Here is a 46,213-nt window from a genome sequence, read left to right as displayed (position 1 = left end):
TGCTGCTGTGCACTGGCTGCCATCATCGCGTCCACGACGACGGCTGGGGCATCGAAATGCGCGGCACGGGCACCGGGGGAGAAGTGTGGTTCATCCCGCCCCCGTGGCTCGACCGCGCCCGCACGCCCCGCCGCGGCATGAACACCCACTTCGGCCTCGCCGCCTGACCGCGCCCGAGCGGGCGCCGGTGCGTATCGCGCGCTGACCGCGCCCGCGCGGGCGCCCGTTCGTGTCGCGCGCATGCGCGGTTCACAGCGTTTCCGCACCCGCTCACGGCGCGCGCGGTCGGGCGCGGGGCATGCGGCGTCATAGTCTCGGAGGCGGATCATGAATCGCCTCCTCGTCGCCGTCCTCGCAGCGGTCGACGCCGTCGTCGCGGCGGTCGTCGGCCTCGGTGCCGTACTCGCACCGCTCGTGCTGCTCTGGTTCACCGCCTTCTCCGGAGCGCCGTGGGGCGCCCTGTGGCCGACCACCGCCCGCGTCTGGGAGCTCGGCAACCTCGTGCCGCTGCACCTCGAGCTGGGCGACGGCCTCGTCGCGGCGGCCGGCATCGCGCCGGATGCCGCCGGGTTCGTCGTCTCGCTCGCGCCGCTCGCGTTCGCGGGCTTCGTGCTGCTGTTCGCGGCGCGATCCGGGCGCCGTGCGGCGCGCGCGGGGGAGTGGGTCACCGGCGTCGCGTCCGGAACGCTCGTGACCGCCGCGATCGCGCTCGTCGTGCTCCTGACGTCCGGAACGCCCGTCGCCGTCGTGAACGCCTGGCAGGCCGCGCTCTTCCCCCCGCTGATCTACCTGCTCGGGGCGCTCGCGGGCGCCGTCGCGGCCGCATGGGGCGATGGGGACGGCGGCATCGTCGACCGGGTGCACGATCGCGTCGATGACCTGCCGACCCTGTGGCGGGCGACGCCGCCGATCGCGGTGCGCGCCGCGGGGATCGGCGTCGTCGGGCTGCTCGGCGTCGGGGCGCTCGCGCTGTTCGCGGCCGTCGTCACCGGCGGCGGCGAGATGATCACGCTGTTCGAGGCGGTCCAGGTCGATGCGGTCGGGGCGACGGGGCTCACCCTCGCGAACCTCGCGTACCTGCCGACCTTCCTGGTCTGGGCGCTGGCATGGGTCGCCGGCCCCGGGTTCGCCGTCGGCTCGGGCACGGTCGTGGCCCCGACGGGTGCCGATCTCGGCGTCGTCCCCAGCCTGCCGGTCTTCGGTCTGATCCCCGAGGCGGGTTCGTCCTGGCTCCTGCTGGTCGCGCTGCTCCCGGTCGGCGTCGGCGCGCTCGCCGGGCTCGCGGCGCGGATCCGGCTGCTGCAGGAATGGCGGGCCGAGGGCATCGACGACGAGGGGCCGGAGCCGTGGCTGCCGCGCCTCGCCCTCGCGGCCGGCATCGCGATCCTCGTGGCGGCGGCGGCCGCGCTGCTGGCGGCCATGGCATCCGGATCGATCGGCCCCGGCCGGCTCGTCGACGTCGGCCCGCACGCGGGCATGGTCTTCGTCGTCGTGGCCGCCGAGGTGCTCGTCGGCGCCGCCGCGATCCTGCTGGCCCCGCGCCGGCGCGAGCAGGCCTGGACCGAGCTCGGCGACTAGCGGCGCGATATCGTCGGAGGTGCACCACTCCCCGTCGGAAGGACCGCCCCGTGACCACGCCTGAAGCACCCCTGCGAGCACTCGTCACCGGAGCCACGAGCGGCATCGGCGCGGCCACCGTGCGCCGGCTCGTCGCCGAGGGCTGGTCCGTCGTCGCGTCGGGCCGCCGCGCCGACCGCCTCGCCGCGCTCGCGGACGAGACCGGGTGCGACACCTTCGTCGCCGACCAGACCGACGCGGAGCAGATCGCCGCCCTCGCCGAGCACGTCACGGCGGGCGGCGCCCTCAACGCCCTCGTCAACAATGCGGGCAACGCCTTCGGACTCGAGCCCGTCGCGACGGGCGACGTCGACAACTGGCTCCGGATGTACGAGCTGAACGTGATCGGCACCCTCCGGATCACGCAGGCGCTCATCCCGGCGCTGCGCGCGTCGGGCCGCGGCGACATCGTGACGATCACGTCGACCGCGGCGCACGGCGCGTACCCGGGCGGCTCCGGCTACACGGCGAGCAAGTCGGCGGAGCGCGAGATCGTGCAGACGCTGCGCCTCGAGCTCGGCGGCGAGCCCATCCGGGTGATCGAGATCGCCCCCGGCGCCGTCGAGACCGACTTCTCGCTCGTGCGCTTCGACGGCGACTCCGAGCGCGCGGCCGCCGTGTACGCGGGGTACGAGCCGCTCACGGCCTCCGACATCGCCGACACCGTCGCGTTCACGCTGACGCGCCCGCACCACGTCAACATCGACACCCTCATCGTGCGCCCCCGCGCGCAGACGAACAACACCACGATCCACCGCGACGCGTAAGCGCGGCACGGGCGCCCGGCGTCCGGCGGGCGCCGCCGAGCGCCGTGCGTCGGCGTGCGTGCGGCCCGGCGGGGCCGAGCGCATAGACTGGCTGACGTGTTCTCGGTCGTGGTTCTGATATCCGGCAGCGGTTCCAATATGCGAGCGCTGTTGGAGGCGGCCAGCGACCCCGACTACCCGGCGCGGATCGTCGCCGTCGGCGCCGACCGGCCGGCCGACGGCCTCGAGCACGCCGCCGACTTCGGCATCCCGAGCTTCGACGTGCCGTTCACGGCGTACGCATCGCGCGAGGAATGGGGCGAGGAGCTCGCGAAGCAGCTGCGGGCGTGGAGCCCCGACCTCGTCGTGCTCAGCGGCCTGATGCGACTGCTGCCCGCCGCCGTCGTCGAGGAGTTCGGCCCGAACATCGTCAACACGCACCCCGCCTTCCTCCCAGAGTTCCCCGGCGCCCACGGCGTGCGCGACGCGCTCGCGGCCGGCGCGGAGCGGACGGGAGCGAGCGTGATCGTCGTCGACGACGGCGTCGACACCGGCCCGATCCTCGCGCAGGAGCGGGTCGAGATCGCCCCGGACGACACCGAGTCGAGCCTGCACGACCGCATCAAGCCCGTCGAACGCCGCCTGCTGATCGACGTGGTGCGCCGCGTCGCCACGGGCGATATCGACCTGACGAACCCCGCCTGAGCAGAAGGAGACCTCATGTCCGGCCCCCGTCACGACGCGTCGCTGTACCGCGAGCGCGATGTTGTCCCGATCCGGCGCGCGCTCATCTCCGTGAGCGACAAGACCGGCGTCACCGAGCTCGCCACGGCGCTGCAGGCGGCCGGCGTCGAGATCGTCTCGACCGGCTCGACCGCCCAGCGCATCCGCGAGGCCGGCGTCGAGGTCACCGACGTGGCTGCCGTGACCGGCTCGCCCGAGATGCTCGACGGCCGCGTCAAGACGCTCCACCCGAAGGTGCACGGCGGCCTGCTCGCCGACCTGCGCCTCGAGCACCACGAGACCGAGCTCGGCGAGCTCGGCATCGAGCCGTTCGAGCTCGTGGTCGTCAACCTCTACCCGTTCGTCGAGACCGTCGCATCCGGATCGCCCGCGAACGACATCGTCGAGCAGATCGACATCGGCGGCCCCGCCATGGTGCGCGCCGCGGCGAAGAACCACGCGAACATCGCGATCGCCGTCAGCCCCGAGTCGTACCCGACGATCATCGAATCGCTCGCGAACGGCGGCACGACGCTGACGAGCCGCCGCGAGCTCGCCGCCCGCGCGTTCGCGCACACGGCCGCCTACGACACGGCCGTCGCCGCATGGTTCGCCGAGGACACGCTGGCCGGCGACGCCGACGGCATGCCGGGCCAGCTCACGATCCAGGCCGAGAAGATCTCCGACCTGCGCTACGGCGAGAACTCGCACCAGCGCGCCGCGATCTACACCCGCGTCGGCGGCCACGGCATCGCCCAGGCGAAACAGCTCCAGGGCAAGGAGATGTCGTACAACAACTACGTCGACGCCGACGCCGCGCTGCGCGCCGCGTACGACATGCAGCTTCCCGCCGTCGCGATCATGAAGCACGCCAACCCGTGCGGCATCGCCGTCGGCGAGTCGAAGGCGATCGATCAGATCGCGTCCGCCCACCTGCGCGCGCACGAGTGCGACCCGCTGTCGGCGTTCGGAGGCGTGATCGCCGCGAACCGCTCCGTGACGCTCAAGATGGCCGAGAACCTGCGCGACATCTTCACCGAGGTCATCATCGCGCCCGACTTCGAGCCGGCCGCTCTCGAGGTCTTCCGCGAGAAGAAGAACCTCCGCGTGCTGCAGCTCCCCGCCGACTGGAAGCAGGAGCGCATGGACGTGCGCCTCGTCTCCGGCGGCGCCCTGCTGCAGGACGCCGACCTCTTCGGCGAGGACATCGAGGCCGTCGCCGAGAGCTGGAAGCTCGTCGCCGGTGAGAAGCCCGCGAACATCTCGACGCCCGAGCTCGTGTTCGCCTGGAAGGCGTGCCGCGCCGTGAAGTCGAACGCCATCGTGCTCGCCGACAAGCTCGCGACCGTCGGCATCGGCATGGGCCAGGTCAACCGCGTCGACTCGTGCAAGCTGGCCGTCGAGCGCGCGGGCGACCGCGTGGTCGGCTCGATCGCCGCCTCCGACGCCTTCTTCCCGTTCTCGGACGGCCCCGAGGCGCTCATGGACGCGGGCGTCAAGGTCATCATCCAGCCTGGCGGCTCCGTCCGCGACCAGGAGACGATCGACCTCGCCAACGAGCGCGGCGTCGCCATGTACTTCACCGGCGAACGCCACTTCTTCCACTGAGTCGTTGCCCACGAGAGCGGGGCTGCCCCCGAGACTCAGGTCTCGGGGGCAGCCCCGTTCCCGGCTCAGGCCGCTTCGCGGGTCAGGAGCGCGCGCTTCACGTCGAGGCCCCACGCGAAGCCGCCGAGCGTGCCGTCGCTGCGGAGCACGCGGTGGCACGGCGTGAACAGCGCCGGCGCGTTCTTCGCGCAGATCGACGCCGCGGCGCGCACGGCGCTCGGCGAGCCCAGCTCCGCCGCGAACTCGGCGTACGTGAGCGGGGCGCCCGGGGTGATACGTCGCAGCGTCGCCCAGCCGCGCAGCTGCAGCTCGGTGCCGTGATGGCGCACCGGCACGGCCGCGATCGCACCGAGCTCGCCGGCGTAGTACGACGCGACCGCCTCGGCCGGGGCCGGCGTCGAGCCGGGCCGGGCCTCCGCCGGCCGGTGGGCGGGGCGCAGGCGCGCGAGCAGGCGCTCGGCCGAGTCCGTCCATCCGGATGCGAGCACGGAGCCGTCGCCGTCGGCAAGGATCGTGAACGGGCCGTCGGGGGTGTCGACGGTCTCGAAAGTCGCGGTGCTCATGGCGCCTCCTGCGTGGGTGGTTGTGCTTCTGCGAGCGGCGGGTCGCCGCTGAGCGGGGCGGCCGTGCGCCACAGGTGCGCGGACAGGTACGACCGCCACGGCGCGGCCCGTTCTGCCCACGCCGCGAGCGGCTTCGGCTCGGCCGGGATCCCGGCGACGGCCGCGCCGTTCCGCAGCACGAGGTCGCCTGGCAGCAGGACATCCGGGTCGTTCAGAACCCGCATCCGCACGTAGTCGGCCGTCCACGGCCCGATGCCGCGCATCGCCAGCAGCGCCGCTCGCTGCCGGTCGCCGTCGTCGGCCCCCGTGAGTACGAGCTCGCCGGTCGCCAGGGCTTCGGCGGCGCCGAGGATCGCGCGCACCCGCGAAGCGGGGCCGCGCAGCACCTCGTGGCCGCGTTCGGCGATCGCCGCGGCCGTCGGGAACAGCAGCCGCTCGGCGCCCGCGATCTCGACGCTCTCGCCGAGCGCCTCGGCGAGCCGCGTGAGGTGCGTGCGCGCCGCGGGCACGCTGATCTGCTGGCCGACCATCGCCCGGACGAGCATCTCGTGCGGGTCGGCGGTGCCGGGCACCCGGATGCCGGGGACGCGGCCGACGAGGGGCGCGAGCTCCGGGTGAGCGGAGAGGGCGGCATCGATCGCGACGGGGTCGGCGTCGAGGTCGAACAGCCGACGCACGCGGGCGATCAGGGTGCCGAGGTCGGAGAGGTCGCGCACGTGCGCCGTCAGGCGGATGCGGTCGGTGTCGCCCGGCGCCGGCGGCTCGGCGTGCGTCACCTCGAACCACGCGGCCCCGCCCGGCAGGCGGATAGTGCGGGCGAAGCGGGCCGCTCCGGCTTCCTCGGCGCCGTCGACGACGCGGGCGCGCAGCCAGGCGAAGACGCCGGCGGCGTCGAACGGCCGACGAACGGGAAGGCTGAGCCGGATGGCGGCGGGTGTCGGGGCGTGCGTGCGGGGGCCGTGCGTCGTGCCGGGAGCGGCGATGCGTCGGCGCCGCCGCGCACGCAGCTCGGTCGGGGTGATGCCGAAGACCTCGCGGATCGTGTCGTTGAACTGGCGGATGCTCGCGAAACCCGCCGAGAAGGCGACGTCGGCGGCGGGGAGGTCGGTCTCGATCAGCAGGGTGCGCGCCGTCTGGGCGCGATGCGCGCGCGCCAGCGCCAGCGGGCCGGCGCCGAGCTCGACCCGCAGCAGCCGGGTGAGATGCCGAGGCGAGTAGCCGAGCGAGCCGGCGAGCCCCGGAACCCCGCCGCGTTCGACGGCGCCGTCGGCGATGAGCCGCATCGCGCGGGCCGCCGCGTCTCCGCGCACGTTCCACAGCGGTGATCCCGGTGCGGCCTCGGGGAGGCACCGCTTGCACGCGCGGTAGCCGGCCTCGTGGGCGGCGGCGCTCGTCGGATAGAAGGTGACGTTCGCCGGCTTCGGGGTGCGAGCGGGGCAGCTCGGCCGGCAGTAGATCCCCGTCGACCGCACGGCGGTGACGAACTGACCGTCGAAGCGGGCGTCGCGCGCGTCGATCGCGCGGTACCGCTCGTCGAAGGTCATATCCGCTGACATGCCCCCAGCCTGGCACAGCAGCGCGCGCCTGACTAGCGGAAAACGGACACGGGAGTGGCGCGGGCGCGGTGCCCCGTCATCCGGTGCGAGCCGCGCCCGTCGGGGACGACTGCGAGCGGGTGGGGCGGGCACGCCCTGACGGGGCCCGCGAGCGAGGCGGGGCACCGCTCGTCGCGGTGGCGCCGGGCCCGCGCATGCGCTCGGCGGGCGCCCGGCGGCGCGGGAGAACGGCGACGGAGTCTCGTTGGGGGAGGGGGATACGAGACCCCGCCGCCGGCATGGGACAGGGCGCCGCGAGGCGCCCTGAAGTGTTGGGGTGGTGCGGTCGGCGCCTCAGAGGCGCGCTTCCGCGATGACATCACCGTACTCCGTCTCACCCACGGGAGTGAAGCCGACACGGTGGAAGAACGCCTCGGGGCCGTCCTCGCCGGGCTCGTACAGCACGTTCACGTGGTCGAGGCCGCGCGAGCGCGCCTCCGAGAGCAGCGCCTCAACGGCGAAGCGGCCGACGCCGCGGCCCTGGTCGTCCGCGTCGACGTTGATGCGCCACAGCACCGAGTCGAGGTAGTCGACGTCGGCGCCGCCGCCGAAGCTGGCGCTGATGAAACCCACGACCCCCTCGTCGTCGACGATGACTCGCTGCCACGTCGATGCGGGGTCGAGAACGGTCGCGGCGATGCCGTAGGAGACGGGCGCGAGGAACTGTTCCTGCCCGGGCTTCAGGGACAGGTTGTTCACCGCCACGATGGTGTCGGCCGAGAGTTCCACGAGTCGCAGGTCCGTCATGGAGACAGACTAGGGCAACCGTCGGGAGTACGGAAAGCCCCGCAGGTCACGAAGCGACGTCGAACCGAGAGCGGGCTCCGGGCGGCGCATCTGCGCCATCCGAAGCCCGCTCGAAGAAGGGGTTACGCGTGCACCCAGACCTCGAGACCGTAGCCGTAGCCGTTCTCGTCGTAGTGGATCGGCGACCAGTCGTACAGCCACTTGGCTTCGCTCGGGGTCATGTTCACACAGCCGTGGCTCGCGGGGCTGCCGAAATTGTTGTGCCAGTACGCGCCGTGGAAGCCCTCGTCCTGGTTGAAGTACATCACCCACGGCACGTCGGGCTGCAGGTACGGCGTGCCCTCGGGGTCGGGGCTCGACATGTCCTGGATCTCGAGCTTCGAGCTGATGCGGAAGTGGCCCTGGTCCGTCTCGTGGCCGGGAAGGCCGCTCGAGATCGTGAACGACTTCACGACCTCGCCGTTCTCGATCGCGTACGCCTGCTGGGCGCTCAGGTCGACCTCGAGGCTCCGCTCCTTCTGCGTCACATCGGCCTCGACGACTTCGACGTCGAGCTTCTCGGTCGCCTCGCCCTTCTCGAGCGCGGCCGCGAAGTCGGCGGCGACGCCCTCGGTCGTCTTGAGCTTCCAGCCGTCCTGGCCCTCGCCGCCCGAGATCACGAATCCCTGGCTGTCGACGATCTGCTCGGCGTCGACCGCCTCGCGGTCGACCTTCTCGGGGAGGGAGGCGACGGTCTTCTGAATCGCGTTCTCGTCCGCGGCGACGGCGAAGCCGCCCTCGCCGTCGGGGATGACCTCGAGCCACGCGCCGATCTGCTCGGGCGTGACCGCGACGGCGCGCTCGTCGCCGACGTAGAAGCCGGCCTTCTCGGCCATGCCGTTGAGCGCCTTCGCCTGCTTCTTCGCGGCGTCCGTGCTCGTCGTCGGTGCGATATCGACATCGGTGGCCTCGACTGTGATGCCGCCGTCGCCGTTCACGAGCGCCGCGCTCAGGTCCTCCGCAAGAGCGTCGAGGTCGGGGCCTGAACCGGCCTCGGCCGCAACGGGCGTGAAAGCGCCGCCCTCGAACACGACCTGCGCGTCGACGGGCTCGACGAAGAGGTCCGGGATCTTGGCCTTGAGCGTCTCAGCGGCCTGCTCGTTGTCGATCGTGACCGTCGGCGCGTACGGGTCCTCCGGATGCCAGTCCGTGACCTTCCAGAGCGGGTGGTCGCGGAACGCCTGCTCGGCGGCCTCCTTGGCGTTCACCTCGGCACCGAGCTCTTCGCCCGTGACCTCCGTGCCGCCGATCTCGATCGTGGCATCGGCGACGCGCTCCTCGATCGCGGCCGCGGCCTGGCCCGCAGTGTGGAACCCGACGGACGTACCGGCGACGGCGACGCCCGGCGCGATCAGGATCGTGGAGGCGCCGATCACGGCGGCGACGACGAGCGCCGAGGGAATGCCGATGCCGAGCCACAGGCCCGTGCGCCGCTTCCGGCGCGGCTGGTCGGCGGTGAGGTCGGTGACCTCGACCTCGTCGATCGGCGTGGTGCCCTCGTTCGTCATCTGATGTACCCCCTGGCCGCTCCTGGATATCGGCGGTCCTCGTCCCAGCATAATTCGGGCGTGTCGTGCGAACACCGAGAACCGATCACGATGAGGGAACGATCGCGAGATACCCGTCTGCACGGTCCGCTGTGCGCAGGTCAGCCCTGGCGATCGGGGCGAACCAGCAGCACAGAGGGTTCCTCCATGATGTCTTCCCGACGGGTGCAGACGGCGACCTCGTCACAGACGACGAGCTCGCCCGAGCGGAGCGCCCGCCGACTGTGCGAGCGCCGAAGGCAGCCTGAGGCACAGGCGCTCGGGACGACTATGCGCGCATCGGCAGCACGCGATCGATGCCATCGCGCTCGAACGCAGGAGCGCCGGGACCGGACGACGCGCTTGCGCCGTCCGCATCGTGCGCGCGGCTACCGCACTTCCGTTCGACATTCGACGCCAGGGGGATCTGATGCGAGGCGCTCTCGAGGATGTGCATCAGGTAGCCCGCTGTATTCGGCAGCGCGATCACGTCCCCGACCGCGATCCCGTGCGGGAACGCGAGGCGCCGACGCAGGATCAGTTCTTCCTCGATGCAGTAGGCGCCCACGAGGAAACCCTGGAACGGCATGGACGGATGCGAGGAGGAACCGCCGCCTGTGCGCACCAGGATCGGGTCGACCAGGAAGTCATCCGACGTCGAGCGGCACTGGGTGCGGTTCATCTCCAGCCCGACGAGCGGCACTCCATCGCTGGTGGTGGTGCGCTGGATGACGCGTGCAAGGGTCATGCCGCAGCCGTCCAGCATCGACCGGCCGGGCTCGCACCGCAACTGCACGCCGCGCTCGCGGAGAGCCCGCGCCACGGTGACCCCTGGGTGGATCTCATCGTGGAGGAGCGTCCGGAGCCAAGGGCCGCGGACGACCTCCTGATGGTAGGGGTAGACGCGCGCCAGCGGCTCCCCGCGCCACGTGGGCGGCACGGCGGACGCGTCCGCCGCGGACCGGTCATGGGCCTCCCAGAAGGCATCCCACTGGCTGGCGGAATCCAGGTAGCTCATCGGCACCCCGCCGCCGATGTCCACGAAAGCGTCCTTCTCGGCCAAGCCCCGCTCCCGCAGCCGGTCGATCAGGTCCAGGCTCTCACGGAGAGCGACCGCGCGCGCAGCGGCGTCGTAGCCGTGCAGGTGGAAGTGCACCCCGTCGACGCGGAGCAGTTGTCCGAGCCCGCCGCCGTCGATGAGCTCGAGCCAGGTGCGGGCCGATTCGCCGAACCGCGTGGGAGGGATCACGTCGGTGGGCTCCGGAGCGAGGCGAAGCGCCACAGGGAACGACGCCTCGCGGGCCGCCGTCGTCCTCGTTCGGCCGGCCACGATCTCCTCCGCCACGACCCGCGCAGCCGCGACCTCATCGATGTTGTCCAGCACCAGCAGCGAACCCGACTCCAGCGCGAGACGGAGGACCGCCCGGGGCTTGATGGCGGCGCTGACCACCACATCCCGAACGGGCACGCCGGCGTCGAGCACCTGACGCAGCTCCCGCTCGCTGCCGACATCCACCCCGAGCCCAGCGCGGCGCGCGGCGCGCACCATTCCGAGGGTCTTGTTGGCCTTGCGGGCGACGAAGATCCGCACGTCCACGCCGGACTCGTCGGCGACCTCCGTGAGCTCAGCGGCGTTCCGCGGAAGAGCAGAGAAGTCGTGCACGTTGAGCGGACTCCCGTACTGCTCCAGCAGCGCGGAGCACGTTCCAGGGTCAGAGAGGAGTTCGCGCATCCACGGTTCGAGCCGGGCGGCGAGCGGCGGGGTGCCGTGGCAGCCCTCGCGCAGGGTGAGTTCCTCGGTCATGGCACATCCTCCGGTTCGGCGGTCTCGGTGAGGGAACGTTCGTCGACGGGGTGTGCCGGGCGGGCTCCCCGGCGTCCCCCGGCGGGAGGGGGAGTGGAGACTCGGCCCGCGATCCGCTGTGCCCAGCGGCGCCCCTCCTCGTGCAGGCGGCGGTTCAGCGTGTCGTGCCCGATCACGTGATCCTCGGTCGGGCGGCCGATCAGCGCCAACCCGTCGGTGGCGTCGGCGACGGCGGCGGCACGGGAGCGAGGACGGGGGTGGACGGGTGCGCCGGCCTCATCGACCATCGCTCCCCGCCTGCCCGGCCGCACGTGCACGAGCCCGCGGCGCAGGAGCGCGCGGCTCAGCCGGTCGGTGATGTCACGCACCCCCGGCGGGGTCAGCACCGCGTCGATCACGACGTCGACATCGCGGGTCGCCCGGCCGGAAACGTCGTGAGGGCCCTCGCCGTCGATCTGGATCCCGGCGTCGAGCCAGGACAGGTCGACCGCGCCGGATGCGATCATCGCCAGCAGCTTCCGGGCGTTGACGAGGGGCGGGCCGAAGGCGAACCGCTCCAGCACCCGCGCGGTGTGCCGGAATCGGCGCCACTCCGCCTCCGAGGCGTCGCAGTCGCGCAGGCTCGCCGAGATCCGAGGATACAGCGCCTGCCACAGACGTCCGAGAGCGAAGGCCGGGCCGGGAGGGCGGGCGCCCTCCGCGGTCTCGATGCTCCGTCGCAGCGCGCCCTCGGCTCGGCCGAACCCGCGGGGCAGGTCGGGCTCCGCGCCCGTGCGCAGCGTGCTCTCGACGGCTTCTCGCGCGTCCTCGCCGAGTGCCGCGACAGCCGCGTCGATCAGGATCTCCTGCACCGTGTCCGGGCCGAACGGTCTCGCGCGGGCTCGGGTATGGGCGTCCTCCCTCCTCGTCCCGCCGCCGAGAACATCGTCGGCACCGGGGAGGGGCGGCAATCGCGAGCTCGCGGTCTCCGCGGCGCGTCTGATCGCCTCGGGCAGCGGTGTGCCCGGGGCCGGCTTGGCGTCGAGCAGCAGCCCGTGTCTGGTGATCGGTCGGATCACGGCGGGTTCGTCGTCGCCACGGCGGTGAACCAGTCGGAATCGGCCGTCGGCATCGGGGGCGAAGACGCCGCCGCGGCCCTCTGTGAGCGACAGGCACGCGTCGAGGAAGGTCAGCGCGCCGCCGCGCACCGCGACCCTCGAGCCCGCCGGCACGCGCGCGGACGTCAGCATCCGCTCGACGGGGAGCGCCGCCGGGATGAGAGGGATCGACGAATGCCAGTGCCGGGCGAGCGATCCCTCGTGACCCGCTGCATGTCCGCTGGCGATCAGCACTTCGTCAGCGGTTCGGGTCGCGGGCCCGGGACTTTCATCCGTGACGACGTGCCAGGCCCCTCCGGTTCGGCGCACGTCCGTGACGCGAGCGGAGACGAGGGTCACGTGGGCGTGCGGCGAGAGGTCCTGCACCATCCGCTGCCAGCGCTGCGCGAGATACTCGCCCACGACAGCGCGCGGAGGGTGCGGGTCGTCGGCCAGCTGAGGATGCGTTCCGTGCACCCAGGCGGGGAAACCGGGGAAACCGCCGGTGACCGGTTCGTCGAGGATCGTCGCGCTCACGTTCAGCCGCAGATGCGGCGGTTGGCTCGGGTCATATGCGGTGCCCGTGCCCGGCACCCGCACGGTGTCGATCACCGTCACCTCGCGGCGAGGAGCGGCAGGACCGCGTCTCAGCTCCGCCGCGAGCTCCTCGAGGGCGTACAGCGCCTTCGGCCCGGCGCCCACGACGACGATGCGCAGGGACGGCGGGGCGCTGCGGATCGCGCCGGCGGAGCCGCGCCGAGTGCTCGACCGCGGGACGGGCGGCTGATCACCCACGCCGGGCTGTCCTGCGCAGCTGGTCGAGCTCCTCCGCGATCGCATCGGGATCGGCAGCGAGGGTGTCGAGCACCCACTGATCGTCGTACACGGTCTCCAGGTAGGGCACGCCGCCGTCGTGCACCACGAACACCACCCGCGTGCCGGCTTCGAGATCCGGGATCAGCCCTCCGAGTGCGCTGACGATGCCGCCGGTCGATCCGCCGGCGAGGATCCCTTCCGTGCGCGCGAGGTGCCGGGCTCCGACAACGCAGTCGACGGCCCTCACTCGGACGACCTGGTCGGGTTCGACCTGGGTCGACAGCTCGGTGACCACCCCAGCACCCATGCCCGGCAGGGGGCGGGGCGCGGCGGTGCCGCCGAACAGCACGCTGCCGACCGCATCCACCGCGACCACGCGCGTGTCCATGTGGTGGTCGCGGATGTACGCGGCGCTCCCACCGATCGTGCCGGTGGTGGACACGGCCGCCATCAGCACGTCGACCCGATGCCCCGTCGCCTCGGCGATCTCCCGCATCGTGCCGTCGTAGTGAGCGCGGGGGTTCGCGGGGTTGCCGTACTGGAAGAGATTGACCGCACCGGGGATCTCGGCGAGCAGCTCCTCGACGCGGTGGAACCGCGCAGTGAGGAGGTCGCCCGTCTCGGGGTCGGGTTCGGAGACCACGTCGACCTCGCCGCCGAGCGCTGTGATGATCCGCACAGTGGTGGCGTTGGTCCTGGCGTCGACGACGCAGACGAACCTCAGTTCGTGGGCATTGCAGGCGCGGGCCAGTGCCACGCCGAGGTTGCCGGAGGACGACTCGACGATCGTGCCGCCGCGAGCCAGACGGCCGGACTCCAGGGCATCGCGGACCATTGCCATCGCGGGCCGGTCCTTCGTCGAGCCGCCGGGGTTCACGGACTCGAGTTTTGCGAGGATCTCCACGCCCGACTCGGGGAACAGCGCATCGAGACGCACGAGGGGCGTGTTTCCGACGGCTTCGTTGATACCGGCGACGATCGACGACGTGGGCATGGGATCACTCTACGGAGATGCCGGGGTCAGCAGTGCGCTTCTCGGCCCACGGGATCTCCGGGGAGCGGAAGAATCGGATGCCCTGCTCGCGCCAGGCGGGGGCCATGGCCGCCACCCGTGCGCGGAACTCCTGCCATGTGCGCTGTTCGCTGCCCAGCGGCCCCGACCACGCGGCCTCCGAGGCCGAGGCGATGCGCGGGAACACCATCCGCTCGAGCGTCTCGGAACCCCCGATCGTCTCCGTCCAGATCGCCGCCTCGACGCCCAGGAGGCCCCCCTCCGCAACACCGGGGACCACGGCGGCCGGCTCCCACTCGTACGAGCGGCGCACGCTCGTCGGGCCGTTCGCCCAGACGAGGCCGGCCGGGCTCTCCGCGTCGTACTTCATGTCGAGGTAGATCGCATCGGCGGGGGAGAGGATCAGTCGGCCCCCACGCTCCACGAACGCGCGCGCCCGCTCGGCGTGGCCGGGCTCGGGCACGACGAAGTTCCAGTACTGCCCGATCGTGCCGCGCGCGGTGTCGGCGGCACCCGCCTCATGCCACGCGACGGGGGTCTTGCCCGTCTCGGCCACGATGCGGCTCGCGAGGCCGACCATCCGGGCGTAGTCCGCCCGCGAGGTGCCGAGCGCCTCGTCGCCGCCGAAGTGCAGCAGCGGGCCGGGCGTCAGCTCGGCGATCTCGCCGATCACCTCCCGCAGGAAGGTCTCGAGCCCAGGGGCGTCGGCGCGCAGCGACGAGAACCCGACCGCCATTCCCGTGTACGGCTCTCCTGGCGTCGGCTCCCCGCCTCCGTGCTCGCGCACGACCTCGAGCACGTGCTCCGAGAGCACGGGGGCGGCGGCGAGCTCCGGATGGCTGAGCCCGATCGCGTGGGTGTGCCCCGGGAGGTCGAACTCCGGGATCACGGTCATGTGGTGCGCCGCGGCGTGCGCGACGATCCTGGCGAAGTCGCCGCGCGAGTACCGGCCGCCGGTGCCGCTTCCGACACCGGTCGACGAGCCCCGCTCGGCGAGCTCGGGGTGCGAGTCGAGCTCGAGCCGCCAGCCCTGGTCGTCCGTGAGGTGCAGGTGCAGGGCGTTCAGCTTCAGATCGGCGGCGCGCTCGATCAGGGCCTCGACCGTCTCGACCGGGTGGAAGCGCCGCGCGACGTCGAGCATCACGCCCCGGTGCCGGAACCGGGGGACGTCCCGGACCTCGACGGCCGGGACCAGCGGGCCGTCGGCGTCGGCCGTGAGCAGTTGCGCGACCGTGCGCTCGGCGTAGAAGGCGCCGGCCTCCGCGGCGGCGCGCAGGTGCACGCCGCCGGCGTCGACGCGCAGGGCATAGCCCTCCTCGCCGAGCTCCCCCGCGAGGCCGGGCGACACGATCCTCACGGCGTCGGAGAGGACCCGCGCGAGTGCCTCGGCGCGAGTGCCGGGGCCGGGGCGGTGCGGCCTGCCGCCTTCCACGACGGACGACGGCCATGGCACGAGGGGGAGGGTCATGCCGGGCAACATACCCGCGATCGTGCGCGGCGTCGAGCGGATGTCACAGGTTTGTAAAGTTCCTGAACAAATCTGGCCCGCGCTGTTGCGCGATCCGAGTTTGTAAGTTTTGCTTACAAACATGTCAGAGCCGACTGCCGCCGCATCGAGCGGCTCCGCCCGCCGCGCCAAGGTGCTGCCGGAGGGCGTCAGGGCGCACAACCGCGCCCTCGTGCTGACCACGCTCTTCCACGCCGGCGCGATGAGCCGCGCCGACCTCGCCCGCGAGACGGGCCTGACCCGCGTGACGACCTCCGACCTGGTCGGCGAGCTCGTGGCATCCGGCGTCGTCGTCGAACAGGGCACCCGCCCCGGGGCGCGCCCCGGCAAGCCCGCCGTGCTCGTCGACCTCGACCGCGCGAGCCTGAAGGTCGTCGGCATCGACCTCTCCGACGCGCACGAGCTGCGCGGCGCCGTGATCGATCTCGCGGGTGTGGTCGGCGAGCGCGCCGCCGTCCCGCGGCCGGCCACGGGCGACGGCGCCCTCGACGCCGTCGAGGGGCTCGCCGCCGACCTGCTCGGTCGGGCTGGCGGCCGCGTGCTCGGCGTCGGCGTCGGGAGCCCCGGCATCGTCACGGCCGACGGCACCGTCGCGACCGCGCCCAACATGGGCTGGAGCGACCGCCCCGTGCAGCGGGAGCTGCGCGACCGGCTCGGTGCCCCCGTCTACGTTGCGAACGACGCCGACGTCGCCGCGCTCGCGGAGCGAACGCTCGGGGGAGCGGCCGGCGACTTCATGCTCGTCAAAGTCGGCCTCGGCGTCGGCGCTGGCGTCGTCGCGGCCGGCGACCTCGTGCGGGGCGCGCGGGGGGCCACCGGCGAGATCGGCCACGTCACGGTCGGCACGGACGGCGGACCCCGCTGCGCCTGCGGGCGCGACGGCTGCCTCGAATCGTGGCTCTCCATCCGGGCGATGGAGGAGAGGATCGCCGCGGGAGCCGACCCGAGAGCCGTCCGCCGCGACGCCGGCGAGCGGCTCGGCATCGCGCTGGCCCCCGTGCTCGGCGTGCTCGACCTCGCCGAGATCATCCTCTCCGGCCCGGCGGAGCACCTCGACGGCCCCGTGCTCGACACGGCTCTCGACACGCTGCGGGAGCGCACGTTCCGTCACGACGACGTGCGCGTGCGGCTCTCGGCGCAGGGGGAGGACGTCGTGCTGCGCGGCGCCGTCGTCCTGCTGCTGCACGGCGAGCTCGGCGTGACCTGACCCCTCTCGACCCCGCGGGCACAGCGGCCCGCAACCCCTGCACACGCAAAGAAGCGCATTCGGAAGGAACGGACACATGAAGAAGAAGGCATACCTCGCGGCACTCGGAGCCGGCGCACTGGCGCTGGCCGGCTGCTCCGGCGGCGGTGGCGGCGAGGACGCGGCGCCGGCCGAGAGCGGCGAGCTGACCGTCTGGCTCGTCGGGACGGACACCCCGCAGGAAGCGCGGGACTACCTCACCGAGACGTTCGCGGCCGAGAACGACGGCTGGACGCTGGCGATCGAGGAGAAGACGTGGGCCGACGTCTCCGAGACGTACGTGGCGGCGCTGCAGTCGAACGATGCACCGGATGTCGTCGAGGTCGGCAACACGCAGGCCATCGGCTTCATCGACCAGGGCCTGTTCGCCGACATCAGCGACATCCGGGGTGATCTCGGTGACCTGAACCCCGGCCTCGAGGAATCGGGCACGTACGAGGACACCCTGTATGCCGCGCCGTACTACGCGGGCGGCCGCGTGGTGTTCTACACGCCCGAGCTCGTCGACGCCGACGGCCTCCCCGAGACCCTCGACGAGTATGTCGAACAGGGAATCGGGTACCGCACGGATGCCCTCAGCGGCATCTACGCGCCGGGCAAGGACTGGTACAACATGCTCCCGTACGTGTGGGCGAAGGGCGGCGAGATCGCCGTGCAGGACGGCGACGCGTGGGACGCGCAGTTCTCGAGCCCCGAGTCGCAGGAAGGCCTGAAGCTGCTGCAGAAGGTGTACGACGAGGCGTCGAACGCCCCGGCCGACGGCGACGAGGCCGACGCGAACGTGCCGTTCTGCAACGGCGAGATCGCGTTCCTGTCGGCGCCGGCGTGGATGGCCGGCTCGATCCAGGCGCCGGCCGACGCCGACGTTCCCGGCTGCGCCGACACCTTCGGCGCCGACCTGCACGCGTTCCCGCTGCCCGGCGAGACGGCGGGGGAGCCGGCGCCGATCTTCGCGGGCGGCTCGAACGTCGCCGTCGCCGAGCTGAGCGAGAACCAGGCGATGGCGAAGGAGGCCGTGAAGCTCATGCTGTCGCAGGACTACCAGGACCTGATGGCCGGCGCCGGCCTGACGCCCGCCCTCCTCGAATCGAACGACGCTCTGCCGGACAACGACATCGCGCAGTCGCAGGCCGCTGCGCTCGCCGTGTCGAAGAGCGTGCCGACGACGCCGAAGTGGCAGGAGGTCGAGTCGAGCCTGATCATCCAGGACTCGCTCGTCCGCATCGCCCAGGGCGAGGACACCGCGGCCGTCGCAGAGGAGCTCGACGCCCAGATCGAGTCGATCCTCAACGGCTGATCCCCTGGCGGGCCCGCCAGGTCTCTCGGGGCGGGCCCGCACCCTCGGCCGTGATCCGGCCGCCGTCGTGCCGCGCGCATCCGGAGCGCCGGGGCACCGGGCATCCGGAGGCCGAGCCGTGCCCGCGGGCCGGAGAATCCAGAAAGGAGCGGGAGTGACCGCAATCACCTCGCGCCCCGAGTACTTCGAGCGCGTCGCCCGTCGGCAGCGCCGGCAGGCGCGCGCCGCCTGGGCCCTGCTGGCGCCGTCGATCGGCCTGATCATGCTGATGACGGGGTACCCCGGCATCATGATGGTCTGGCAGTCGTTCACCGACTACCAGGTGCGCAACAAGGTGCAGGGCACTGCGCCCGAGTTCATCGGCCTGCAGAACTACACCGACATCATCACTTCGAGCGACTTCCCCGTCGTCGTCGCCCGAACGGTCGGCATCATGATCGTCACGACGACGCTCATCATGATCGGCGGCGTGCTGATCGCGATCCTGATGACGAAGCTCGGCCGTGCCATGCGCCTGCTCGTCTCGGTCGGGCTGCTGCTGGCGTGGGCGATCCCGCCCCTGACCGCGACGGTCGTGTGGGGCTTCATCTTCGACACCGAGTACGGGCTCGTGAACTGGGCGCTGAACGCGCTCACGGGCACGCAGGACTTCCACAACCACTCGTGGCTGCTGAACCCATGGACCTTCATGCTGGTCCTGACGATCATCGTCGTCTGGGGTGCCATCCCGTTCGTCGCGTTCACGGCATACGCCGGGCTCGGCCAGGTGCCGCGCGAGACGATCGAGGCGGCCGAGATCGACGGGGCCGACGGCTGGCGCCGCTTCTGGAGCGTCGTCTTCCCCGCCGTGCGCCCCGTGCTCGGGGGCGTGCTCATCCTGCAGATCATCTGGAACATGAAGCTCTTCACGCAGGTGTACGCGCTGCAGACCCGCGGCGGCATCGCGGCCGACACCAATGTGCTGCCGGTCTACCTGTTCCGCCAGGGCATCGGCGAGTTCGGCGCGACGAGCGCTATCGGCATGCTGATCGTCGTGATCATGCTCGCGATCAGCTGGTTCAACATCCGGCAGCTTCTCAAGGAGGAGGACTCGTGAGCTCCCTGGCCACCCGCGCCATCACCGCGCCCCGTCGGGCCCCGGAGCCCGGCCGCCCGCGCACGCACGCGAACCGCGTGCTGCTGAACGCGATCGCGCTCGTCGTCTTCGCCTGCAGCGTGTTCCCGGTCTACTGGATGGTGAACCTCTCGTTCACCCCGGGGAACGAGATCATCTCCCGCCGGCCGTCGCTCGTCCCCGACGACCCGACGCTCCTGAACTACGTCACGGCGTGGACGCGGCCGGCCGCGCCCGGCCAGACCGACTTCCCGAACGCGCTGCGCACGAGCCTCACGATCGTCGTCATCGTCGTGCTCGTCGCCCTGCTGTTCGCGTTCCTCGCCTCGATCGCGCTCGCGCGCTTCCGGTTCCGCGGGCGCCATGCGTTCATCGTCGCGATCCTCGTCGTGCAGATGATCCCCGGCGAGGCCATGATGTTCACGGTCTACAACCTGGTCGACGACATGCACCTGATGAACACGATCCTCGGGCTGTCGCTCGTGCACACGGCGTCCGTCATCCCGTTCACGATCTGGGCTCTGCGCGGCTTCGTCGCCGGCGTTCCCGCCGAGCTCGAGGAAGCCGCCCAGATCGACGGATGCTCGAAGCCGCAGGCGTTCTGGAGAGTCACGTTCCCGCTGCTCGCGCCCGGCCTGGTCTCGACCGGCATCTTCGCCTTCATGCAGTCGTGGAACGAGTTCACGATGGCGCTCCTGCTGATGAAGGACAAGAACCTCACGCTGCCGACGTGGCTGAACTCGTTCCAGTCGGCGACCGAGGCGACCAACTACGGCGCGGTCATGGCGGCGTCGACGCTCATCTGCATCCCGGTCGTGATCTTCTTCCTGATCGTCCAGGGCCGGATGACCGGCGGCCTCGTCTCCGGGGCGGTGAAAGGGTGAGCGCGGCCCCGGTTCCGCACGGCGCTGATGCCGGCCGTGCGGGAACGGCACCTCGGGGAGCGCCCCGAGTCGAGGGGGAGGGCCCGGTTCGGGCGATGGCCGCTCCGCCCGGGTCCGCCGCGGACCTCGGGGCGCTGCGGGTCGGCGTCGATGTCGGCGGCACCAAGGTCGAGGCCGTGGCGCTGGACGCATCCGGTGCCGTCGTCGCGCACGCCAGGCAGCGCACGATCGCGGGCCCGCGCGGTGTGGCCGCGTCGATCGTCGACGCCGTGCGGGCGCTCGGCGTGCGCCCCGCATCGGTCGGCGTCGGCGTCCCCGGCCGCGTCGACGGCGCGCGCGTGCGCGACGCCGTGAACCTCGGGCTGACCGACGTCGAGCTCGGCACCGTCCTCGCCGCCGAGCTCGGTGTGCTCGTCGAGCTCGCCAACGACGTCAACGCCGCGGCGCTCGGCGCGCACGCGGCGCGGGCGTCCGGTGTGCCGGCCACCGGCGGGCCCGGCACGGGCCGGGCAGGCACCGGCGCCGGTGCCTCCGGCGCGAGGGAGCCGGCGGAGTCGCTCGCGTACCTCAACATCGGCACGGGTGTCGCGGCGGGCATCGTGATCGGCGGTCGCGTCCTGCGCGGCGCCGACTCCGTTGCGGGCGAGATCGGGCACCTCTCCATCGACCCAGCGGGGCCGGAGTGCGCTTGCGGGCAGCGCGGCTGCGTCGAGGCGTTCGCCGGCGGCGCCTCGGTCGCGCGCCGGTGGGGTGGCGGTGCGGAGCACCCGGTGCGCGAGGTGTTCGACCGCGCGGACGCCGGGGACGCGCGCGCCGCCGAGCTGGTCGCCGGCGTCGCTTTCGGGATCGCGGCGGGGGCCCGCACGCTCGCCCTCGCCGTCGACCCCGACCGCTTGGTCATCGGAGGCGGCGTCACCCGGATAGGGGAGCGCCTGCGCGCCGCCGTCCTGGCCGCGCTGCGCGACAGCGCGGCGGGGTCGCCGTTCCTCGCGTCGCTCCGCCTCGACGAGCGCATCGAGTTCCTCGCCCCGGGCGAGAGCGTCGGCGCGATCGGCGCGGCGCGACTGCTCGCGTAACCGCGGCCGCTCATCCGGCCGCGCTTCATCCGTCGCGGTGACGATATCCGCGCCACGATCGCGATTTTCAGCGCGTCATCTGCGACTTCGACGGGTGGGGCGTGGGGTGCGGCGTCCGCTACAGGCTGCGGAGGCGGTGCGCGAGGCCGATCGCGACGGCGGCGACGCCGAAGCCGAGGCCGAGCCACGGCAGGTCCAGGCCCCACAGCGCGATCGTGGCGCCGACGAACACCATCAGCTCCACAACGATCCGGATGAACGGATGCACCGAGAGCACGGCCTTCGGCGAGACGAAGAGCGCCCACAGCACGATCGCGATGCCCGGCGTGACGATGCCGAAGACGATGTTCGACCAGAACGGCCAGGCGAGAAACCCCCACAGGGCGAGGATCGCGAAGGCGGCGAGCTCCGAGAGGAGGCGCAGGACGTCGAGTGCGGTGATGCGCCGGATGGGCTGCTCGGATGCAGGGTTCGCCATGGGGCCAGTCTATTTCCGCGCGGTGCAAGGCTTCCTGGGCGAAGAAAAAGACTCTCCGCGCACCCGACAGAGCCCGGTTACCCTTGCTGCGTTTCCGCCCTGGGGGAGTTGGCCTGGATGCCGTCACGCGGAGAGCCGACGACAAGTCTAACCGACCGCGACCGGGCGGCGCACATCGCGTGTCGATCCCCGGTGCCCGCCGCGACCCCGTGCCGATGTGGGCGGCCGCCGATAGGCTGGGTGCGGCCGATATGACGAAGGGGCTCCATGCCTGAACCGAAGATGGCTCCCGGCGAGTTCCGCGCGGCGACCGATGGCATCCTCAGCGCGGTCGGCGGCGTGGTCGAGGGCAGCGAGCGGGTGATCCGCTCCGCCGTCGTCGTGATGCTCGCCGAGGGGCACCTCCTGGTCGAGGACGTGCCGGGCGTCGGCAAGACGATCCTGGCGCGGGCGCTCGCCGCGTCGGTCGGGGCCGATGTCCGCCGCATCCAGTTCACGCCCGACCTGCTGCCCGGCGACATCACGGGCGTCTCGGTCTTCAACCCCGCGACGCGCGAGTTCGAGTTCGCCCGCGGCGCCGTGTTCAGCAATGTCGTGATCGCCGACGAGATCAACCGGGCCTCGCCCAAGACGCAGTCCGCCCTGCTGGAGGCGATGGAGGAGCGGCAGGTCTCGGCAGACGGCCACAGCCACGCCCTGCCGGCGCCGTTCCTCGTGGTCGCGACGCAGAACCCGCTCGAGATGGACGGCACGTACGCGCTGCCCGAGGCCCAGCTCGACCGCTTCATGATGCGGCTGTCGATGGGCTACCCCGACGCAGAGGCGGAGGCGCTCATGCTGCGCCAGCGCGAGACGCGCAACCCGCTCGACGACGTGCGCTCCGTCGTCGGGCCAGCCGACGTCATCCGGATGATCGACTTCGTGCGGCACGTGCACGTCGCTCCGGCGATCGAGTCGTACGCCGTCTCGCTCGCGCGGGCGACGCGCCAGCACGCCGACCTCGTGCTCGGGGCGAGCCCTCGGGCGACCCTGCAGCTCGTACGGGCCGCCAAGGCGAGCGCGGCCCTCGACGGGCGCGGGTTCGTGGTTCCGGACGACGTCGCCGCGCTCGCCCGAGCCGTCTTCTCGCATCGGCTCATCCCGCACGCCCACGCCGGTGCGCGCGCCGCCGAGGCGTCGGAGCGCGCCGTCGCCGAGGCCGTCGGCCGCGTTCCGGTTCCGGTCGTCGGGGGCTGAGACCATGCGACGCCGGTCGGTGCGGTTCGCCCTCACGGGGCGCGGCGTCTCGGTGCTCCTCGGCGGGGCCGTGCTCGTGTTCGGCGGGGCGGTGCTCGCCAGGGTCGAGCTCGCGCTCGTCGGCTGCGCGCTCCTGTTCGCGGGCGCGGCCGCGTGCGTCGTCCTCGCCTTCTCGCGCGGTCCGCGCGCCGCCCAGCGCACCGTCGCCGGTGCAGCCGAGGTCGGCGAGAGCGTGGCCGTCACGACGGTGCTCGGCGGGCGGATGTCGCTCGTCGACGAGGTGGAGGACCGCGTGCCCGACGAGGTCGAGCGGTCGGATGCGCAGGTGCCGGCCGCGGGGACGATCGCGTACCGTGTGGGAGCGACCAGGCGCGGTTCCTACCCGATCGGCCCCGTGCGGGTGCGCAGCCTGTCGCCCTTCGCCGTGGCCAGGGTCGACCGCGACCTCGGCGGCACGGACGAGCTGATCGTGCTGCCGCCCGTCGCGCCCCTCGCGCCGCTGCGCGCTCGAGGGGCGGGCCGCGGCGATGAGCTGCTGTCGCGCGCCGGGCAGGGGGTCGAAGACCTCGTGCCGCGCCCGTACACGCCCGGCGATTCGACCAGGCGCGTGCACTGGCGCGCGTCGGCGCACCACGGTCGGCTGATGGTGCGTGAGGACGGCGATGAAGCCGCGCCCGTCGCGCTCGTCGTGCTCGACCGGTCGAAGACGGGGTGGCGGGGCTCTGCGGCGTTCGACGCGGCGGTGAGCGCGTGCGCGTCGGTCGCCGCACGGCTCACGGGTGATGGATTCGCCGTCTCCGTCGCCGACACGAACGGCGACGCGATCGCGCACCTCGGCCCGCACGCCGACCTCGGCGCGTTCCTCGTCACGTGCGCCCGCCTCGAGCGCAGCGCCGTCGGGGCCGTGACGGGCGGCGACCCGGGCGCACGCGCGCGGCGCAGGGCGGGCGCGGCCCCGCTGCGGGCCGATGGCGCCGGGGCGGTCGTCGTGATCGGGAGCCCCGAGGCGGGGCCGACGTCGCCCGCGCCCCACATCGCTCTCGTGCCGCCCGGCTCCGGCCTCATGCCGGGTTGGCGCACGGCGGAGCTGAGCGCCGACGTCGCCTCGGCGTGGCGGGCCGCCTTGGGCGGAGGCGCGTCGTGATGATCGCGCCCTCCCGCTCGGGGCCCACGGGCCGGCGCGCTCCGCGCCTCGGCCAGCGGTTCGTGCGCGACCAGGGTGCGCCCGATGCTCCGCGAGCGGCAGGCGCCCGGATGCGCCGCGGCGATCTGCCGAGAGGGCGTCTCCGCGCCGTCGCCGGGGGTGCCGCATGACCGTCGCGCCTCCGCTCCCTCCTGCCGCCGAGGCCGCCGCCCCGCAGCGGGTCAGCGAACCGTCGTCCGCGCCGCGGGCCGCGCGCCGTCCGCGCGGCCCGCGCGTCGTCGCGGAGCTCGCGGTGTGGGCCGCCGTGCTCACGGCGCTCCTGCCCGCGACAGGCGTCTTCTCGCCGCCCTGGTTCGGGCAGGCCGCGCTGGCGGCGCTGGCCGTCGTCGCGGCGGGCGCCGTCGCACGGCGCGCGGGGTGGTGGGCCGCGCTCGCCGCGGAGGTCGTCGTGTGGCTGGCCGCGAGCGCCGTCGCCTTCCCCGCCGCGGTCGTGGGCGGCTTCCTGCCGTGGCCGAGCGGTGCGTGGGCCGTGCCCGATATGGTCGCGACGGCGGCGGAGCAGCTCTGGTTGGGCGTGCCGCCGCTGTCGCCCGAGCCGGCGCTGCTGTTCGTGCTGGTCGCCGCGGCGGGGCTGATCGCCCTGCTCGCGGAGCAGCTCGCCGTGGGGGCGCATTCGCCGATCTCGGCGGTCGTCCTCCTCTCGGCGGTGCTCGTCGGCCCTCAGCTCGCGGTCCCGCGCGGTGACGACCTCGTGCTCGCGGTCCCGTTGGCGCTCTCGGCGCTCTGGCTCCTCGCCGTCGCGCGCCCCGGTGCCCGCAGGGCCAGCGCAGGGGCGGGCTTCACGACCGCCGTGATCTCGTTCGCATCGGTGACCGCCGCCGTTGTCGCCGCGCCCGCCGTGCCGACGTTCCCCGCGTTCGGGCAGGGCGTCCTGCCGTCCTCCCGCGCGGTCGATGTGTCGCTCGACCTGGGCAACGACCTCCGGAACACGTCGTCCGAGCAGGTCCTCACGGTGCGCACCGAGGCCGATGCCGCGCCCTACCTCCGTCTCGCGACGAACACGATCTTCGACGACGAAGGCTGGCACGTGGACGAGCGCGGCACGGTGCCGCTGGGGGAGTCCACCGGTTTCGATGCGGGGAGCGCCCAGGAGCACCTCCTCGAGGCGGAGCTCATGCGTGCGCGCATCGGAGACGTCGAAGCCGAGACCCCGTACCTGCCGCTTCCCGCGCGCACGTTCGACATCCAAGGCCTCGAAGGCGCCTGGTTCGCCGATCGCGAGACGAGCGTGCTGAGCACCGACGACACGGTCGAGGGCGCGCAGTACACCGTGAGCTCCTCGGTTGTCGCACCGACGATCGAAGCGATGAGGGTCTCGCCATGGGTCTTGGGGCCGCGGGCGGGTGCCGGCTCGGATGCCGGGCTGGTCGCCGACTATCCCGATGCGGCCGCCGAAGTGCCCGACGAGGCGGTGTCCGGCGCGATCGGCGACACGGCGCGCGAGGTGACATCCCGGGCAGCGACACCGTACGAGGCGGCGCTCAGCCTGCAGCGCTGGCTGCGCTCTCCCGAGTTCCGCTACTCGCTCGACGCGCCCGTCGAGGCGGGGTACGACGGCAGCGATCTCACCGCCGTCGAGGCGTTCCTCGACGAGAGGGCGGGCTATTGCCAGCACTTCGCCTCGACGTTCGCGCTGATGGCGCGCTCGATCGGCATCCCGACGCGCGTCGTCGTCGGGTACCTGCCCGGCAGCGACACGGGCGAGACGGTGCGCGACGAGACCGTCTACTCGGTCTCGGCCGACCGCCTGCACGCGTGGCCGGAGGCGTACTTCGCCGGCGCGGGGTGGCTGCCGTTCGAGCCGACGCCGAGCATCGCCCGCGCGATCGGCGAGGACGCGCCGGATGACCTGGAGGACGCGGCCGCCCCGGAGCCCGGCCCCGACACAGAGGTCGAGGAAGACGTCGAGCCGGAGCCGACGGCGACGGAGGAGGCCGCGCAGGGTGCAGCGACGGGCCGGAGCGCGGGCGCGGGCGGCGGCATCGGCGGCGCGCAGGGCATCGCGATGCTTGTCGCGCTCGTGCTGCTCCTCGCCGCGCCGGTCGCTGTCCGCACGGCGCAGCGCTCCTACCGCATCCGGGCGGCCGCCCGCGGCGATGCGGCCGCGGCGTGGCGCGAGCTCCGGGCGACGGCGCTCGATGCGCGCCTCGACGTGTCCGGTTCGCTCTCGCCGCGCGCCCTCGGCGACCGCCTCATCGCGGAGGGAGCGAGCCCGGATGACGTGGGCGCGATCGTCGAGGCCGTCGAGCGGGCGTCGTACGGGCCGCCGAAACGGGAGCCGGCCGATCCCGCAGGCATCGACGATGCGCTGCGCGGCGTCGTGCGGGCGCTGCGCCCGCCGGGATCCGCGGCCGGCGCGGCCCGATTCCTCGCACCGCGCTCGCTGTGGGCGCGCGGCGGTTTGGGCGAGGCGCGCACGGCCGGGTAGGATGGTCGTCGGTCCGTTCGCGGGCTGAGGAGGATTCGCCTAGCGGCCTATGGCGCACGCTTGGAACGCGTGTTGGGTTCACGCCCTCGGGGGTTCAAATCCCCCATCCTCCGCCGAAGTCCGAAGCCCCGCCTCCCGCACACCGTGCGGGAGGCGGGGCTTCGTCGTGCGGGCGGGGCGGGCGCCGGAGCTCCGCCGGCTTCACTTCTTAGGCATGCCTATGTCACGCACGGCTCCGCTCCGGTTCATCCGGCGTTCACCCGATGGAAGCCGTTCGCGTCACCTCGCGGCGCCACGGTGGCGTCATGACCGACACGATTCCCTCCCCCTCTGACGGCCAGCGCCGCCGCCCGCTCCTCAACCTCCTCATGACGGGCCGCACGCACGGCAAGCGCAGCCCCGTCACGTGCAAGTACAAGTGCGACAACGCGTGCTTCCACGCGGCGCCGAACACGAGCGACAATGGCTACTTCCGCGACGTCGCGGGCGCCGCGCTCAGCCGTCGCTCGGTCCTCGTCGGCGGCGCGGCCGCCGCCGCGGCCATCGTCATCGGCACCAACGTCGCGGGCGGCTCGCCGGCCGTCGCCGCGACGACCGCGAAGGCGACGGGCGCTGGCAAGGGCGCCGCGTTCGGCTTCACGCCGATCGCCCCGGTCTCGGCCGACGTCGACGCCTTCACGGTTCCCGAGGGTTTCGAGTGGACTCCGATCATCCGCTGGGGCGACCCGCTCTTCGACGAGGCGGACGCCTTCGACCCGAACGCGCAGACGGCCGAGAAGCAGGCGCGCCAGTTCGGCTACAACAACGACTACCTCGACATCATCGCCGAGCCGAACGGCAAGCGCGCCGTCCTCACGGCGAACAACGAGTACGTCAACCCCGGCATCATGTTCCCGCCCGCGGCGAGCGAGGAGGAGCGCCTCGAGCAGCTGCGCGTGGCGAAGGCGGCCCACGGCTTCTCGATCGTCGAGCTCGAGCGCGCCCACCGCGGCCAGCCTTGGAACCACATCGTCGGGGCGCCGAAGAATCGGCGCATCACGGCCGACACCGAGATGGTGTTCGACGGCCCCGCCGCCGGCTCCGACCTGCTCAAGACGGTCGAGCATCCGGAGGGCCTCACCGTGAACGGCACGTTCGGCAACTGCGCCGGCGGCACGACGCCGTGGGGCACGATCGTCTCGGGTGAGGAGAACTTCAACGGGTACTTCCGCGCGGACGGCTCGACGCCGAGCAACGCCCGCTACGGCCTCAGCGAGGGCGCGTCGAGCTACGGCTGGGAGGACATCGACCCCCGCTTCGATGCCCGCCAGCCCGGCTACGAGAACGAGCCGAACCGCTTCGGCTGGATCGTCGAGATCGACCCGGACAACCCGGACGAGGCGCCCGTCAAGCACACGGCGCTCGGCCGGATGAAGCACGAGGGCGCCAACGTCATCGTCGGCGTCACGGGGCACGTCGGTGCGTACATGGGCGATGACGAGCGCTTCGACTACCTGTACAAGTTCGTGTCGAAGAACACGATGCGCCCCGGCAAGGGCAAGAAGGCGCGGGCCGCGAACAAGACGCTGCTGAGCGAGGGCTCGCTCTACGTCGCGAAGTTCACGGGCGACTCGCCCGCCGCCGAGATCACCGGTACCGGTGCCCTGCCGAGCGACGGCGCCTTCGACGGCACCGGCGAGTGGCTGCCGCTCATGGTCGACGGAGAGAGCGTCGTCGACGGCTTCACGACCGACGAGGTGCTCGTCCACACGCGCCTCGCGGCCGATGCGGTCGGCGCGACGAAGATGGACCGCTGCGAAGACGTCGAGCCGAGCCCGCGCACGGGCCGCGTCTACGTCGCCTGCACGAACAACTCGAACCGCGGTGTGAACGGCAACGAGGGCGCGACCGAGGTCAACCCCCGCAACACGAACCGCGACGGCCACGTCATCGAGATCACGGAGGGCGGCAACGACCTCACGTCGACGACGTTCGGCTGGAGCATCGTGATCCTCGCGGGCGACCCCGCAACGAACCCGAACACCTACTTCGCCGGCTTCCCCGCCGACAAGGTGTCGCCGATCTCGTGCCCCGACAACCTCGCGTTCGACTCGTCGGGCAACCTCTGGATCTCGACCGACGGCCAGCCGAGCTCCATCGGCTACAACGACGGCCTCTTCCTCGTGCCGCTCGAGGGCGCGGAGCGCGGCCACGTGCAGCAGTTCCTCGCCGTTCCTCGCGACGGCGAGACCTGCGGGCCCGTCATCCACGACCGCGACGGGAGCGTGTTCGTCGCGGTGCAGCACCCGGGCGAGGACGGCAGCTGGGGTGCCCAGAACTCGCTGTTCCCCGACTACGTGCCCGAGGGAACGCTCTCCGGCGGCAAGTGGGGCGGCCCCCGCCCCAGCGTCGTCCAAGTGACGCGCACGCTCTGACCCCTGCCCCCGCGCGCTGAATATGCCGCCAACTGCTCAAGAATCTCGCCTGATCGAGCAGTTGGCGGCATTTTCTGCGTCGGCCTATGCCGTCGCCCGGCGCACCAGTTCGCGGATGCGCTGCTCCGCCTCGTCCGTCATGTCGATCACCGCAAACGAGACGGGCCACATCTCCCCGTCGTCGAGGTTCGCGATGTCGTCGAAGTTCACGGTGCCGTAGCGCGTCTTGAACTTCGATGCCGGCTGGTAGAACACCAGCACCTTGCCGTCGCGGGCGTAAGCGGGGAAGCCGTAGAACGTCTTGGGGTCCAGGTCGGGCGCCTCCTCCAGGACGATCGCGTGCAGGCGGGCGGCGACGGCCTGGTCGACGCCGTCGAGCGCGTCGACCGCCTTGACGCACGCCTCCAGCTCGCGGGCCAGTTTCGCGGCGCCCTTGAGGCCCTTGGTCGCGCGGATCTCGTCCGCGCGCTGCTTCATCGCGGCGCGCTCGTCGTCGCTGAAACCGCTCTTCGTCTCGCTCATCCGGGTTCTCCTTCTCGTGTGTCGTCGTGTGCTCAGGCCTGGCGCAGGCGGACGGTGTTGCCCGCCGGGTCGCGGAATGCGCAGTCGCGCACCCCGTACGGCTGGTCGGTCGGCTCCTGGATGACCTCGGCCGAGCCGTGCGCCTGGATGCGTGCGAAGTCGGCGTCGACGTCGGTGCTCGCGAGCATCACCCAGCCGTAGGTGCCCTTCGCCATCATGTCGGTGATCGTCGAGCGCTCGGCGTCCGTGACGCCGGGGTCGACAGCGGGAGGTGCGAGCAGGATGACGGTGTCGGGCTTGCCGGCGGGGCCGACGGTGATCCAGCGCATGGCGCCCTGACCGACATCGCTGCGCACCTCGAAGCCGAGGGCGTCGCGCCAGAAGGCGAGCGACGCGTCCGGGTCGACGTGGGGGAGCGGTGCCGTGTGAATCGTGATCTGCGTGTCCATGTCTCACACGCTATTCCGGCAGGAGCGGGGGCGCTTCTCGATTCCTGACCGGTTTCGCGGCGTGCTTGACGACGCACGTCGGCAGGTGCGCGGGGTCGGCATCGGCCCGCGCGCGGAACTCGCTCGGGCTCATGCCGACGAGCTCGCGGAACCGGGTGCTGAAGGTGCCCAGCGACGAGCTCCCGACCGCGAAGCAGACGTCTGTGACGCTGAGGTCGCCGCGCCGCAGGAGGGCCATCGCCCGTTCGACGCGGCGCGTCATCAGGTACGAATACGGCGATTCGCCGTACGCCCTCTTGAACTCGCGGCTGAGATGCCCCGCCGACATGTGCGCCCCGAGCGCGAGCTGCTCGACGTCGAGCGGCTGAGCGTAGTCGCGGTCGATCCGGTCGCGCACGCGCCGCATCGCGACGAAGTCGGGGTCGAAGGCTGCCATCGCCGGCCGCTCAGGTGCCGGGGGCAGCGGGAGGGGCCGGGAGCCTCGGCGATCGCATCATGGCATCGAGCGTAAGGCAGAACGCCGCATCCGGATGCCCGATGCGCGGGGCCGTGTCCGCCGCGCCGGGCGCAGCGCCGCGGGGCTCGGCCTGCCCGTGCCCGCCCCGGCTCCGGGGCCGGCGCGGCGACTCACTGCGGCGCGAAGGCACCCGCGCGGGCGGCGGATGCGGCGGCGCGTGCAGCGGTGTCGGCGCACGCTTCGTCGACGGGGTCGCCGGACAGCAGCAGGCGGAAGTAGATCGGAGCAACGAGGTGGTCGATCGTGAGATCGGCGTCCGTGTCTTCGGGAACGTCGCCTCGCGCGACCGCGCGGCGGATGATCTCGGCGGAGAGCGGTCGGCGGGTCGCGAAGATCGCGTCGCGCGCGTTCGCGACCGCGGGCAGCGCGAGCGCCTCGGGAGTGAGGAGGGCGGCGATGGCCGTGCCCATGCGGCCCGCCGTCAGCCGCGCCACGATGCCGCGCGCATACGACCGCAGGTCGCCCTCCAGGCTCCCGGTGTCACGCGGCTCGACGGGGTCGACGACGACGGCGGCGAGCGCGTCGGAGAGCAGCGACTCCTTGTCTCCCCAGCGGCGGTAAAGAGATGTCTTGTTCACACCCGCCCGCTCCGCGACGCCCGCCACCGAGAGCGCCGTGTACCCGACGGACGACAGCTCGTCGAGCGCCGCCGTCAGGACGGCCTCCCGCACGCGGGCGCTGCGGCCGCCCGGGCGGCGGGCGGGTGCGGAGCCGCGGGGCTTCTCGGTCATGGCCCCCAGTATGCCCCGCCCATAAAAGCAACTGGATGTTGCGATAATGTGGAGCCATGACCCGCCGCGAGGGAGCGGGTGAGACGACCGAGGAGAACACATGCGCGCATACGCCGCACCCATCGCACTGGCCGCCGCGGCGCTGCTGCTCACCGGCTGCGGGGCGGGCACCGAGTCCGACGCGACGGACGAGTCGGAGCAGACGCAGACCGAACAGGCCGAGCAGGAGACGCAGGAGGCCCCGGCCTTCGACGTGACCACCGCGACGGCCGAGGACTTCGACACGGCGCTGTCGGCGCTCGTCGAGGAGGTCGGCGCCGACCCCGCCGACATCACCGACTTCCAGGTGACGCTGAGCTCCGTCATCATCTACGCCGTCGACCCCGAGGCCACTGACGAGCTGAACGCGTGGGAGTACCGCGACGGCGAGGTCGCGTCGCAGCCGACGCCGGTCGACTACGGCGGCGACGCCGAGGCGCTCGAGCAGAACCTGTTCTCGACGGACGACATCTCGACGGAGGCGGTCGCCTCGGCGCTCGCCGAGTCGGTCGAGCTCAGCGGGATCGAAGACGGCGAGGTCGACGGCATCGTCATGAAGCGGATGCTCCCCACCTCGACCGACCTGTTCATGCAGACGGGCGTCCGGAGCGACCGCGAGTCGGCCAACGTCCGCTTCGAGGCCGACGGCACGTTCACCGAGGTCCTCTGATCCCACCCTGCGCGGCCCGACGACCCCAGAGCCGGGCCGCGCAGGGTGCCCCCTTGTGCGGCGGTGCGCCTCCGGGCGCGGCGCCGTATTCTGTGCGCATGGCCTACGACGCAGAGCTGGCTGACAGGGTGCGTGCCGTGATCCGGACGATGGCGGACGTCGACGAGAAGAAGATGATGGGCTCGCTCGCCTTCATGGTGAACGGGCACATGGCGGCGGGCGTCACCGACGCCGAGGTGTTCTTCCCCGTCGGAGGCGGAGAGGCGCTCGACGTCGCGCTGCAGCGCGGTGCGCACCGGCTGCAGCTGCGCAGCGGCGTCGACGTGCCGTTCGCGGCTCTGACCGATCCGGATGACGAAACGCTCGCGGACTGGCTGGCCGACGCCGTCGAGCGGGCCGCGTCGCGCTGAGCCGGCGCAGCGCCCCATCGATTGCGGTTTGTGGTTAGGCCAGGCTAACCTCGTCTCGGCGAGAGGAGCCGGATGAGCAACATCACCGTCACGCACGCGGAGTCGGGGCTCGTGCGCGCGGAGGTCGTGCGCCGCGAGCGGGTGACCCCGAACATGGTCCGCGTCACCCTCGGCGGTGCCGACCTCGATCGATACGAGCACCGCGGCTTCGACCAGTGGTTCCGCCTTGCGCTCCCCGTGCGCGGCGAGGGAGGGCTCGACCGGATGCCGTCGAAGTTCGGCATCGGGGGCTACGTGAAGTACCTCACGCTGCCGAAGGGAACGCGCCCCGTCATCCGGAACTACACCGTCCGCGCCTTCCGACCGGCGGAGCGCGAGCTCGACGTCGACTTCGTCTCGCACGGCGATGACGGGGTCGCGGGGCCGTGGGCCGCATCGGTCGAGCCGGGCGAGCGCGTCGCGTTCATCGATCAGGGCTGCGGGTGGAAGCCCGTCGCCGCCGACTGGTCGCTCATCGTCGCCGACGAGAGCGCGCTGCCCGCGGCGGCCGGCGTGCTGCGCGACATGCCGCGCGACGCGGTCGGCCACGCGATCATCGAACTCTTCGACGCCCGCGACCGCCAGGTGGTCGACGCCCCTGACGGCGTCGCGGTGCACTGGCTCGAGCGGGGCGCGGGCGAGGCGCCGGGCGCCGCGGCGCTGCCGCTGCTGCGCGGGCTCGACTTCCCCGGCGGCGAGCCCTATGCCTTCTGCGTCGGGGAGCAGGCGCTCGCCGCGGGCGCCCGCCGACACCTCGTCAAGGAGCGCGGCATCGACAAGCGCCGGGTCACGTTCTCGGGCTACTGGCGCATCGGCCAGGCCTCGCCGAGCTGACCCCGGCGGCCCCGGCGCGCCCAGCCGGGGCCACCGCGGATTCGAGGAGATTCAGCCGGATCGAGGACGAGTTCCGAGGATTCCTCCTCGATGTTGTGGTTCGTCCTCCTGGGTGCGCGGCGGACATCCGGATGCGCATCCGCACGGCATGGCGAGTCTTCGGGCTGCTTGCGCGACACGACAAGCCGGGGCCACCGCAGAATCGAGGAGATTCGGCAACATCGAGGACGAGTTCCGAGGATTCCTCCTCGAAGTTGTGGTTCGTCCTCCTGGGTGCGCGGCAGGCATCCATCCGGATGCGGTGCGATAACACTGCGTGCTCCGCCGCCCGTGACCATAGGCTGGGGAACATGGCCAGGAGCATCTGCATCACCTCGGCGGAGGGGCACTCGGGCAAGTCGACGGTGGCGCTCGGAGTGCTCGACTCGCTCAGCCGTGTGACCGCGAGGGTCGGCGTGTTCCGACCGATCGCGCGCACGACCTCCGAGCGCGACTACGTGCTGTCGATGCTGCTCGAGCACTCGGCGGCCGGCCTCGACTACGACGAGTGCGTCGGTGTCGGCTACGACGCGGTGCATGCGGACCCGGATGCGGCGCTCGCGACGATCGTGAGCCGGTTCCGCCAGGTCGAGGAGAAGTGCGACGCCGTCGTGATCCTCGGCAGCGACTACACCGACGTCGGCAGCCCCGCCGAGCTCGCCTACAACGCGCGCATCGCCGCGAACCTCGGCGCGCCCGTCCTTCTCGTGCTGAACGGGCGAAGCGGCTCGGGCGCGCAGGAGTCGCTCGGCTCGCCGGAACCGCGGGCGCCCGAGCAGCTCGGCCAGGTCGCCTCCCTCGCGGTCGCCGAGCTCGAGAACGCCCGCGCCGAGCTGGTCGCCGCGGTCGTGAACCGCGCCGACGCCGACCGGATCGACGAGACGATCCGCGAGGTGGCGGCGCACACGGGCGGCGCCCCGGCCTGGGCGCTGCCCGAGGACCCGATCCTCGTCGCACCGACGATGGGCGACGTCCTCCGCGCGGTCGACGGCGAGCTCGTCGGCGGCGACGAGGAGCTGCTCGGCCGCGAGGCGCTCAGCGTCGTGGTCGCCGGGATGTCGATGGTGAACGTGCTGCCGCGCCTGGCGGACGGCGCCGTCGTCATCATCGCGGCCGACCGGACCGACGCGCTGCTGTCGACCGTCATGGCGCACGGCTCCGCAACGTTCCCGTCGCTCGCGGGCATCGTCATGAACGGGCCGTTCGAGGTGCCGGAGCCGGTTCAGCGCCTGATCGACGGGCTCGACACGGCGCTGCCGATCATCCGGACGCACGGCGACACGTACCCGACGGCGATGCGCGTGATGCACGCCCGCGGCCGCTTCGCCGCGGCCTCGACGCAGCGCTACAGCCGCGCGCTCAGCCTGTTCGAGCGCAGCGTCGACGTCGCGGAGCTGACGCGCGTGCTCGACGTCGCCCGCACCGACGTCGTCACGCCCCTGATGTTCGAGTACGACCTGCTGGCCCGCGCCCGCGCCGCGGGAAGGCACATCGTGCTGCCGGAGGGCGGTGACGACCGCATCCTCCGCGCCGCCGCGATCCTGCTCGAGCGGGGCGTGGCGGAGCTGACGATCCTGGGCGAACCGATCGAGGTGCGCGCCAGGGCGCTCGAGCTCGGCCTCGACATCGCGGCGGCGAACGTGCTCAGCCCCTTCGACCCGGTGCACGTCGCGCGTTTCGCCGAGGAGTACGCCCGGCTGCGCGCCCACAAGGGCATGACGTACGAGCGCGCGGCGGACACCGTCACCGACGTCAGCTACTTCGGCACGATGATGGTGCACACGGGCCTCGCCGACGGCATGGTCTCGGGCGCCGCGCACACGACGGCGCACACGATCCGGCCATCGTTCGAGATCATCCGGACGGCGCCGGGCGTCGAGGTCGTCTCGAGCGTCTTCCTGATGGCGCTCGCCGACCGCGTGCTCGTCTACGGCGACTGCGCCGTGATCCCCGACCCGACGAGCGCCGAGCTCGCCGACATCGCGGTGTCGTCGGCGGCCACGGCGCGCCAGTTCGGCGTCGAGCCGCGCGTGGCGATGCTGTCGTACTCGACGGGGGCGTCCGGGTCAGGTGCCGACGTCGACAAGGTGCGCGAGGCGACGGCGCTCGCGCGCGAGCGGGCGCCGGAGCTGCCGATCGAGGGTCCGATCCAGTACGACGCCGCGGCCGACGCGGCCGTGGCCCGCGCGAAACTGCCGGAGTCGGACGTCGCGGGCCGCGCGACCGTGTTCGTCTTCCCCGACCTGAACACGGGCAACAACACGTACAAGGCGGTGCAGCGCTCGGCGGGCGCCGTCGCGATCGGCCCCGTCCTGCAGGGCCTGAACAAGCCGGTCAACGACCTCTCGCGCGGCGCGACGGTGCAGGACATCGTGAACACCGTCGCCCTCACGGCGATCCAGGGGGCCTGAGCCATGGGCGTCGCCCTCGTCGTGAACAGCGGCTCCTCGTCGTTCAAGTACCGGCTGATCGACCCGACGATCGGCGAGAGCGGCCGCGTGCTCGCCGTCGGGCTCGTCGAGCGCATCGGCGATGCGCGCGGCCGCGCGAAGCACGAGGTCTGGGTGCGGGCCGACGGGCCGACCGTCGCGGCCGCGCGCATGACCCACGAGCGCGAGGGGGCGATCCCGGATCACACGGCGGGCTTCCGGATGATGCTCGAGGCGTTCGCGGCGCACGGCCCGTCGCTGGCCGAGAACCCGCCCGTTGCGGTCGGGCACCGCGTCGTGCACGGCGGCGACCGCTTCGTCGACGCGACGCTCGTCGACGACGCCGTCGAGCGCGCGATCGACGAACTGGCGGTGCTCGCGCCCCTGCACAATCCCGGCGCACTGCAGGGTATCCGGGCGGCGCGCGCGGCCTTCGACGACGTGCCGCACGTGGCGGTCTTCGACACGGCGTTCCACCAGACGCTCGCGCCGGCCGCGTACACGTACGCGATCGACGCCGACGCCCAGCGCGAGGAGGGCATCCGGCGCTACGGCTTCCACGGCACGAGCCACAAGTATGTCTCCGAGCGGGCCGCGCGCCTGCTCGGTCGGCCGCTCGGCGACATCCGGCAGCTCGTCTTCCACCTGGGCAACGGCGCGAGCGCAACGGCCGTGGCGGGCGGGCGCTCGGTCGAGACGTCGATGGGCTTCACGCCGCTCGAGGGTCTCGTGATGGGCACGCGCACCGGCGACATCGACCCGGCCGTCGTGCTCCACCTCGCCCGCCGCGGCCGGTCGATCGACGAGATCGACGACCTGCTGAACAAGCGCAGCGGCATGCTCGGCCTGGCGGGCGCACAGGACATGCGCGACGTCATCGCGGGCGTCGAGGCCGGCGACGAGCGAGCCGAGCTGGCGCTCGACGTGTACGTGCATCGCCTCGTCGCCTACGCGGGTGCGTACATCGCGCAGATGGGCGGCATCGACGCGATCTCGTTCACGGCGGGCGTCGGCGAGAACACCCCGCTCGTGCGCGAGCGCGTGGTCGCGGCACTGGGCTTCCTGGGGATCCGGATGGACGACGGCGCGAACCGCGCGGGCGCGGCAGGCGTGATCTCGGCGCCCGAGTCGACGGCTGCGGTGCTGATCGTGCCGACGGACGAGGAGCTCGAGATCGCGACGCAGACGCTCGCGGTCCTCGACGCGTGAGGCGCCGCCCGGGCATCCGCTGGGGGTCGCCCGGATCGCTATCTCATTTCTTGCGGTGGAATCGCGCGTTCCCTCGCAACAACTGAGATAGCGATGGGTGCCGGCCGGTGCGCAGGGCGCGTGTGAACGTTCCGTTACGCCGACCTTGGGCGGCCTCGGCGTGCCCTAGCGTTGGGGGCGTGACCCTTCCCGACCTCACCCGCTTCGACGCCGTGCTGTTCGACCTCGACGGCGTGATCACCCCGACCGCCGAGGTGCACCGCCATGCGTGGCGCGCGATGTTCGAGGAGGTCTTCGCGCAGCGCGCCATCGAGCCGCCCTACGCGGAGGGCGACTACTTCGCGCACCTCGACGGGAAGAAGCGCTACGACGGCGTCGCGGCGCTCCTGGCCAGCCGCGGCGTGGAGCTGCCGTGGGGCGAACCGGACGATGGGCCGGACGCGGAGACGATCTGCGGCATCGGCAACCGCAAGAACGCGGTCTTCGAGCGCATCCTCGCGGAGGAGGGCATCGCCCCGTACCCCGGCACGATCGCGGTCATCGATGCGCTCGACGCCGCGGGGGTGCCGTCTGCGGTCGTGTCGAGCTCGAAGAACGCGGAGTCCGTGCTCGCGGCCGCCGGCATCCGGGGCCGCTTCGCCGTCGTGATGGACGGTGTCGTCGCCGAGCGCGACGAGCTGCCGTCGAAACCAGCGCCCGACGTCTTCGTGGAGGCGGCGCGGATGCTGGGCGTCGAGCCGGCGCGCTCCGCGGCCGTGGAGGACGCGCTCTCCGGCGTCGAATCGGCGGCGGGCGGTGGCTTCGGCCTCGTCGTCGGCGTCGACCGCGGCGCCGGTCGTGAGGCGCTGACGGCGGCGGGAGCCGACGTCGTCGTCGCCGATCTCGCCGAATTCGTCGCTGTGGGATGACGGCTGTCGCCTGGCTCGACGGCGATCCGCAGGCGATCGCTCGCGGCTCGGGCCTGCGTCCCGCCCCGGCGCACGCACCTCGGCACGCGGACCCGCGCCCCCGGCGCCGACGCCCGCCCCGGCGCCGGGACTCACGACATCCGGCACCGCGTGCACTAGCCTTCGAACCAGCCCGCAATCGAATCGCAGGAGAGCCCGATGATCGACCGCGACCGCTTCCCCGTCGACCCGTGGCGTCTCGTCGAGACGCGCTTCTCGCCCGATGACGCCGGCCTCACCGAGACCGTCTTCTCGGTCGGCAATGGCTACGTCGGCCTCAGGGGGAACCATCCGGAGGGCCGGCACGGCTCCGAGCACGGCACGTTCATCAACGGCTTCCACGAGACGTGGCCCATCCGGCACGCCGAGCAGGCGTACGGTTTCGCCGAGACGGGCCAGACGATCGTGAACGTGCCGGATGCCAAGGTCATCCGGGTCTATGTCGACGACGAGCCGATCGCGCTCGACATCGCCGACGTGCGCGAGTACGAGCGGAGCATCGACTTCCGCGACGGGCTGTACCGCCGGCGGATCCGGTGGATGACGCCGTCCGGCAAGGACGTGCTGCTCGAGACCGAGCGGATGGTCTCGTTCGAGGAGAAGCACCTCGTGCAGCAGCGCATGACGGTGACGGTGCTGAACGCCGACGCGCCCGTGACCATCTCGAGCCAGGTCGTGAACCGGCAGGACGGCGAGGGCGTGTACGGCGGCAGGGCGCCCGTGCCGACGGCGGGCGCGCCCGAGTTCGACCCGCGCAAGGCCGAGGGGTTCAGCGATCGCGTGCTGCAGCCGCAGGAGTACTGGCTCGACGACGCGCGCTCTGCGCTGTCGTATCGGGTGACGAACTCCGACATGACGATCGGCGTCGTCACCGATCACGAGATCGATACCGACAACGAGTACGAGCGGCGCGGCCTCGTCGAGGCCGACATCGCGAAGTGCGTGCACCGCGTGCAGGCGAAGGCCGGCGTGCCCATCACGGTGACGAAGTTCACGGCCTATCACACGTCGCGCGGCGTGCCGACGCGGGAGCTCGTCGACAGGGGCCGCCGCACCGTCGATAGGGCGATGGCGGTGGGGGCCGACGCGAACTTCGCGGCGCAGCGGGCATTCATGGACCGGTTCTGGGAGCGCTCGGATGTGCGAATCGCCGGCCAGGACGGCCTGCAGCAGGCGACCCGTTGGTGCCTGTTCCAGATGGCACAGGCATCCGCGCGCGCCGATGGCCTCGGCGTGCCTGCCAAGGGCCTCACCGGTTCGGGCTACAGCGGCCACTACTTCTGGGACACCGAGATCTACGTGCTCCCGTTCCTGACGTACACGACGCCGCTGTGGTCGCGCAACGCGCTCCGGATGCGCACGAAGATGCTCGACTCGGGCCGCAAGCGGGCCCGCGAGCTGAACGAGGCGGGCGCCCTGTTCCCGTGGCGCACGATCAGCGGCGAGGAGGCGTCCGCCTACTACGCGGCCGGCACGGCGCAGTACCACATCAACGCCGACATCAGTTTCGCGATCGCGAAGTACGTGAGGGCGACGGGCGACACCGACTTCCTGGCCCGCGAGGCGGGCGACGTGCTGGTCGAGACAGCGCGCCTCTGGGCGACGCTCGGGTTCTGGCGTGTTCTCGACGGCGCCGAGACCTTCCACATCCACGGCGTCACGGGCCCGGATGAGTACACGACGGTCGTCAACGACAACCTGTTCACGAACGTGATGGCTCGTTTCAACCTCCGCGCGGCCGCCAGGGTCGTGCGCGAGATGGCGACGCTCGTGCCCGAGGCCTACCGCGGCCTGGTGCAGCGCGTCGGCCTCGACCCCGCCGAGCCGGAGGCGTGGCAGCGGGCGGCCGACGCCCTCGCGATCCCGTTCGACGAGCGCTTCGGCATCCACCCGCAGGATTCGCTCTTCCTCGACCGCGAGGTGTGGGACCTCGAGCACACCCCGCCCGAACAGCGCCCGCTGCTGCTGCACTTCCACCCGCTCGTGATCTACCGGTTCCAGGTGCTCAAGCAGGCCGACGTCGTGCTTGCGCTGTTCCTGCAGGGCAACCACTTCACGGCGGAGGAGAAGCTCGCCGACTTCGACTACTACGACCCGCTGACGACGGGCGATTCGACCCTGTCGGCGGTCGTGCAGGCCATCCTCGCGGCCGAGGTGGGCTACCAGGACCTCGCTCGGGAGTACTTCGAGCACGCGCTGTTCGTCGACCTCGCCGACCTGCACCGCAACGCGTCCGACGGCGTGCACGTGGCGTCGGCGGGCGGCGTCTGGACGGCGCTCGTGAGCGGCTTCGGCGGCATGCGCGATCACGGCGGGGAGCTGTCGTTCGACCCGCGCCTGCCGGAGGAGTGGCCCGAGCTGACGTTCCCGCTGACGTGGTGGGGTTCGCGCATCCGGGTCACGATCACCCGCGAGGCGTTCTCGGCCGTGCTCGAGGAGGGCGACCCCGTCGAGCTGACGGTGCGCGGAACGGCGCTGACGGTCGGCCCGGATGCGCCGGTGTCCGTGCCGCTCGACGGCCAGGGGCCCGTGCGGCAGGGCCGGCCGACGATGGACAGGATCGCCGCGCTGCACCGCGAGGACGGCACCGCGATGGAGCCGACGATCCCCGCCCGCCGCAACGGAGAGGTGCCGCCGGTGACGGCGACGATCCCTGTGGTGGGCCGCTCGGGCGCATAGCCGGCGGATCCCGCCGTTGCGGGCGCTGTTCCGGCGCCGCGGAACCGCAACCGGCGCCGGGCGGAACCGGCCGGATCGGGGCCGCGGCTGATGTCGGTGGGACGGCTTAGGCTGGGTGGGTGACAACCGCCCTGTATCGCCGCTACCGCCCCGAGACGTTCGGGGAGATGATCGGTCAGTCCCAGGTGACCGATCCGCTGATGACGGCGCTGCGCGGCGACCGCATCGGCCACGCCTACCTCTTCTCGGGCCCGCGCGGCTGCGGCAAGACCACGTCGGCGCGCATCCTCGCGCGCTGTCTGAATTGCGCGCAGGGTCCGACTGACACCCCGTGCGGCGTGTGCGAGAGCTGCGTCGAGCTTTCGCGCGCCGGCGGCGGCTCGCTCGACGTGATCGAGATCGACGCCGCGAGCCACAACGGCGTCGACGACGCCCGCGCGCTGCGCGAGCGTGCGGTGTTCGCGCCGGCCCGCGACCGGTACAAGATCTTCATCCTCGACGAGGCGCACATGGTGACGTCGCAGGGCTTCAACGCCCTCCTGAAGCTCGTCGAGGAGCCGCCGGAGCACGTGAAGTTCATCTTCGCGACCACCGAGCCCGAGAAGGTGATCGGCACCATCCGGTCGCGCACGCACCACTACCCCTTCCGCCTCGTGCCGCCCGCGCCCATGCTCGAGTACGTCGAGAGCCTGTGCGCGCAGGAGGGCATCGCGGTCGAGCCGGGCGTGCTGCCGCTCGTCGTGCGCGCCGGCGGCGGTTCGCCGCGCGACACCCTGTCGATCCTCGACCAGATGATCGCCGGCTCCGAGGCCGGCGGCGTCGGCTACGAGCGAGCCGTCGCCCTGCTCGGCTACACGCACGGCGAGCTGCTCGACGGCGTCGTCGAGGCGTTCGCGTCGGGCGACGCGGGCGCGGCGTTCTCGGCGGTCGACCGCGTGATCCAGACGGGGCAGGATCCGCGGCGCTTCGTCGACGACCTGCTCGAGCGCATCCGCGACCTCATCATCATCGCGGCGACCGGCGCGGGCGCGGCCGCCGTGCTGCGGGGCACGCCGGCCGACGAGCTCGAGCGGATGGCGGCGCAGGCGCGCGACTTCGGCGCGGAGCGCCTCTCCCGTTCGGCCGACATCGTCAGCGCCGCCCTCGACGAGATGGGCGGTGCGACCTCGCCGCGCCTGCAGCTCGAGCTGATGATCGCCCGCGTGCTCACGGCGCTGAGCGCGAGCACCGAGCCCGCCGGCGCACCGTCCGAGCCAGCGCCGGGCGGGGGAGCGGGCGGCGCGGCGGCGCCCTCGACCGCGGCTTCCGCGAGCCCGGCGGCTCCGGCGGCGGCTCCCGTCGCGGCGGCCGCCCCCGCCGGGGCTGCCGCTCCTGCGGATGTGCCCGCGACGGCGGCCCCCACGGCGGCGCCCGTGACGGCGCCCCCCGCGGCCGCGCCGACGGGCGCTCCCGCCGCGCCTGCCGCGGCTCCCACTGCACCGACGGGTGCTCCCGCCGCGCCCACCGCACCGAGGGGTGGTTCGACCGCGCCGGCCGACGCTCCCGCTGCCGCGCCCGGCGCGGCTCCGGTTCGACCGGCCGCCGATCCGGCGAGCCCCGTGACCGCGCCCGCGGCCCCGACAGTGACCGACGCGTCTCCGGCGGCCAGTGAGGTGGGCCCCATCGCCGCATCGGCGGCCGCTCCCGCGGGGCCCGCCGATGCGCCGTCGGCCGCCCCCGCGGCGGCGCCAGTGCTCCCGGCCGGCGAGCGGGCGAGCTCGGCCGGCGCCGCGCACGCACCCGGTGCGGGCGGCCAGGCGCAGGGTGCCAGGGGAGGTGCGCCCGAGACGGGCGTCGACCCGACGAAGGACGAGGTTCCGGCCGCCGGCTGGGCGACGGTCCCACCGGGTGGTGCCTCCGCGGGGGCCCCGACGGATGCGGCCGCCGAGAGCGCACAGGCGCCCGCGGCGCCGGCGGGCGCCGCACAGACCGCGGGCGCGGCCGGTTCGGGTTCCGCCGCGCCGGGCACGCCGGCGGGCGCGGTGTCGGCGTCGGGTTCCGGCGACGCAGGAGCGCCCGGCGCAGAGTCCGCCGGTGCCCCCGCCCCGGCGGATGCGGCGAGCGGTCCGCTCACGCTCGATGCGCTGCGCGGCGCCTGGCGGGGCATCGTCGGCGCGCTCCGTTCGAGCGCGCCGCAGAGCGCGCAGGTCGTGGCGGCCGGTCGGCCCGCCGAGGTGCAGCAGGGCGACGTCGTGATGATGTCGTTCCCGAGCGAGCAGGTCATGGGCGCGTTCAAGGGCGCGCCCGCGAACGACCTGCGCTCGGCGATCGCCGACGCGCTCGGCGTTCAGGTCAAGTACCGCGCCCGCGTCGACCCGCCGCAGGCGCCGAGCGATGACGTGCCGCCGCCCGACGACGACCCCGAGCCGGGCCCGTACGACGATCCGTATGCCCCTGCCGGGGCGCCGCAGCGCGATCGCGGCCCCGCGTCGAGCGCGCAGGCGCCGCGGGCGGGCCGCGCGAGCGCCGCGGCTTCGTCGCGTTCCGCGGCTCCGGCCTCCGGCGACGCCGACGGTCGGGGCGGATCGAACGCGCCCGCCGCGCCGAACGCCGGCGCCGCGGCACCGGCCGCGCCCGTGACGGAGTGGAGCGTCGCAGCGATCCCGAACCCCGGCCGCGCGGGCGACCCCGCGGCGTCGGGGCCCGGCGGCGAAGGCGATTCGCCCGCCGGCGGCCCGTCGGGTCCCGGTGCTGCGCTTGATCCGGCCGCCGGCGCCCCCAGCGCGCCCGCCGAGTCCGCCGGTGCCGGATCCGCTTCCCCCGCGCCGGCGATGCCCGCCGCCGGTGGCCCCGCGGCGGTGCCTGCCGGGGCCGCGGCGACCGCGGGAGCTCCGGGCGCGCCCGCGGCGCAGCCCGCCGAAGCCGTGCCGGACGACCTGCCGATCGCCGAGCCGGAACCGGCCACGGATTGGGGCGTCAACCTGAACGGCCCGGACGACGTGGAGCCGGTCAGCGGTGAGAAGGCTCCGTCGCTCGGCGACATCCCCGGGCTCGTGTCGGCGTCGTCGGTGACCGCGCCCGCGGGGCCCCGTGGCGGCGAACGCGGCGCGGCCCCGGGCGACGGCGGCGAGCCCGAGCCGAACGGCGACGCCGGCGTTCCTGCAGATGCGGGCGACGCACGCGTTGTCAGCAATGCAGGAAGCGCAAGCGAATCACGCATTGCCAGCAATGGAAGCGATTCGGGCATTGCCAGCGATTCCGGCATGACCGGCGCCGCGGGCGACGCCGGTCATGCCAAGCCGACCGCACGGGCGGCAGCCGCTGCGCCTCCCGCTCCCGCAGCGGCACCACCCGCGGCCCCGGCCGCGCCCGCCGCAGCGCCGGGCTTCGCCCCCGCGAGCCCCGAGCCCGAGCCCGAACCCGCTCCGCGCCCCGAGTTCACGGCGCCGGAAGAAGAGATCGACCCGAGCCGGCCGACGGTGCAGCGCCGCCAGGTGAACGTGCCCGACGGCGTCGAGCGCCGCGGCGAGGCCGTCGTGCGGCAGCTGCTCGGCGCGACGTTCCTGCACGAGGAGCCGTACGACCCACCGACCCGCTTCAACTGACGCGAGCCCCGCGGACCGGGCCGGACGCGGTCGCCCCGCCCGCGGCACGGCCCGGCGGCTGACACCCATCATCCGGAACGCGCACAGCGCATCCGGAACACGGAACCCCACCAGACGAGAAGGCACCCATGTACGACGGCATCGTCCAGGAGCTGATCGACGAGCTCGGCCGGCTCCCCGGCGTCGGGCCGAAGTCGGCCCAGCGCATCGCGTTCCATATCCTGCAGACGCCGAGCTTCGACGTCTCGCGGCTGAGCGACCTGCTGCGCGACGTGCGCGAGCGGGTGCGCTTCTGCGACGTGTGCGGCAACGTCTCCGAGGAGGAGCGCTGCTCGATCTGCCGCGACCCGCGCCGCGACCCCGAGGTGATCTGCGTCGTCGAGGACGCGAAGGACGTCTCGGTGATCGAGCGCACGCGCGAGTTCAAGGGCCGCTACCACGTGCTGGGCGGCGCGATCAGCCCGATCGCGGGCGTGGGGCCGGATGACCTGCGCATCCCGCAGCTCATGCAGCGGCTGGCCGACGGCACGGTCACGGAGGTCATCCTCGCGACGAACCCGAACCTCGAGGGCGAGGCGACGGCGGCGTATCTCAGCCGCCTCCTGACCTCGATGGAGATCACGGTGAGCCGCCTCGCCTCCGGCCTCCCGGTCGGCGGCGACCTCGAGTACGCCGACGAGGTGACCCTGGGCCGAGCCTTCGAGGGCCGCCGCAAGCTCTGAGCGGGGCCGTACCCGCTCACGTGCGGGTTCATGCGGGTGTCAGTCACGGTGACCCCCAACTCGGCGCACCTGAGCGGTCGCGCACGCCGCTCCGGTGCGGCGAGACGCGGGTGCGTGCCGGGCGACCCGCGACAGGCGGCACCTGAGCGGGCGCATCCCGAACCGTTCGGGATTTTCCCGATCGCGCGGGCCGCCATACGATGAAACCACGGGTACGACCTTCGTACTCAGGACCCCGGAGGAGATACGTGGCCCTGATCGTTCAGAAGTTCGGTGGCTCGTCCGTCGCAGATGCCGAGAGCATCAAGCGCGTCGCGAAGCGCATCGTTGACACGCGACGCGCCGGCAACGACGTCGTCGTCGCCGTCAGCGCGATGGGAGACACCACCGACGAACTGCTAGACCTCGCCGGCGCGGTCGCACCGCTGCCGGCCCCGCGCGAGCTCGACATGCTGCTCTCGAGCGGCGAGCGCATCTCGATGGCGCTGCTCGCAATGGCCATTCACGCGATGGGCTTCGAAGCCCGCTCGTTCACCGGCAGCCAGGCCGGCATGATCACGACGCCCGATCACGGATCGGCGCGCATCGTCGACGTCACGCCGGTGCGCCTGCGCGAGGCCCTCGACGACGGCGCGATCGTCATCGTCGCCGGTTTCCAGGGCTTCAACCGCGACACCAAGGACATCACGACGCTGGGCCGCGGCGGCTCGGACACGACGGCCGTCGCGCTCGCCGCGGCGCTCGACGCCGACGTCTGCGAGATCTACAGCGACGTCGACGGCATCTTCACCGCCGACCCGCGCCTCGTGCCGAAGGCCCGCAAGCTGCTCAGCGTCTCGAGCGAGGAGATGCTCGAGCTCGCGGCCAACGGCGCCAAGGTGCTCTACATCCGGGCGGTCGAGTACGCCCGCCGCCACGGCGTGCTCATCCACGCCCGTTCCACATTCACGTCGAACGAGGGCACCTACGTCCTCGGCGAGGGCATGACGGACCCCCGCGCAGCCAGAGGAGAGAAGATGTCGGAAGAGGAAGTCGGCAACGAGGAGCCGCTCGTCGCGGGCGTCGCCACCGACCGCAGCCAGGCCAAGGTCACCGTGATCGGCGTTCCGGATGTCCCCGGCTCCGCCGCCGAGATCTTCGCCCTCGTCGCGAAGACGGGCGCGAACATCGACATGATCGTGCAGAACGTGCAGTCGGCATCGGCCGGCCGCACCGACATCTCGTTCACCCTCCCTCGCCCCGACGCGAAGGAGGTCGTCCGCCGCCTCACAGAGGACAAGGCCGAGCTCGGCTACCAGAACCTGATCTCCGACGACCAGATCGGCAAGCTGTCGGTCGTCGGCGCGGGCATGCGCACGACCTCGGGCGTCTCGCAGGTGCTCTTCGACGCGCTGCGCGCCGCCGGCATCAACATCGCGATGATCTCGACCAGCGAGATCCGGATCTCGGTCATCGTCGCCGCGGAGGACCTGGACGAGGCCGCCCGCGCCGTGCACACGGCGTACGGCCTCGACAGCGAGATCGAGGCGACCGTCTACGCGGGAACCGGCCGCTGACGCGAACCCGCAAGCGCAGTGGGCGCCCCCCGCGATGCGGGCGCCCCCAGCGCGTGACGGGGCCCCGCGCGGGGCAAGCGA

The 46,213-nt window shown here is 72.8% G+C and carries 36 protein-coding genes, 1 tRNA gene and 1 other RNA gene; 24 read left to right on the top strand and 14 right to left on the bottom strand.

The window, feature by feature from the left end:
* Nucleotides 1-327 precede the first annotated feature (327 nt).
* From C0010_RS15230 to purH, 4 genes are all read left to right on the top strand, one after another.
* Nucleotides 328-1,578 carry a cell division protein PerM gene (locus C0010_RS15230; protein WP_158685330.1) on the top strand — a complete coding sequence of 417 codons (1,251 nt, stop codon included), beginning with the start codon at nucleotides 328-330 and terminating at the stop codon, nucleotides 1,576-1,578.
* A 50-nt stretch (nucleotides 1,579-1,628) separates the two neighbouring features.
* Nucleotides 1,629-2,384, top strand: coding sequence for an SDR family oxidoreductase (locus C0010_RS05600; protein ID WP_158685329.1), 756 nt, complete (start codon nucleotides 1,629-1,631; stop codon nucleotides 2,382-2,384).
* 96 nt (nucleotides 2,385-2,480) lie between these two features.
* On the top strand, nucleotides 2,481-3,068 hold the full coding sequence (purN, locus tag C0010_RS05595) for a phosphoribosylglycinamide formyltransferase (protein WP_105566073.1): 588 nt from the start codon (nucleotides 2,481-2,483) through the stop codon (nucleotides 3,066-3,068).
* 15 nt (nucleotides 3,069-3,083) lie between these two features.
* Entirely contained in the window at nucleotides 3,084-4,694 is a 1,611-nt protein-coding gene (purH, locus tag C0010_RS05590; RefSeq protein WP_105566072.1) for a bifunctional phosphoribosylaminoimidazolecarboxamide formyltransferase/IMP cyclohydrolase, read from the top strand.
* Nucleotides 4,695-4,759: 65 nt separating this feature from the next.
* On the opposite strand, the gene C0010_RS05585 is transcribed toward purH, so the two are convergent.
* From C0010_RS05585 to C0010_RS05550, 8 genes are all read right to left on the bottom strand, one after another.
* Nucleotides 4,760-5,257: a methylated-DNA--[protein]-cysteine S-methyltransferase gene (locus C0010_RS05585; RefSeq protein ID WP_105566071.1), complete on the bottom strand. Its 498-nt coding sequence runs from the start codon at nucleotides 5,255-5,257 to the stop codon at nucleotides 4,760-4,762.
* The gene (locus C0010_RS05580) at nucleotides 5,254-6,813 is read right to left on the bottom strand and encodes an AlkA N-terminal domain-containing protein (RefSeq protein ID WP_105566070.1); all 1,560 of its coding nucleotides are present in this window, start codon (nucleotides 6,811-6,813) and stop codon (nucleotides 5,254-5,256) included. Before C0010_RS05580 ends, C0010_RS05585 begins: the two co-directional genes overlap by 4 nt.
* Before the next feature lie 333 nt (nucleotides 6,814-7,146).
* Nucleotides 7,147-7,599, bottom strand: coding sequence for a GNAT family N-acetyltransferase (locus tag C0010_RS05575; RefSeq protein ID WP_105566069.1), 453 nt, complete (start codon nucleotides 7,597-7,599; stop codon nucleotides 7,147-7,149).
* A 122-nt stretch (nucleotides 7,600-7,721) separates the two neighbouring features.
* The gene (locus C0010_RS05570; RefSeq protein ID WP_158685327.1) at nucleotides 7,722-9,146 is read right to left on the bottom strand and encodes a L,D-transpeptidase family protein; all 1,425 of its coding nucleotides are present in this window, start codon (nucleotides 9,144-9,146) and stop codon (nucleotides 7,722-7,724) included.
* A gap of 307 nt (nucleotides 9,147-9,453) precedes the next feature.
* Nucleotides 9,454-10,968: a type III PLP-dependent enzyme domain-containing protein gene (locus tag C0010_RS05565; protein WP_105566067.1), complete on the bottom strand. Its 1,515-nt coding sequence runs from the start codon at nucleotides 10,966-10,968 to the stop codon at nucleotides 9,454-9,456.
* Nucleotides 10,965-12,839 carry an FAD/NAD(P)-binding protein gene (locus C0010_RS05560; protein WP_232531747.1) on the bottom strand — a complete coding sequence of 625 codons (1,875 nt, stop codon included), beginning with the start codon at nucleotides 12,837-12,839 and terminating at the stop codon, nucleotides 10,965-10,967. The genes C0010_RS05565 and C0010_RS05560 overlap by 4 nt, the downstream gene beginning before the upstream one ends.
* Complete coding sequence (gene sbnA, locus C0010_RS05555) at nucleotides 12,832-13,854, bottom strand: 2,3-diaminopropionate biosynthesis protein SbnA (protein WP_105566065.1); 1,023 nt, start codon at nucleotides 13,852-13,854, stop codon at nucleotides 12,832-12,834. Before sbnA ends, C0010_RS05560 begins: the two co-directional genes overlap by 8 nt.
* 4 nt (nucleotides 13,855-13,858) lie before the next feature.
* The gene (locus C0010_RS05550; RefSeq protein WP_232531745.1) at nucleotides 13,859-15,340 is read right to left on the bottom strand and encodes a family 20 glycosylhydrolase; all 1,482 of its coding nucleotides are present in this window, start codon (nucleotides 15,338-15,340) and stop codon (nucleotides 13,859-13,861) included.
* Nucleotides 15,341-15,461: 121 nt separating this feature from the next.
* On the opposite strand from C0010_RS05550, the gene C0010_RS05545 reads away from it, so the two are divergent.
* The 5 genes from C0010_RS05545 (at nucleotide 15,462) to C0010_RS05525 (ending at nucleotide 20,996) form a co-directional block, all read left to right on the top strand.
* A complete protein-coding gene (locus C0010_RS05545) occupies nucleotides 15,462-16,586 on the top strand; it encodes an ROK family transcriptional regulator (RefSeq protein WP_105566063.1) in 1,125 nt (374 codons plus the stop codon).
* 76 nt (nucleotides 16,587-16,662) lie between these two features.
* The gene (locus tag C0010_RS05540; RefSeq protein WP_105566062.1) at nucleotides 16,663-17,922 is read left to right on the top strand and encodes an extracellular solute-binding protein; all 1,260 of its coding nucleotides are present in this window, start codon (nucleotides 16,663-16,665) and stop codon (nucleotides 17,920-17,922) included.
* Nucleotides 17,923-18,076: 154 nt separating this feature from the next.
* Nucleotides 18,077-19,018 carry a carbohydrate ABC transporter permease gene (locus tag C0010_RS05535; RefSeq protein WP_105566061.1) on the top strand — a complete coding sequence of 314 codons (942 nt, stop codon included), beginning with the start codon at nucleotides 18,077-18,079 and terminating at the stop codon, nucleotides 19,016-19,018.
* A 20-nt stretch (nucleotides 19,019-19,038) separates the two neighbouring features.
* A complete protein-coding gene (locus C0010_RS05530; RefSeq protein ID WP_408631069.1) occupies nucleotides 19,039-19,920 on the top strand; it encodes a carbohydrate ABC transporter permease in 882 nt (293 codons plus the stop codon).
* A gap of 95 nt (nucleotides 19,921-20,015) precedes the next feature.
* On the top strand, nucleotides 20,016-20,996 hold the full coding sequence (locus tag C0010_RS05525; protein WP_232531740.1) for an ROK family protein: 981 nt from the start codon (nucleotides 20,016-20,018) through the stop codon (nucleotides 20,994-20,996).
* A gap of 118 nt (nucleotides 20,997-21,114) precedes the next feature.
* On the opposite strand, the gene C0010_RS05520 is transcribed toward C0010_RS05525, so the two are convergent.
* Entirely contained in the window at nucleotides 21,115-21,474 is a 360-nt protein-coding gene (locus tag C0010_RS05520) for a YrdB family protein (RefSeq protein WP_105566060.1), read from the bottom strand.
* A 43-nt stretch (nucleotides 21,475-21,517) separates the two neighbouring features.
* An RNA gene (ffs, locus tag C0010_RS05515) (signal recognition particle sRNA small type) lies at nucleotides 21,518-21,614 on the bottom strand.
* A gap of 127 nt (nucleotides 21,615-21,741) precedes the next feature.
* On the opposite strand from ffs, the gene C0010_RS05510 reads away from it, so the two are divergent.
* The 5 genes from C0010_RS05510 to C0010_RS05490 all read left to right on the top strand — a co-directional run bounded on the left by C0010_RS05510 (nucleotide 21,742) and on the right by C0010_RS05490 (nucleotide 28,756).
* On the top strand, nucleotides 21,742-22,710 hold the full coding sequence (locus C0010_RS05510) for an AAA family ATPase (protein WP_105566059.1): 969 nt from the start codon (nucleotides 21,742-21,744) through the stop codon (nucleotides 22,708-22,710).
* Between the two features lie 4 nt (nucleotides 22,711-22,714).
* Nucleotides 22,715-23,854 (top strand): DUF58 domain-containing protein, encoded by a 1,140-nt coding sequence (locus C0010_RS05505; protein ID WP_105566058.1) that lies wholly within the window; start codon nucleotides 22,715-22,717, stop codon nucleotides 23,852-23,854.
* 166 nt (nucleotides 23,855-24,020) lie between these two features.
* On the top strand, nucleotides 24,021-26,342 hold the full coding sequence (locus tag C0010_RS05500; protein ID WP_158685325.1) for a transglutaminase TgpA family protein: 2,322 nt from the start codon (nucleotides 24,021-24,023) through the stop codon (nucleotides 26,340-26,342).
* A gap of 28 nt (nucleotides 26,343-26,370) precedes the next feature.
* A tRNA-Ser gene (locus tag C0010_RS05495) sits at nucleotides 26,371-26,455 on the top strand.
* Between the two features lie 192 nt (nucleotides 26,456-26,647).
* Nucleotides 26,648-28,756: a PhoX family protein gene (locus C0010_RS05490; RefSeq protein ID WP_105566091.1), complete on the top strand. Its 2,109-nt coding sequence runs from the start codon at nucleotides 26,648-26,650 to the stop codon at nucleotides 28,754-28,756.
* Between the two features lie 84 nt (nucleotides 28,757-28,840).
* On the opposite strand, the gene C0010_RS05485 is transcribed toward C0010_RS05490, so the two are convergent.
* The 4 genes from C0010_RS05485 to C0010_RS05470 all read right to left on the bottom strand — a co-directional run bounded on the left by C0010_RS05485 (nucleotide 28,841) and on the right by C0010_RS05470 (nucleotide 30,975).
* Nucleotides 28,841-29,278, bottom strand: coding sequence for an iron chaperone (locus tag C0010_RS05485; RefSeq protein ID WP_105566056.1), 438 nt, complete (start codon nucleotides 29,276-29,278; stop codon nucleotides 28,841-28,843).
* 32 nt (nucleotides 29,279-29,310) lie between these two features.
* The gene (locus C0010_RS05480) at nucleotides 29,311-29,727 is read right to left on the bottom strand and encodes a VOC family protein (protein ID WP_105566055.1); all 417 of its coding nucleotides are present in this window, start codon (nucleotides 29,725-29,727) and stop codon (nucleotides 29,311-29,313) included.
* A gap of 10 nt (nucleotides 29,728-29,737) precedes the next feature.
* Complete coding sequence (locus C0010_RS05475) at nucleotides 29,738-30,163, bottom strand: helix-turn-helix transcriptional regulator (RefSeq protein WP_105566054.1); 426 nt, start codon at nucleotides 30,161-30,163, stop codon at nucleotides 29,738-29,740.
* Nucleotides 30,164-30,354: 191 nt separating this feature from the next.
* Entirely contained in the window at nucleotides 30,355-30,975 is a 621-nt protein-coding gene (locus C0010_RS05470) for a TetR/AcrR family transcriptional regulator (protein WP_105566053.1), read from the bottom strand.
* 100 nt (nucleotides 30,976-31,075) lie between these two features.
* Here C0010_RS05470 and C0010_RS14900 point away from each other — a divergent pair, with 100 nt between their 5' ends.
* The 10 genes from C0010_RS14900 to C0010_RS05420 all read left to right on the top strand — a co-directional run bounded on the left by C0010_RS14900 (nucleotide 31,076) and on the right by C0010_RS05420 (nucleotide 46,132).
* Nucleotides 31,076-31,684, top strand: a complete 609-nt coding sequence (locus C0010_RS14900) for a hypothetical protein (protein ID WP_158685324.1) — start codon at nucleotides 31,076-31,078, stop codon at nucleotides 31,682-31,684.
* A gap of 98 nt (nucleotides 31,685-31,782) precedes the next feature.
* Entirely contained in the window at nucleotides 31,783-32,094 is a 312-nt protein-coding gene (locus C0010_RS05460) for a TfoX/Sxy family protein (RefSeq protein ID WP_105566052.1), read from the top strand.
* Between the two features lie 72 nt (nucleotides 32,095-32,166).
* The gene (locus C0010_RS05455; protein ID WP_105566051.1) at nucleotides 32,167-32,967 is read left to right on the top strand and encodes a siderophore-interacting protein; all 801 of its coding nucleotides are present in this window, start codon (nucleotides 32,167-32,169) and stop codon (nucleotides 32,965-32,967) included.
* 350 nt (nucleotides 32,968-33,317) lie between these two features.
* Nucleotides 33,318-35,417, top strand: coding sequence for a phosphate acetyltransferase (pta, locus tag C0010_RS05450; protein WP_105566050.1), 2,100 nt, complete (start codon nucleotides 33,318-33,320; stop codon nucleotides 35,415-35,417).
* A gap of 3 nt (nucleotides 35,418-35,420) precedes the next feature.
* Nucleotides 35,421-36,644: an acetate/propionate family kinase gene (locus C0010_RS05445; RefSeq protein WP_105566049.1), complete on the top strand. Its 1,224-nt coding sequence runs from the start codon at nucleotides 35,421-35,423 to the stop codon at nucleotides 36,642-36,644.
* Nucleotides 36,645-36,823: 179 nt separating this feature from the next.
* Nucleotides 36,824-37,552, top strand: coding sequence for an HAD family hydrolase (locus tag C0010_RS05440; RefSeq protein ID WP_105566048.1), 729 nt, complete (start codon nucleotides 36,824-36,826; stop codon nucleotides 37,550-37,552).
* Nucleotides 37,553-37,750: 198 nt separating this feature from the next.
* A complete protein-coding gene (locus C0010_RS05435) occupies nucleotides 37,751-40,270 on the top strand; it encodes a glycoside hydrolase family 65 protein (RefSeq protein WP_105566047.1) in 2,520 nt (839 codons plus the stop codon).
* A 167-nt stretch (nucleotides 40,271-40,437) separates the two neighbouring features.
* A complete protein-coding gene (locus tag C0010_RS15225; protein WP_232531751.1) occupies nucleotides 40,438-43,854 on the top strand; it encodes a DNA polymerase III subunit gamma and tau in 3,417 nt (1,138 codons plus the stop codon).
* Between the two features lie 128 nt (nucleotides 43,855-43,982).
* Entirely contained in the window at nucleotides 43,983-44,576 is a 594-nt protein-coding gene (gene recR / locus C0010_RS05425; protein ID WP_105566046.1) for a recombination mediator RecR, read from the top strand.
* Between the two features lie 248 nt (nucleotides 44,577-44,824).
* The gene (locus C0010_RS05420) at nucleotides 44,825-46,132 is read left to right on the top strand and encodes an aspartate kinase (RefSeq protein WP_105566045.1); all 1,308 of its coding nucleotides are present in this window, start codon (nucleotides 44,825-44,827) and stop codon (nucleotides 46,130-46,132) included.
* Nucleotides 46,133-46,213 lie beyond the last annotated feature (81 nt).

Source organism: Microbacterium halophytorum, assembly GCF_002970975.1.
Taxonomy (GTDB): Bacteria; Actinomycetota; Actinomycetes; order Actinomycetales; family Microbacteriaceae; genus Microbacterium; species Microbacterium halophytorum.
The sequence above is the reverse complement of the archived record's forward strand: the minus strand, read 5'-3'. Positions and strand labels throughout refer to the sequence as shown.

Bases quoted from the DNA above. Each gene is read 5' to 3' on its own strand.
- C0010_RS05455 (WP_105566051.1), top strand. From the start codon at position 32,167: ATGAGCAACATCACCGTCACGCACGCGGAGTCGGGGCTCGTGCGCGCG.
- pta (WP_105566050.1), top strand. From the start codon at position 33,318: ATGGCCAGGAGCATCTGCATCACCTCGGCGGAGGGGCACTCGGGCAAG.
- C0010_RS05470 (WP_105566053.1), bottom strand. From the start codon at position 30,975: ATGACCGAGAAGCCCCGCGGCTCCGCACCCGCCCGCCGCCCGGGCGGC.
- C0010_RS05435 (WP_105566047.1), top strand. From the start codon at position 37,751: ATGATCGACCGCGACCGCTTCCCCGTCGACCCGTGGCGTCTCGTCGAG.
- C0010_RS05490 (WP_105566091.1), top strand. From the start codon at position 26,648: ATGACCGACACGATTCCCTCCCCCTCTGACGGCCAGCGCCGCCGCCCG.
- C0010_RS05570 (WP_158685327.1), bottom strand. From the start codon at position 9,146: ATGACGAACGAGGGCACCACGCCGATCGACGAGGTCGAGGTCACCGAC.
- C0010_RS05480 (WP_105566055.1), bottom strand. From the start codon at position 29,727: ATGGACACGCAGATCACGATTCACACGGCACCGCTCCCCCACGTCGAC.
- C0010_RS05445 (WP_105566049.1), top strand. From the start codon at position 35,421: ATGGGCGTCGCCCTCGTCGTGAACAGCGGCTCCTCGTCGTTCAAGTAC.
- C0010_RS05575 (WP_105566069.1), bottom strand. From the start codon at position 7,599: ATGACGGACCTGCGACTCGTGGAACTCTCGGCCGACACCATCGTGGCG.
- C0010_RS05550 (WP_232531745.1), bottom strand. From the start codon at position 15,340: ATGACCCTCCCCCTCGTGCCATGGCCGTCGTCCGTCGTGGAAGGCGGC.
- C0010_RS05485 (WP_105566056.1), bottom strand. From the start codon at position 29,278: ATGAGCGAGACGAAGAGCGGTTTCAGCGACGACGAGCGCGCCGCGATG.
- sbnA (WP_105566065.1), bottom strand. From the start codon at position 13,854: ATGCCCACGTCGTCGATCGTCGCCGGTATCAACGAAGCCGTCGGAAAC.
- recR (WP_105566046.1), top strand. From the start codon at position 43,983: ATGTACGACGGCATCGTCCAGGAGCTGATCGACGAGCTCGGCCGGCTC.
- purH (WP_105566072.1), top strand. From the start codon at position 3,084: ATGTCCGGCCCCCGTCACGACGCGTCGCTGTACCGCGAGCGCGATGTT.
- C0010_RS05565 (WP_105566067.1), bottom strand. From the start codon at position 10,968: ATGACCGAGGAACTCACCCTGCGCGAGGGCTGCCACGGCACCCCGCCG.
- C0010_RS05540 (WP_105566062.1), top strand. From the start codon at position 16,663: ATGAAGAAGAAGGCATACCTCGCGGCACTCGGAGCCGGCGCACTGGCG.
- C0010_RS05520 (WP_105566060.1), bottom strand. From the start codon at position 21,474: ATGGCGAACCCTGCATCCGAGCAGCCCATCCGGCGCATCACCGCACTC.
- C0010_RS15230 (WP_158685330.1), top strand. From the start codon at position 328: ATGAATCGCCTCCTCGTCGCCGTCCTCGCAGCGGTCGACGCCGTCGTC.
- C0010_RS05475 (WP_105566054.1), bottom strand. From the start codon at position 30,163: ATGGCAGCCTTCGACCCCGACTTCGTCGCGATGCGGCGCGTGCGCGAC.
- C0010_RS05545 (WP_105566063.1), top strand. From the start codon at position 15,462: ATGTCAGAGCCGACTGCCGCCGCATCGAGCGGCTCCGCCCGCCGCGCC.
- C0010_RS05460 (WP_105566052.1), top strand. From the start codon at position 31,783: ATGGCCTACGACGCAGAGCTGGCTGACAGGGTGCGTGCCGTGATCCGG.
- C0010_RS05585 (WP_105566071.1), bottom strand. From the start codon at position 5,257: ATGAGCACCGCGACTTTCGAGACCGTCGACACCCCCGACGGCCCGTTC.
- C0010_RS05505 (WP_105566058.1), top strand. From the start codon at position 22,715: ATGCGACGCCGGTCGGTGCGGTTCGCCCTCACGGGGCGCGGCGTCTCG.
- C0010_RS14900 (WP_158685324.1), top strand. From the start codon at position 31,076: ATGCGCGCATACGCCGCACCCATCGCACTGGCCGCCGCGGCGCTGCTG.
- C0010_RS05580 (WP_105566070.1), bottom strand. From the start codon at position 6,813: ATGTCAGCGGATATGACCTTCGACGAGCGGTACCGCGCGATCGACGCG.
- C0010_RS05500 (WP_158685325.1), top strand. From the start codon at position 24,021: ATGACCGTCGCGCCTCCGCTCCCTCCTGCCGCCGAGGCCGCCGCCCCG.
- C0010_RS05510 (WP_105566059.1), top strand. From the start codon at position 21,742: ATGCCTGAACCGAAGATGGCTCCCGGCGAGTTCCGCGCGGCGACCGAT.
- C0010_RS05525 (WP_232531740.1), top strand. From the start codon at position 20,016: ATGGCCGCTCCGCCCGGGTCCGCCGCGGACCTCGGGGCGCTGCGGGTC.
- C0010_RS15225 (WP_232531751.1), top strand. From the start codon at position 40,438: ATGATCGGTCAGTCCCAGGTGACCGATCCGCTGATGACGGCGCTGCGC.